The sequence below is a fragment of the Bacillus sp. FJAT-42376 genome, assembly GCF_003816055.1.
Lineage (GTDB): Bacteria > Bacillota > Bacilli > Bacillales > Bacillaceae > Metabacillus_B.
Map to the genome: position 1 here is coordinate 2811166 of NZ_CP033906.1, position 53666 is coordinate 2864831.

At 44.5% G+C, this 53666-nt stretch carries 68 protein-coding genes and 1 riboswitch (2 of these 69 only partly in view); of the genes, 22 read left to right on the plus strand and 46 right to left on the minus strand.

The window, feature by feature from the left end; all coding sequences use genetic code 11:
• Window positions 1-478, minus strand: the 5' portion of a protein-coding gene (scpB, locus tag CEF21_RS14080; RefSeq protein ID WP_123917385.1) for an SMC-Scp complex subunit ScpB. It extends 113 nt beyond the left edge of the window; 478 of the gene's 591 nt are visible here — the first part of the coding sequence; its start codon is at window positions 476-478; its stop codon lies off the left edge, out of view.
• Window positions 475-1227, minus strand: coding sequence for a segregation/condensation protein A (locus CEF21_RS14085; RefSeq protein ID WP_481747675.1), 753 nt, complete (start codon window positions 1225-1227; stop codon window positions 475-477). The genes scpB and CEF21_RS14085 overlap by 4 nt, the downstream gene beginning before the upstream one ends.
• Window positions 1228-1414: 187 nt before the next feature.
• On the opposite strand from CEF21_RS14085, the gene CEF21_RS14090 reads away from it, so the two are divergent.
• Together CEF21_RS14090 and CEF21_RS14095 are read left to right on the plus strand one after the other, a co-directional pair.
• Window positions 1415-1513 (plus strand): YjcZ family sporulation protein, encoded by a 99-nt coding sequence (locus CEF21_RS14090; protein WP_123917389.1) that lies wholly within the window; start codon window positions 1415-1417, stop codon window positions 1511-1513.
• 59 nt (window positions 1514-1572) lie between these two features.
• A complete protein-coding gene (locus tag CEF21_RS14095; protein WP_346773354.1) occupies window positions 1573-2139 on the plus strand; it encodes a DUF309 domain-containing protein in 567 nt (188 codons plus the stop codon).
• Between the two features lie 38 nt (window positions 2140-2177).
• Here the strand turns inward: CEF21_RS14095 and CEF21_RS14100 are convergent, their stop codons facing one another.
• The 5 genes from CEF21_RS14100 to ribD form a co-directional block, all read right to left on the minus strand.
• Complete coding sequence (locus CEF21_RS14100; RefSeq protein WP_123917391.1) at window positions 2178-2543, minus strand: GNAT family N-acetyltransferase; 366 nt, start codon at window positions 2541-2543, stop codon at window positions 2178-2180.
• Between the two features lie 141 nt (window positions 2544-2684).
• Entirely contained in the window at window positions 2685-3152 is a 468-nt protein-coding gene (ribH, locus tag CEF21_RS14105; RefSeq protein ID WP_123917393.1) for a 6,7-dimethyl-8-ribityllumazine synthase, read from the minus strand.
• A 126-nt stretch (window positions 3153-3278) separates the two neighbouring features.
• Window positions 3279-4472: a bifunctional 3,4-dihydroxy-2-butanone-4-phosphate synthase/GTP cyclohydrolase II gene (locus CEF21_RS14110; protein WP_123917395.1), complete on the minus strand. Its 1194-nt coding sequence runs from the start codon at window positions 4470-4472 to the stop codon at window positions 3279-3281.
• 26 nt (window positions 4473-4498) lie between these two features.
• On the minus strand, window positions 4499-5149 hold the full coding sequence (gene ribE / locus CEF21_RS14115) for a riboflavin synthase (RefSeq protein ID WP_123917397.1): 651 nt from the start codon (window positions 5147-5149) through the stop codon (window positions 4499-4501).
• The gene (gene ribD, locus CEF21_RS14120) at window positions 5150-6244 is read right to left on the minus strand and encodes a bifunctional diaminohydroxyphosphoribosylaminopyrimidine deaminase/5-amino-6-(5-phosphoribosylamino)uracil reductase RibD (RefSeq protein ID WP_123920256.1); all 1095 of its coding nucleotides are present in this window, start codon (window positions 6242-6244) and stop codon (window positions 5150-5152) included. It abuts the gene before it with no gap.
• Window positions 6245-6384: 140 nt separating this feature from the next.
• A riboswitch (FMN riboswitch) is annotated at window positions 6385-6530 on the minus strand.
• A gap of 127 nt (window positions 6531-6657) precedes the next feature.
• On the opposite strand from ribD, the gene CEF21_RS14125 reads away from it, so the two are divergent.
• Entirely contained in the window at window positions 6658-7329 is a 672-nt protein-coding gene (locus tag CEF21_RS14125) for an HAD family hydrolase (protein ID WP_123917399.1), read from the plus strand.
• A gap of 174 nt (window positions 7330-7503) precedes the next feature.
• Here the strand turns inward: CEF21_RS14125 and CEF21_RS14130 are convergent, their stop codons facing one another.
• Window positions 7504-8103 (minus strand): CAP domain-containing protein, encoded by a 600-nt coding sequence (locus tag CEF21_RS14130; RefSeq protein WP_123917402.1) that lies wholly within the window; start codon window positions 8101-8103, stop codon window positions 7504-7506.
• 130 nt (window positions 8104-8233) lie between these two features.
• A complete protein-coding gene (locus CEF21_RS14135; RefSeq protein ID WP_123917404.1) occupies window positions 8234-8671 on the minus strand; it encodes a peptidylprolyl isomerase in 438 nt (145 codons plus the stop codon).
• A gap of 242 nt (window positions 8672-8913) precedes the next feature.
• On the opposite strand from CEF21_RS14135, the gene CEF21_RS14140 reads away from it, so the two are divergent.
• Window positions 8914-9801, plus strand: coding sequence for a DUF1002 domain-containing protein (locus tag CEF21_RS14140; RefSeq protein WP_241156679.1), 888 nt, complete (start codon window positions 8914-8916; stop codon window positions 9799-9801).
• A gap of 103 nt (window positions 9802-9904) precedes the next feature.
• Here CEF21_RS14140 and lysA read toward each other — a convergent pair whose 3' ends face one another.
• The 22 genes from lysA to CEF21_RS14250 all read right to left on the minus strand — a co-directional run bounded on the left by lysA (window position 9905) and on the right by CEF21_RS14250 (window position 30040).
• On the minus strand, window positions 9905-11221 hold the full coding sequence (lysA, locus tag CEF21_RS14145; RefSeq protein ID WP_123917406.1) for a diaminopimelate decarboxylase: 1317 nt from the start codon (window positions 11219-11221) through the stop codon (window positions 9905-9907).
• A gap of 137 nt (window positions 11222-11358) precedes the next feature.
• Complete coding sequence (locus CEF21_RS14150) at window positions 11359-12834, minus strand: spore germination protein (protein WP_123917408.1); 1476 nt, start codon at window positions 12832-12834, stop codon at window positions 11359-11361.
• Entirely contained in the window at window positions 12812-13390 is a 579-nt protein-coding gene (gene spoVAEA, locus CEF21_RS14155; protein ID WP_123917410.1) for a stage V sporulation protein SpoVABEA, read from the minus strand. The genes CEF21_RS14150 and spoVAEA overlap by 23 nt, the downstream gene beginning before the upstream one ends.
• Window positions 13391-13398: 8 nt before the next feature.
• Complete coding sequence (spoVAE, locus tag CEF21_RS14160; RefSeq protein ID WP_123917412.1) at window positions 13399-13749, minus strand: stage V sporulation protein AE; 351 nt, start codon at window positions 13747-13749, stop codon at window positions 13399-13401.
• The gene (gene spoVAD, locus CEF21_RS14165) at window positions 13749-14768 is read right to left on the minus strand and encodes a stage V sporulation protein AD (protein WP_123917414.1); all 1020 of its coding nucleotides are present in this window, start codon (window positions 14766-14768) and stop codon (window positions 13749-13751) included. The genes spoVAE and spoVAD overlap by 1 nt, the downstream gene beginning before the upstream one ends.
• Window positions 14769-14782: 14 nt before the next feature.
• The gene (gene spoVAC, locus CEF21_RS14170) at window positions 14783-15238 is read right to left on the minus strand and encodes a stage V sporulation protein AC (protein ID WP_123917416.1); all 456 of its coding nucleotides are present in this window, start codon (window positions 15236-15238) and stop codon (window positions 14783-14785) included.
• 12 nt (window positions 15239-15250) lie between these two features.
• Window positions 15251-15673, minus strand: coding sequence for a stage V sporulation protein AB (locus tag CEF21_RS14175; protein WP_123917418.1), 423 nt, complete (start codon window positions 15671-15673; stop codon window positions 15251-15253).
• Window positions 15663-16280: a stage V sporulation protein AA gene (locus CEF21_RS14180; RefSeq protein ID WP_123917420.1), complete on the minus strand. Its 618-nt coding sequence runs from the start codon at window positions 16278-16280 to the stop codon at window positions 15663-15665. Before CEF21_RS14180 ends, CEF21_RS14175 begins: the two co-directional genes overlap by 11 nt.
• 146 nt (window positions 16281-16426) lie before the next feature.
• Window positions 16427-17185, minus strand: coding sequence for an RNA polymerase sporulation sigma factor SigF (gene sigF, locus CEF21_RS14185; protein ID WP_123917422.1), 759 nt, complete (start codon window positions 17183-17185; stop codon window positions 16427-16429).
• An 11-nt stretch (window positions 17186-17196) separates the two neighbouring features.
• Complete coding sequence (spoIIAB, locus tag CEF21_RS14190) at window positions 17197-17637, minus strand: anti-sigma F factor (protein WP_123917424.1); 441 nt, start codon at window positions 17635-17637, stop codon at window positions 17197-17199.
• A complete protein-coding gene (gene spoIIAA, locus CEF21_RS14195; protein WP_123917426.1) occupies window positions 17637-17990 on the minus strand; it encodes an anti-sigma F factor antagonist in 354 nt (117 codons plus the stop codon). The genes spoIIAB and spoIIAA overlap by 1 nt, the downstream gene beginning before the upstream one ends.
• A 95-nt stretch (window positions 17991-18085) precedes the next feature.
• Window positions 18086-19246, minus strand: a complete 1161-nt coding sequence (locus CEF21_RS14200) for a D-alanyl-D-alanine carboxypeptidase family protein (RefSeq protein WP_123917428.1) — start codon at window positions 19244-19246, stop codon at window positions 18086-18088.
• A 352-nt stretch (window positions 19247-19598) separates the two neighbouring features.
• Complete coding sequence (locus CEF21_RS14205) at window positions 19599-20903, minus strand: pyrimidine-nucleoside phosphorylase (RefSeq protein WP_123917430.1); 1305 nt, start codon at window positions 20901-20903, stop codon at window positions 19599-19601.
• Window positions 20900-21736 carry a purine-nucleoside phosphorylase gene (locus CEF21_RS14210; protein WP_123920260.1) on the minus strand — a complete coding sequence of 279 codons (837 nt, stop codon included), beginning with the start codon at window positions 21734-21736 and terminating at the stop codon, window positions 20900-20902. Before CEF21_RS14210 ends, CEF21_RS14205 begins: the two co-directional genes overlap by 4 nt.
• Before the next feature lie 3 nt (window positions 21737-21739).
• On the minus strand, window positions 21740-22933 hold the full coding sequence (gene deoB, locus CEF21_RS14215) for a phosphopentomutase (protein ID WP_123917432.1): 1194 nt from the start codon (window positions 22931-22933) through the stop codon (window positions 21740-21742).
• A gap of 244 nt (window positions 22934-23177) precedes the next feature.
• On the minus strand, window positions 23178-24068 hold the full coding sequence (gene xerD / locus CEF21_RS14220) for a site-specific tyrosine recombinase XerD (protein WP_123917434.1): 891 nt from the start codon (window positions 24066-24068) through the stop codon (window positions 23178-23180).
• A gap of 6 nt (window positions 24069-24074) precedes the next feature.
• Window positions 24075-24302 (minus strand): YqzK family protein, encoded by a 228-nt coding sequence (locus tag CEF21_RS14225; RefSeq protein WP_123917436.1) that lies wholly within the window; start codon window positions 24300-24302, stop codon window positions 24075-24077.
• Between the two features lie 126 nt (window positions 24303-24428).
• Window positions 24429-24893, minus strand: a complete 465-nt coding sequence (fur, locus tag CEF21_RS14230) for a ferric iron uptake transcriptional regulator (RefSeq protein WP_123917438.1) — start codon at window positions 24891-24893, stop codon at window positions 24429-24431.
• 113 nt (window positions 24894-25006) lie between these two features.
• On the minus strand, window positions 25007-25657 hold the full coding sequence (gene spoIIM / locus CEF21_RS14235) for a stage II sporulation protein M (protein WP_123917440.1): 651 nt from the start codon (window positions 25655-25657) through the stop codon (window positions 25007-25009).
• 112 nt (window positions 25658-25769) lie between these two features.
• A complete protein-coding gene (locus CEF21_RS14240) occupies window positions 25770-28190 on the minus strand; it encodes a PhoX family protein (protein WP_123917442.1) in 2421 nt (806 codons plus the stop codon).
• 132 nt (window positions 28191-28322) lie between these two features.
• Window positions 28323-29489: an endonuclease Q family protein gene (locus CEF21_RS14245; RefSeq protein WP_123917444.1), complete on the minus strand. Its 1167-nt coding sequence runs from the start codon at window positions 29487-29489 to the stop codon at window positions 28323-28325.
• Window positions 29486-30040 carry an NUDIX hydrolase gene (locus tag CEF21_RS14250; protein ID WP_123917446.1) on the minus strand — a complete coding sequence of 185 codons (555 nt, stop codon included), beginning with the start codon at window positions 30038-30040 and terminating at the stop codon, window positions 29486-29488. Before CEF21_RS14250 ends, CEF21_RS14245 begins: the two co-directional genes overlap by 4 nt.
• 82 nt (window positions 30041-30122) lie before the next feature.
• Here CEF21_RS14250 and mciZ point away from each other — a divergent pair, with 82 nt between their 5' ends.
• From mciZ to CEF21_RS14265, 3 genes are all read left to right on the plus strand, one after another.
• On the plus strand, window positions 30123-30245 hold the full coding sequence (gene mciZ / locus CEF21_RS14255) for a Z-ring formation inhibitor MciZ (protein ID WP_123917448.1): 123 nt from the start codon (window positions 30123-30125) through the stop codon (window positions 30243-30245).
• A gap of 71 nt (window positions 30246-30316) precedes the next feature.
• Complete coding sequence (locus CEF21_RS14260) at window positions 30317-31237, plus strand: aldo/keto reductase (RefSeq protein WP_123917450.1); 921 nt, start codon at window positions 30317-30319, stop codon at window positions 31235-31237.
• Between the two features lie 120 nt (window positions 31238-31357).
• Window positions 31358-32146, plus strand: coding sequence for an SDR family oxidoreductase (locus tag CEF21_RS14265; protein WP_123917452.1), 789 nt, complete (start codon window positions 31358-31360; stop codon window positions 32144-32146).
• 143 nt (window positions 32147-32289) lie between these two features.
• On the opposite strand, the gene CEF21_RS14270 is transcribed toward CEF21_RS14265, so the two are convergent.
• The 4 genes from CEF21_RS14270 to CEF21_RS14285 all read right to left on the minus strand — a co-directional run bounded on the left by CEF21_RS14270 (window position 32290) and on the right by CEF21_RS14285 (window position 35475).
• Window positions 32290-32661 carry a hypothetical protein gene (locus tag CEF21_RS14270; protein WP_123917454.1) on the minus strand — a complete coding sequence of 124 codons (372 nt, stop codon included), beginning with the start codon at window positions 32659-32661 and terminating at the stop codon, window positions 32290-32292.
• 233 nt (window positions 32662-32894) lie between these two features.
• Complete coding sequence (locus tag CEF21_RS14275; protein ID WP_123917456.1) at window positions 32895-33563, minus strand: CoA transferase subunit B; 669 nt, start codon at window positions 33561-33563, stop codon at window positions 32895-32897.
• A gap of 12 nt (window positions 33564-33575) precedes the next feature.
• Window positions 33576-34271 carry a CoA transferase subunit A gene (locus CEF21_RS14280; RefSeq protein WP_123917458.1) on the minus strand — a complete coding sequence of 232 codons (696 nt, stop codon included), beginning with the start codon at window positions 34269-34271 and terminating at the stop codon, window positions 33576-33578.
• Between the two features lie 13 nt (window positions 34272-34284).
• A complete protein-coding gene (locus tag CEF21_RS14285; protein ID WP_123917460.1) occupies window positions 34285-35475 on the minus strand; it encodes an acetyl-CoA C-acetyltransferase in 1191 nt (396 codons plus the stop codon).
• 119 nt (window positions 35476-35594) lie between these two features.
• Here CEF21_RS14285 and CEF21_RS14290 point away from each other — a divergent pair, with 119 nt between their 5' ends.
• Together CEF21_RS14290 and CEF21_RS14295 are read left to right on the plus strand one after the other, a co-directional pair.
• Window positions 35595-36503, plus strand: coding sequence for a hydroxymethylglutaryl-CoA lyase (locus tag CEF21_RS14290; RefSeq protein ID WP_123917462.1), 909 nt, complete (start codon window positions 35595-35597; stop codon window positions 36501-36503).
• 126 nt (window positions 36504-36629) lie between these two features.
• Entirely contained in the window at window positions 36630-37547 is a 918-nt protein-coding gene (locus tag CEF21_RS14295) for an alpha/beta hydrolase (protein ID WP_241156680.1), read from the plus strand.
• A 40-nt stretch (window positions 37548-37587) separates the two neighbouring features.
• Here the strand turns inward: CEF21_RS14295 and CEF21_RS14300 are convergent, their stop codons facing one another.
• Window positions 37588-37770 carry a hypothetical protein gene (locus CEF21_RS14300; protein ID WP_123917464.1) on the minus strand — a complete coding sequence of 61 codons (183 nt, stop codon included), beginning with the start codon at window positions 37768-37770 and terminating at the stop codon, window positions 37588-37590.
• 112 nt (window positions 37771-37882) lie between these two features.
• On the opposite strand from CEF21_RS14300, the gene CEF21_RS14305 reads away from it, so the two are divergent.
• Genes CEF21_RS14305 through CEF21_RS14315 form a run of 3 tightly spaced genes read left to right on the plus strand, consistent with a single transcriptional unit; the run spans window position 37883 to window position 40049 of the window.
• The gene (locus tag CEF21_RS14305) at window positions 37883-38344 is read left to right on the plus strand and encodes a GNAT family N-acetyltransferase (protein WP_123917466.1); all 462 of its coding nucleotides are present in this window, start codon (window positions 37883-37885) and stop codon (window positions 38342-38344) included.
• Window positions 38345-38360: 16 nt separating this feature from the next.
• Complete coding sequence (locus CEF21_RS14310; RefSeq protein WP_123917468.1) at window positions 38361-39098, plus strand: Type 1 glutamine amidotransferase-like domain-containing protein; 738 nt, start codon at window positions 38361-38363, stop codon at window positions 39096-39098.
• Between the two features lie 36 nt (window positions 39099-39134).
• On the plus strand, window positions 39135-40049 hold the full coding sequence (locus CEF21_RS14315) for an alpha/beta hydrolase (protein WP_123917470.1): 915 nt from the start codon (window positions 39135-39137) through the stop codon (window positions 40047-40049).
• 58 nt (window positions 40050-40107) lie between these two features.
• Here the strand turns inward: CEF21_RS14315 and CEF21_RS14320 are convergent, their stop codons facing one another.
• Complete coding sequence (locus CEF21_RS14320; RefSeq protein WP_481747587.1) at window positions 40108-40728, minus strand: TerD family protein; 621 nt, start codon at window positions 40726-40728, stop codon at window positions 40108-40110.
• A gap of 162 nt (window positions 40729-40890) precedes the next feature.
• Here CEF21_RS14320 and CEF21_RS14325 point away from each other — a divergent pair, with 162 nt between their 5' ends.
• Window positions 40891-41484: a DUF6434 domain-containing protein gene (locus CEF21_RS14325; protein WP_123917474.1), complete on the plus strand. Its 594-nt coding sequence runs from the start codon at window positions 40891-40893 to the stop codon at window positions 41482-41484.
• Between the two features lie 12 nt (window positions 41485-41496).
• Window positions 41497-42381, plus strand: a complete 885-nt coding sequence (locus CEF21_RS14330; protein ID WP_123917476.1) for an oxidoreductase — start codon at window positions 41497-41499, stop codon at window positions 42379-42381.
• A gap of 26 nt (window positions 42382-42407) precedes the next feature.
• Here CEF21_RS14330 and CEF21_RS14335 read toward each other — a convergent pair whose 3' ends face one another.
• From CEF21_RS14335 to CEF21_RS21335, 4 genes are all read right to left on the minus strand, one after another.
• Window positions 42408-42827: a DUF4395 domain-containing protein gene (locus tag CEF21_RS14335; RefSeq protein ID WP_123917478.1), complete on the minus strand. Its 420-nt coding sequence runs from the start codon at window positions 42825-42827 to the stop codon at window positions 42408-42410.
• A 34-nt stretch (window positions 42828-42861) separates the two neighbouring features.
• Window positions 42862-44112 carry an MFS transporter gene (locus CEF21_RS14340; protein ID WP_123917480.1) on the minus strand — a complete coding sequence of 417 codons (1251 nt, stop codon included), beginning with the start codon at window positions 44110-44112 and terminating at the stop codon, window positions 42862-42864.
• 5 nt (window positions 44113-44117) lie between these two features.
• Window positions 44118-45164, minus strand: a complete 1047-nt coding sequence (locus CEF21_RS14345; protein ID WP_123917482.1) for an ArsR/SmtB family transcription factor — start codon at window positions 45162-45164, stop codon at window positions 44118-44120.
• A 161-nt stretch (window positions 45165-45325) separates the two neighbouring features.
• Window positions 45326-45466, minus strand: coding sequence for a hypothetical protein (locus CEF21_RS21335; protein WP_164462197.1), 141 nt, complete (start codon window positions 45464-45466; stop codon window positions 45326-45328).
• Between the two features lie 264 nt (window positions 45467-45730).
• Here CEF21_RS21335 and CEF21_RS14350 point away from each other — a divergent pair, with 264 nt between their 5' ends.
• From CEF21_RS14350 to CEF21_RS14365, 4 genes are all read left to right on the plus strand, one after another.
• A complete protein-coding gene (locus tag CEF21_RS14350; RefSeq protein WP_123917484.1) occupies window positions 45731-46504 on the plus strand; it encodes an alpha/beta hydrolase in 774 nt (257 codons plus the stop codon).
• Window positions 46505-46680: 176 nt separating this feature from the next.
• The gene (locus tag CEF21_RS14355) at window positions 46681-47040 is read left to right on the plus strand and encodes a GntR family transcriptional regulator (RefSeq protein ID WP_123920263.1); all 360 of its coding nucleotides are present in this window, start codon (window positions 46681-46683) and stop codon (window positions 47038-47040) included.
• Complete coding sequence (locus CEF21_RS14360) at window positions 47037-47933, plus strand: ABC transporter ATP-binding protein (RefSeq protein WP_123917486.1); 897 nt, start codon at window positions 47037-47039, stop codon at window positions 47931-47933. The genes CEF21_RS14355 and CEF21_RS14360 overlap by 4 nt, the downstream gene beginning before the upstream one ends.
• A complete protein-coding gene (locus CEF21_RS14365; protein ID WP_123917488.1) occupies window positions 47930-48616 on the plus strand; it encodes a hypothetical protein in 687 nt (228 codons plus the stop codon). The genes CEF21_RS14360 and CEF21_RS14365 overlap by 4 nt, the downstream gene beginning before the upstream one ends.
• Before the next feature lie 368 nt (window positions 48617-48984).
• Here the strand turns inward: CEF21_RS14365 and CEF21_RS14370 are convergent, their stop codons facing one another.
• Entirely contained in the window at window positions 48985-49227 is a 243-nt protein-coding gene (locus CEF21_RS14370) for a DUF2552 family protein (RefSeq protein WP_123917490.1), read from the minus strand.
• Between the two features lie 10 nt (window positions 49228-49237).
• On the minus strand, window positions 49238-49561 hold the full coding sequence (locus CEF21_RS14375) for an iron-sulfur cluster biosynthesis family protein (RefSeq protein WP_123917492.1): 324 nt from the start codon (window positions 49559-49561) through the stop codon (window positions 49238-49240).
• A 141-nt stretch (window positions 49562-49702) separates the two neighbouring features.
• Between CEF21_RS14375 and CEF21_RS14380 the strand changes: the two genes are divergently transcribed.
• Entirely contained in the window at window positions 49703-49912 is a 210-nt protein-coding gene (locus CEF21_RS14380; RefSeq protein ID WP_123917494.1) for a CDGSH iron-sulfur domain-containing protein, read from the plus strand.
• A gap of 24 nt (window positions 49913-49936) precedes the next feature.
• On the plus strand, window positions 49937-50173 hold the full coding sequence (locus tag CEF21_RS14385; RefSeq protein ID WP_123917496.1) for an HPr family phosphocarrier protein: 237 nt from the start codon (window positions 49937-49939) through the stop codon (window positions 50171-50173).
• A gap of 43 nt (window positions 50174-50216) precedes the next feature.
• On the opposite strand, the gene CEF21_RS14390 is transcribed toward CEF21_RS14385, so the two are convergent.
• The gene (locus CEF21_RS14390) at window positions 50217-50555 is read right to left on the minus strand and encodes a YolD-like family protein (protein WP_123917498.1); all 339 of its coding nucleotides are present in this window, start codon (window positions 50553-50555) and stop codon (window positions 50217-50219) included.
• A 17-nt stretch (window positions 50556-50572) separates the two neighbouring features.
• Window positions 50573-51829: a Y-family DNA polymerase gene (locus tag CEF21_RS14395; RefSeq protein WP_123917500.1), complete on the minus strand. Its 1257-nt coding sequence runs from the start codon at window positions 51827-51829 to the stop codon at window positions 50573-50575.
• A 209-nt stretch (window positions 51830-52038) separates the two neighbouring features.
• Here CEF21_RS14395 and CEF21_RS14400 point away from each other — a divergent pair, with 209 nt between their 5' ends.
• Window positions 52039-52245, plus strand: a complete 207-nt coding sequence (locus CEF21_RS14400) for a YqzH family protein (protein WP_123917502.1) — start codon at window positions 52039-52041, stop codon at window positions 52243-52245.
• 21 nt (window positions 52246-52266) lie between these two features.
• Window positions 52267-52806 (plus strand): DUF1572 family protein, encoded by a 540-nt coding sequence (locus tag CEF21_RS14405; protein ID WP_123917504.1) that lies wholly within the window; start codon window positions 52267-52269, stop codon window positions 52804-52806.
• A gap of 63 nt (window positions 52807-52869) precedes the next feature.
• On the opposite strand, the gene CEF21_RS14410 is transcribed toward CEF21_RS14405, so the two are convergent.
• Window positions 52870-53666, minus strand: the 3' portion of a protein-coding gene (locus tag CEF21_RS14410; RefSeq protein WP_123917506.1) for a hypothetical protein. Its footprint extends 184 nt past the window's final position; only the last 797 of its 981 coding nucleotides appear in the window; the start codon falls outside the window, past its right edge; the stop codon is at window positions 52870-52872.

Consider the following 53666-nt stretch of genomic DNA (forward strand, 5'->3'; position numbering starts at 1 on the left):
GTCCAAAGTACTCTAAAAATTCGCTCGTTGTTCCATATAAAATGGCTCTTCCGGTCCCTTCCGCCCTTCCCACTTCTTTAATCAGCGCTTTAGAAACGAGCGTCTGCAGAGGTCTTTCCGTTTTCACTCCGCGGACTTCTTCAATTTCAATTCTTGTGAGCGGCTGCCTGTATGCGACAATCGCCAGCGTTTCCAATGCCGCCTGTGATAGGGATTGACTTCCAGGGGACTCTACTAATTTTTTCAAGTAGGGGGCATGCTCTTTTTTCGTAGTAAGCTGAAAAACATTTGCTACCTCAGCGATTTCAATTCCGCGGTTTTCGTTTCTATAATCAGCAGAGAGATCTTCCATAATATCCTTCACAATGGGTTCTTCTACATCAAGTACATTCATAAGCTGTTTTAAAGAGAGACCTTCGTCTCCTGCTGCAAATAGCAGGGCCTCGACGATGGACTTCCACTGGATGATTTCTGTCACTTGCTTTTTCCACTCCCTGTAATATACAAATCTGAGAAGTTACCTTCTTGTTCTATGAAAATAAACTGTGATTTCATTAACTCCAGCACGGCTAAAAACGTGACAACGAGATATTCTTTGGATTCTTCCGGGAACAAGTCCATAAAATGACGGCGCCCCGGTTTTATTCTTAAGTCCTCAAGAATTTCATTCATCCGTTTCTCAATCGGAATTTCCTGCCTTGTAATTCTTGTTTGAAGCGGTTTCTGAAGTTTTTTTCTTCTCATTACTTTCTGAAAAGCGCTTAGCATATCATAAACCGAGATATCAAGCGGTGTTTTTTCTGCTGAGGTGTCCTGAGAGAATTCGCTTAAATCGCTTGGAGGCTTCGTATATACGAGCGCTCTTTCCTCTTCCCGTGTTTTAAGCTCTGTTGCAGCTTCTTTGTATTTTCTGTAATCGATCAGTCTTCTCATCAGTTCATCCCTGGGATCTTCTTCCATTTCAAATCCCAGTTCCTCATCAAAAAGCTCCTCCTCCTGTTTCGGCAAAAGCATTTTGCTTTTGATTGAAAGCAGCGTGGCAGCCATAACCAAAAACTCGGATGCCACATCAAGCTCAAGCTCTTTCATTGTGTGAATGTAGAGCAGATATTGTTCAGTAATTTGCGATACAGGTATATCGTATATGTCAATTTCCAATCTGTTAATTAAGTGCAAAAGAAGATCAAGAGGCCCTTCAAATGCATCGATTTTTACTTGATATTCCAAATTAAATCTCACCAACATCCTTCTATAAACTGCGCTACCCTTTAGTATAGAACAATCCTTCCTATAGTCCAATACAAAATTAACGAGAAAAACTTTTTTTAAAAACCGGGCGAACGCCCAGACATTTGGGGCATCCGCACATATGATACGAAAGAAAACAGCATGATTTTGAAGGAGGAACTATAAAATGGGTGAAGCAAGAGGATTTGGCTACGGCGGCGGGTTCGCATTAATCGTTGTACTTTTCATTTTATTGATTATTGTGGGAGCAGCATGGCTTTACTAATATAATCGCAAAGCGCCGGGATTACGGCGCTTTCTTTTATTTTTATGCGCAGGCTGTTTATGATACAATTTGGACAATCAGAAACTGGAGTGATGGGAATGTACCCTGAAGCATACATAGAATATTTAGTTCATTTCCACGGAGACCGTGATTATTTTGAATGCCATGAGCTGCTGGAGGAATATTGGAAGGAAGCCCCGGCTTCTGAACGCGATCCTGTCTGGGTGAGTCTGATTCAGATTGCCGTCAGTCTGTACCATCACAGGCGGGGAAATTTTAAAGGAGCGGAAAGGCTCCTTGGCCAATCCATTCGGTTCCTTGAAATCCATCCAGGAGAAATCGAAAAACTCGGTCTGAAGGAGACAGAACTTAAGAATCTGCTTCTTCAGCGCCTCTGCGAAATACAGAAAGGCGTTTCATATAAAAGTTTACATTTACCAATCGCTGATCTGAAGCTTGAAAAAGAATGCAAAGTTCTTGCAGAGTCCAAACAAATGGTTTGGCAGTCCCCCAGTGACTTGGAAAATGAATCCATAGTGAATCGTCATATCCTGAGGGACCGGTCTGATGTAATCAAGGAAAGACTGACTCAGCTTGCTTTAAGGGAGAGAAACCGGAAAAAATAACGGACATAAGAAAAAGCAGAGGATCCGCTCCTCTGCTTTTACAATTCTTCCTGACCGGATTCCCGGCACTTTGCAAAAAATGATTCCGTATGTTCGTTCGGAATAATCGTCTTATTTTTATAGACGTCTTTCACTGCCAAGACCATCTTTTTTCCAATTCCCTGCTGCCGGTAGGAAGGATTCACACTGACATGCTGAATTTCCACTTCGTCATTTTCTTTTAAATGAACGCCAAGTGCACCAATAATATCCTCTTCTTCTTTCCATAAAAACAGCTGCCAGTCTTTTTCTGTCTCATATGTTTTAATGGTTTGCTGAAGAGTTTTCAGTTCTTTTTCAGCAGGCATGAAAGATAACAACCCCATGGCAATCTTTTCAAAGCTTTTCTTAAAGCGAATTAACATAAGTACCCCTCGATTAGCGAAATAGCTCTGAATTCAGAGCAATAATAGCAATTCTGGAAATCTTATAATGAATAAATGAAAAGCCACTCCTTCCATCATTATAAACAGAATTCCAGCTATTTTAAACACTTTTCGCCAATTTTATTGAAATGACTTTAACAGGTTTGCCATTTCAATAGCAGAAACAGCAGCCTCCCAGCCTTTATTTCCGGCTTTGGTGCCGGCTCTTTCAATGGCCTGTTCAATGGTCTCTGTAGTAAGCACTCCGAAAATAACCGGTATGCCTGACGCAGCAGAGGCATTGGCTACACCTTTTGCCGCTTCACTGCAAACGTAATCGTAATGGCTGGTTGATCCGCGGATCACCGTACCAAGAGTAATAACTGCGTCGTATTTTCCGGACTCCGCCATTTTTTTGGCGATAAGAGGCAGTTCAAAGGCTCCGGGTACCCAAGCGATTTCAACATTTTCATCTTCAGCGCCGTGACGTTTTAACGCGTCCTGTGCCCCTCCTAAAAGCCTGCTTGTTATAAACTCATTAAATCTGCCTACTACAATTCCTATTCTTAATCCTTGAGCTACTAAATTACCTTCATAAATTTTAGTCATTTTCCTCATCCTCCGTTATCTTTAAAAAATCTCTCCGTTAAACTTGGCTGTTGATTTCCGCTGCAGCCGTTCGCTTTCTGCTTCAATCAACAGGATAAAAAAATCAACAACATGCTTTTACATAGCTTAAAATTTTAATAAGTGACCAAGTTTATGGTGCTTTGTTTTTAAATACTGTTCATTTTCATCTCTTAATGGCATCTGAATAGGCACTCTTCCGGCGATTTTCATTCCGTACCCTTCCAGCCCTTTAATCTTTTTCGGATTGTTCGTCAATAGACGCAATTCCTTTAATCCGAGATCTTTTAAAATCTGGGCTCCAATTCCGTAGTCCCGCAAATCCGCCCCGAAACCAAGCTTTTCGTTCGCTTCGACTGTATCATAGCCCTCTTCCTGCAGTTTATAGGCTCTCATTTTATTAAGCAGGCCGATTCCTCTGCCTTCCTGTCTCATATACAGCAGGACACCGTTTCCTTCATCTTCAATTTGAGCAAGGGCAGCATGCAGCTGAGGTCCGCAGTCGCACCGGTATGACCCGAATACATCTCCTGTCAAACACTCAGAATGAACCCTTACAAGCGTTGGTTTTTCAGGATCAATGGTTCCTTTTACGAGAGCAACATGCTCTTTTCCATCAAGGACGTTCGAATAGCCGATTGCTTTAAACATTCCAAATTCGGTGGGAAGATTGATTTCCACTTCCCTCGAAATCAGCTGATCCGTCCTGTTGCGGTACAAAATTAAATCTTCAATCGAAATAATTTTCAAATCCATTTTCTGTGCGAGTGTCTCCAGTTCAGGCAGTCTGGCCATTGAACCATCTTCGCTCATAATTTCGCAGATTACACCAACAGGCTCGGATCCGCAAAGTGCGGCTAAATCTACCGCTGCCTCGGTGTGTCCCGCTCTTCTGAGAACGCCGCCTTCTTTCGCTACAAGCGGAAAAACATGTCCGGGACGCTTGAAATCGTGGGCTTGTACCTCAGGATTTAAGAACGCGCGTATCGTTTCGGAGCGTTCAAAAGCACTGATTCCAGTCGTTGTCGTTTTGTAATCCACACTGACAGTGAAGGCTGTGCCGTGGGGATCTGTATTTTGCTCGACCATTGGTTTTAAATTCAGTCTGGCCGCACGATCTTCAGTCATCGGGGTACAAATCAGACCTTTCCCATGAGTCGCCATGAAGTTAATCACTTCAGGCGTTGCCATTTCGCCAAGCGCCACAAAATCGCCTTCGTTTTCGCGATCCTCATCATCTACCACAATGACTGGCTTCCCGAGTTTCAAGTCGTGCAAAGCTTCTTCTATAGAATGGAACATCCTCTTTCCCTCCTGACGGGGTACCGTTATTTAAATCCGTGTCTTTCAAGAAAACTTTCCGAAATCGGAGCGTGAGATGAGTCCCGATTGGAAGCGGAGGTGAACTTTCTCACATATTTCCCAATTATGTCACATTCGACATTGACTATGTCGCCTGCTTCTTTGCTTCCAAGGACTGTTTCCGATAAAGTATGGGGAATAATTGAAACTTTTACCTTCCCATCCTCCAGTCCAAAGATGGTCAAACTGATGCCGTCTACGGCAATCGATCCTTTCATGACCAAATTATCCGTTATGTCGACAGATGTATTAATTTCAAAATAGACAGCGTTCTGGTCCTGCTTTTTTGAGAGGATAACACCGGTGCCATCAATATGCCCGCTAACCATATGGCCGCCAAACCTTCCGTTAGCCCCCATTGCTCTTTCAAGATTGACCATAGTGCCCCGTTTCCATTCGCGGATACTTGAGGATTTAACTGTTTCCGGCATGACATCCACTGTAAATTGATGCTTTGTAAAACTGGTAACAGTCAGGCACACTCCGTTTACAGATATGCTGTCGCCAAGCTTTACATCTTCAAGAATAAGAGACGCTTTGATCGTATAGGACATCAGCCTGCCGCCTGAAGCAATGCGTTCCACCGTTCCCAGCTCTTCCACAATGCCAGTAAACATTTATTTTCCCTCCTCCCTTCGGCGCACGGCCCTTATTTTTATATCGTTCCCTAAAATCACCGGTTCTGTAAATGTAAGTTCAACTGCATCTTTCATCCTTTCAAATCCGGTGCCCCCTGATATGGATAGACTTTCTTTGCCTCCGAGCAGCTTAGGAGCGATGTAGATCACCATTTCATTAAAGCACCCTTCATGAATAAAAGATCCGTGAATTTGTGATCCGCCTTCCGCGAGAAGCGATGAAATCCCTCTTTTCCCCAATTCTTCAAGAACATCTTTCAATGTGTGCCCGGCACTTAAAGAAATGATGGTTACCCCCAGATCTTCAAAATCTGAAATCCGTTTGGGATCCGCATCATCAGAGGAAACAATCCAGGTCTCAGCAAGACCGTCTGTCACAACCTTTGAATTCAATGGTGTTTTCAGATTCCTGTCCAGGATAATTCTGACTGGCTGCCGCTTTGGTTTTTCCAATCGGCACGTAAGACTTGGATTATCATGAATCACCGTATTAACGCCTGTAAGAATGGCATCATGCCTTTCCCTATAACGGTGGACATCTTCTCTCGCCTGTTCTCCCGTAATCCATTTACTGTCCATCGATTTCGTTGCTGTCTTCCCATCCAATGTGGATGCAGCTTTTAAGGTGACGTACGGTACTCCCGTTTTTATATAGTGGAAGAAAAATTTATTAAGTTCCGCCGCTTCCTGTTCAAGTACGCCTGTGCAGACTTCGATTCCCGCTTCCTCGAGAAGAGCAGCTCCTCTTCCTGCAACAAGAGGATTTGGATCAAGAACGGCAATAACCACCCTTTTTATTCCTGCGGCTATGAGCAGCTCGGCACACGGCGGGGTTTTTCCGTAATGGCTGCAAGGTTCAAGTGTGACAAAAATCTCTGCACCTTTTGCTTTTTCACCTGCCATGCTGATGGCATGAACTTCTGCGTGGGCTTCTCCGGCTTTTAAATGAGCTCCCATTCCGACAACATTTCCATCCTTTACTACAACCGCGCCAACAGCGGGATTCGGCGAGGTCTGGCCAATCCCCTGTTCTGCAAGCTCCAAAGCGAGCTTCATAAATGTCTCGTCCCGCATCATTCGATTCCCCCCCTTTTTGGATACAAAAAAGCCCCGGAAACTTCCCGGGGCTGGAGTGGTTACGAAGGCATATCAAATAAGAGTAAAGTAAACCTGTATTTTCAGAATTTACCATACCCGTCGCTGAATTAGCACGTTCGATCCTTCTCCCATCCAGACTGTAACTGTCGGCTCCAGAATTTCACTGGATCCACCGCTGGCTAATGCCACCGGGTCACGGACTTTGGAGCATCATCACTCCATCACCGCCGGTAGGGAATTTCACCCTGCCCCGAAGGATAATCAACATATTCAGTTGTCTTGAAGACATTTTAGCCTTTAGAACAAAATTTTGCAACGATAAAGCTGATATGAAAAGAAGGATTTCTGCCATATGAAAGGAATATTTCAGTTGAAAGGGGGAGAAGAGGATGATTAAGGCTCTATTTTTTGATTTGGATAATACCTTGCTTGACCGTGATTCCTCAGTTGAGAGATTCATAGCTTTTCAATATGAGCGGCTTATTCCAGGGAAAATCCGAAAAAAGGACTACTGTAAAAGGTTTATTGAATTAGATGCCGGCGGTTATGTTTGGAAAGACAGGGTTTATCAGCAGCTCGTTGAAGAATTCGACATCGGATTCCTTTCATGGGAAACCCTTCTTGCCGATTACGTGGAAAATTTCCACACTAGCTGTGTCCCCTATTGTAATCTTCATTCCTGTCTTTCTTCCCTGGCCGCCTATTCTCTCGGAATCATTTCAAATGGGTATGGAGCCTTTCAGCTGCGAAATATTCAAGCGCTTGGAATCGAAAAGTATTTTAAGGTTATCTTATTATCTGAGTGGGAAGGCGTAAAAAAACCGGATCCGGAAATTTTCTGCAAAGGATTACAGAAGGTAAAGGTTTTGCCGGAGGAAAGCATTTTTATAGGAGATCATATTGAAAATGATATTAATCCTGCCAGGCAGGCAGGCATGAAAACGATTTGGAAGAGAAATGGCCGAAACGGGGATGGATCAGCGGATTATGCAATCGATGCGTTGGATGAAATTCCAAATTTGGTGGAAACGCTAAGCGGAAAACTGAAATTCTGCAGGTAACAAGATGATATATGGAGATGACGTGCTGCTTTTGGGCGGATACCTGCCGACCTATAGATATATCGGCTATTATTCTGTTATATCAGCTACTATTTTATCGGCTGAAATTTTGATCTATCGACTTTTCGGCAAAAATCCTTTCTATTAAAAAATAGAGGGGCCAATAGCCCTCTCTTATTTACTGATAAATTGCTGAGTCCAATAGTTTCCGTCTTTTACATAGCCGACTCCGATATGAGTATAGGAAGCATTCAGGATATTGGCTCTATGGCCTGAACTGTTCATCCACGCCGTCATAACGGCCTGAGGACTTGTTTGGCCCTTTGCAATGTTTTCTCCTGCTGTTTTATATTGGATGCCAAAGCTTTTCATCATGTTAAAAGGAGTTCCGTATACCGGACTGTTGTGATCAAAATAGTGCTGATCGTGCATATCCTGAGACTTATATTTTGCTACTCTGCCTAACTCCCAATCTGCTGCTAAAGGCTTCAAACCGGCTTTCGCCCGCTCTTTGTTAACCAAGGATACAACTTCTGCCTCGATGGACACCTCATCATTTACAGGAATATTGATTTTCTGGCCAACCGCAATACGATCCGGGTTTTTAAGCTGAGGATTGGCCTGAACTAATTCAGATACGCCTGTCTTTGTTTTCGATGCTATCTTCCAAAGGCTGTCCCCCTTTACAACAGTGTATGTACTGGCTGCAGCGGATGCAGCGGATGGCAGGATTAAAGAGATCGCCAGCGCAGCTGGAATCATTTTATTCAGCATATTGTCTCCCCCAATGAATTGAATTTTATAGTGCTTTTTTATTAAATGACATATCCCGGCCTCTATCAATCATCAATAATTGGTAAAAGACAAAAAAAAGAGAGGCCATCAGCCCCTCTTTCCTGCTTGCTTACGCTTCGAACACTTCAACTTTTTCCATTTTGTCGCCGTTTTTCATTGCTTTTGCGGCTGCAACGTTTGACGTTACTTTGCCGAATACTGTGTGAACACCATTAAGGTGCGGCTGCGGCTCATGAACGATGAAGAACTGGCTTCCGCCTGTGTTTTTTCCTGCATGGGCCATTGAAAGGCTTCCTTCTTCATGCTTATGGGGATTGCCCTCCGTTTCACAGTCGATGCTGTATCCAGGACCGCCGGCTCCTGTACCTGTAGGATCTCCTCCCTGTGATACGAAACCAGGAATTACGCGGTGAAAAGTTACTCCGTTGTAGAATCCTTCGTTCGCAAGCTTCTCGAAGTTGGCTACTGTGTTAGGTGCTTCAGCAGGAAATAGATCGAATTCGATCTTCTCTCCGTTTTCCATCAATATGTATCCTTTTTTAGCCATTGGTATCTCTCCTTTAGAGTTAATCAGCCATATTATAGCACAAAAGACTTCCAGACAGAAAAATGACGATCTTTATACAAATGAAACTTTCTGCCGTTTTAATCCGTCTAACCGTTTTGAAGACCCATACCATGCTGAAATGAAGCGATTGGCAAAAAATATGCTATGACACTTAAAACAAAACAGCTATAATGGTGTGGTGACCCGCAAGATCTTTTTTACCTTTGAAGGAGGGTATTTACTTGAAGAAAGTATTTGCAGCGATGCTTGCCGCTTGCATGATCGCCGTTCCCCAGATTGGATTGGCAGATTCAGCTGTAGGGGATGTAATTATTACGCTTGGAGAGAACCTGACTCCTCAGCAAAAGCAAACCGTTTTACAGGATTTAAATGCTCCAGAGAACGCACAGACTGTAACGGTTTCCAATCAGGAGGAACATAAATATCTCGGCCAGTATATACCGAAAAGCCAAATTGGAACAAAGGCACTTTCCTCTTCCTCGATTACGATCGAAAAGGCAGGATCCGGCCTGGAAGTGAAAACGAAAAACATTAATGTGATTACAGATGAAATGTACTTGAACGCTCTAATGACGGCAGGCGTAAAAGACGCTACCGTTCAGGTAACCGCGCCAATTGAAGTATCGGGAACCGCTGCGCTTACCGGCTTAATTAAAGCGTATGAAGTCAGCACCGATAAAGTCATTCCTGAAGATGTTAAACAAGTCGCAAACGAAGAACTGGTCACAACTTCTAAGCTTGGACAGAAACATGGAGAAGAAAACGCTTCTGCCCTTATGGCAAAAGTGAAAGAAGAAGTAGCTAAAAACGGAGTTCCGGCGAATGACGATGAGCTTCGGACCATGATTGAAAATGCTGCAAAGGAATTGGGCATTACCTTAACTGAGAACGAGATTAATAGTTTAATTTCATTATTCAATAAAATGAAGGATGCCAACGTCGACTGGAATCAAGTAAGCCAGCAGCTGGATCAGGCGAAAGAAAAGATTACGAAATACCTGAATTCAGAAGAAGGCCAGAACTTTATTGATCAGGTTATTCAATTCTTTGCAGCTCTCTGGAACGCAATTGTGTCCATTTTCAGCGGAGGCAGTCAGCAAAACGGATAATATCAAATGAGGCAGCCGCAATTAAGGGCTGCCTCATTTTTATAGAAAAATCTTGAGATCATAGAATGCATCAATCGAATCATCCCACATTCATCCTTTTAAATTACTTCACCTTAGCCGCCAGCGGAAGATCGAGCTTCAGCAGGTCTTCATAGGATTCTCTTCGAATGACGAGCTGTGCTTCACCATTTTCTGCAAATACAACAGGCGGTCTGGCAATTCTATTGTAATTATTCGCCATCGAATATCCGTAAGCGCCCGTACAGAAAACAGCCAGCAAATCCCCTGCCGATGTTTCAGGCAGTTCAATGTCCCAAAGAAGCATATCGCCGCTTTCACAGCATTTTCCTGCAATGGATACTTCTTTGCTGCACACATCATTCATCCGGTTGGCCAGGGCAGCTTCGTATTTTGCCTGATATAGCGCAGGCCGGATGTTATCACTCATCCCTCCGTCGACCGCAATGTACTCACGGATATTGGGAACCTCTTTCCGCGATCCGATTTTATACAAAGTAGTCCCTGCATCTCCCACAAGAGATCTGCCCGGCTCAATCCATATTTCCGGAATCTCCATGTCGAGGAGCCGCGACTGTGCTTTCACCGCCTGAATCATTTGTTCCACATACGATGCAGGGTGAAGCGGTTCGTCTTCAGCTGTATAGCGTATTCCAAAGCCTCCGCCCAGGTTCACGACAGATGGGACAAATCCAAAGCTGTCTTTCCATTCTCTGATCTTTTTAAAAATCTTTTCTGCAGCAAGAACAAAGCCCGCTCCATCAAAAATTTGAGAACCGATATGACAATGAACACCAAGAAGACTGAAGCCCTTATCAGCCAGGACCAATTCCATTGCCCGCTCAATTTGCCCGTTTTGCAAATCAAAACCGAATTTGGAATCCTCCTGACCCGTTGTTATGTAATCATGGGTATGAGCTTCAACTCCGGGAGTTACCCTAAGCAGCACAGCGGCGGTCTGTTTCCGTTCCTTTGCAATCTGCGATATGAGATGGATTTCATAGAAATTATCAACAACGATACAGCCAATACCGGCTTCCATCGCCATGTTCAGTTCTTCTTCACTTTTATTATTGCCATGGAAATGAATTTTCTCCGGGGGAAAACCTGCTTTCAGTGCGGTATAAAGTTCTCCGGCTGAAACCACATCAAGGGACAGGCCCTCTTCTTGCACAAGCTGGAACATAGCTACCGAGGAAAATGCCTTACTGGCATAGGCCACCTGAGCCTTAACATTTTCATTTTCAAATGCCTGTTTAAACTGGCGGGCTCTTTTGCGGATTAACTCCACATCATAGACGTATACAGGAGTTCCATACTGATTTACGATCTCCACTGCGTCTACTCCGCCAATTTCGAGATGCCCTAAACTATTGATTTTGCTCGTACCATGTAGATACACCGTTCATTCCCTCTTTCTGTCTGCTATAAAGGAAAAAGCAGCTAACAACATACGGTTATCAACTGCTCTTGGATAAACTCCCTTTAAAAGATTAAACATACATTATCACAATTAATGGCGCGTTTCAATGATCATTTTCATTTCCGCTGCCTCATGATATCCTGCGGGTGAACGATGCTTGGACGAAGCCTTGCGCCAGGGACAGATGTTCTTATAACAATTTGCTTAAACGCAGCCGCATTAAAGGGAAGAAATGGCCACAAATAAGGGGTATTCAGTGTCCTTGTTGAAGCGAGATACAAGATAAAAGCTGTAACACCAATGATAAACCCTTTCACATGGAAGACCGCTGTTACAGCGAGGAGCAGCAGGCGAATGATTTTATTTGCCACACTGAGCTCATAGCTCGGAGTTGTAAAGCTCCCTATGGCAGCTATAGAAACATATAAAATGACTTCCGGCACAAAAAGTCCGACATCGATCGCAATTTGCCCGATCAATACAGCAGCGATCAGCCCCATAGCGGTTGATAGAGCGGTCGGTGTATGAATAGCTGCCATCCTTAGGAACTCTATGCCAAAATCGGCTAAAAAGATCTGTGCAACAGCCGGAATATTGGTTTGTTCGTTGGGACCTACAAAGGATAAACTTTTCGGCAAGAGAGAGGGCTCCAGGATAAATAAAAACCAAAAAGGCAAAAGAAAAGTAGAAGATAATATACCTAGAAACCGCACCCAGCGCAGGAAAGTGCCGATTGCAGGAGCCTGGCGGTATTCCTCTGCATGCTGTACATGATGGAAAAGGGTCGTGGGAGTAATGATAACACTCGGTGACGTATCGACGATGATCAGAACGTGACCTTCCACGAGGTGATTGGCCGCTACATCTGCTCTTTCCGTGTAACGCACCATCGGAAAGGGATTGAACCCCTGTTTCACAAGAAACTCTTCTACGGTTTTATCCCCCATGGTGATGCCATCTACACGGATTTCTTTCAGTTCTTTTTTGATTAAATCTACAAGATCTTTGCTTGCAATATCCTCTATGTATGCTACACATACATCTGTTTTTGAACGTTCTCCGACTTTTGTCAATTCATACCGAAGCCGCTCGTCACGAACCCGTCTTCTGATTAAGGCAGTATTGACGATGATATTTTCGACGAAGCCATCCCTTGCTCCGCGGACGACTTTTTCTGTATCCGGCTCTTCGGGATTTCTCCCCGGATAGCTTCGGACATCAACGACCAGTGCATAATCAGCGCCTTCAAGCATGATGGCGACAAGGCCGGATAATACCTCTGTAACCGCCTTTTGAATCGTCTCCACTTTTGTGACTTGCTGATGAACAAGCCTGTTCTCCACAACTTCCTTGAATTTATCGGGATTCTGCCCGGTATCGTTGACATCGGCAAGCGCCGTTAATAAAAGCATCAAGTACTGGGAGTCGCAAAGTCCCGTTACATAATAAAGGTTGACTCCCTTCCCCATAATGGTAAATTTCCTTACCCCTATGTCAAAGCTCGTTCCCATCCCAACGTAATCTTTAAAATAATTTTCGTTTTCATGCAGCTTGGGTGAAATCGGGGCTTCACTTTTGATGTTTCCGGGCATCGATCCCATTCCTTTCTAAAATAATTTCAGCCGCCTTCATCGTAATCGGGGCTCCTTGTTTTACATCATCTCTCCGCGCCATTTTCCCTATATCTCCAATCCCCACAATGATCGGCACATTTAGCCGGTCAAGACTGTAAACCGTATCGCCATTAATCCTGCCATCTTCCAATTCCTGAATCCCGCTTTTATCAACTCCGTGACCCGTCAGTTCCCCTTCGCGGTCAATGCATACATCAACCCGCGCCCAGTCAGACTGCCTTGTTTTTGCTGCGACTGCTATTACACCCAGTACTTCAATATCGGGATGCTCCGCCACATACATCATTGCCTTTTCTCCCGGTCCTTCACCAGGCATGCCGCAATCATCAAATAAAACGAAGACCGGGTCATATGGTGTCGTCAGAATCAATGTAACAAGCTCTTTCCCGGAAAGCCTGGAAGGATTCCCCTGCGATTGTGAAATCCAGCGTCCGCCTATCTGTTCCGCTGTATAAGCGATGTTTTTCGCTGCATATTCATCCCCGTCCGTCACCAATATAACCCTTCTCTTCATTATTGATCCTATCCCTTCGGCTTAAAAATAAGCGCTATGATAAAGGCAAAAAGTATAGCAGAAGAAATACCGGCTGAAGTAAGATTGAAAATCCCGATTGCAATCCCGATAAATCCGTGCTCGTCCGCCTGTTCCATTGCCCCGTGAAGCAGTGAGTGGCCAAAGGAGGTGATCGGAACGGTCGCACCTGCACCGGCAAATTCAATAAAATTGTCGTAAATACCAAATCCATCGAGGATGGCCCCAATGACAACAAACGAACTCATGACATGAGCCGGCGTCAGCTTAAATGCATCCAAAAGAATTTGTCCAACTACACAAATCAGTCCTCCACATACAAAGGCGAGTACATATTCCATTACAGCGTTCCTCCTGCAGCCCGTTCAAACACCACTCCATGAGCGATAGTTGGAATCGATTCTTTTTGCTGAATCATCGTCGGACTCAGCAGTGCCCCGGTCGCTACGACAAGAACCCGGTTCAGGTTCCCAGCCTTCATTTCCTGAAAAATATGGCTGTACGTCACAACCGCAGAGCATCCGCAGCCGCTTCCGCCTGCAAAGATCCCCTGATCAGGCCGGTATATAAGCAAACCGCAATCCTGATGTTTGGAAGAGATTTGGATGCCTTCTTCTTTTAGTAAATCAATTAAAATCGGACTGCCAACACCTGATAAATCACCGGTTATAATTAAGTCATAGTCATCCGGTGTCCTATTTAGATCCTGCAAATGACGCTTAATCGTATCGGCTGCAGCAGGAGCCATTGCAGACCCCATATCATTCGCATCCTTAATTCCATAATCCTGAACTTTACCAATGGTCGCGGATGTAATCCGGATCTCCCCGGGTTCATTCGTAATCAGCATTGCTCCAGATCCTGTGACCGTTGCTGTCGATGTTCCCGGCTTTTGTCCGCCATATTCAGTCGGGTTTCTGAATTGCCGCTCTGCAGTGGCATTGTGACTGCTTGTTGCCGCAATTACCTTCCCGGCATACCCTCCGTCTATCATTAAAGATCCGATCGCGGCTGTTTCCATCGAAGTTGAGCATGCACCGAACATACAGATAAACGGAATCCCCAGATGTCTGGCTGTATAGTTGGATGTGACATTTTGATTGAGCAAATCGCCGGCAAGAAGGAAATCAATGTCTTCTTCCTGTAGATTTGCCTTTTTAAGGCTGTGGGCGATGGCCTGCTCCATTAATTTTCTTTCGGCAAGTTCCCAGTTGTCGGCACCGCAATGCAGATCATCATAGGTTTCATCGAATAAATTGCCAAGCGGACCTTTTGCTTCTTTTGGCCCTACAGCCGTTCCTGTCGATTTAACATAAACGTTATTTTCAAAAACCCACGTTTGTTTTCCATTCAGCTTCATACAACTCTTCCTCCTTATGATCCTGTCATCAAACCGAAGAAATACCGGATGATTCCCACGACATAAGCCGCTACAGCACCGAATACAATCACACTTCCTGCGAGTTTAAACATATTTGTCGCGACTCCAAGCACGAGTCCTTCACTTTTATGCTCAAGAGCCGCACTGGTCATCGAATTGGCAAATCCGGTTACAGGCACAGCAGAACCGGCCCCGGCAAACTGCCCGATCCGGTCGTAAATTCCAATCCCTGTAAGGATAGAAGAAATCAGAATTAAGGTGGCAACGGTAGGATTGCCGGCGGTTTCTTTCGTAAAATCAAAAAAGGTGATATAGAAGTTGCTGATTAGCTGACCGATAACACAAATTAATCCTCCGACAGCAAAAGCCTTTATACAGTTTAGAAAATAATTTGGTTTTGGCTGATAAGCTTTTACATGTTCAGAATAATGATCCTTCATTTTAGACATGATTTTCCTCCTTTATGGATTGACAAAATACATCCAGTGATACAGGGAACCGCATACTTTTCCAAGCACAATCGCCATAAGCATAATCAGAATTTGTTCCGCTATCCCAATCCGCTTTGCGAGGATTGGCAAAACATTCAAAACCTCTGTGAGGGCCGCTGCCAAAAGACCGATGAACATGCCGTCCAATAACCCGATTGGCATGGCGGCCATGGAGGGAACATGCAGGACCGGCTCCCATAAACTCATCCAGCAGCCTGCCGCTGCCCCCGTCACGACACTCCATTCATAGGATTGAATGGAAGCCATGGTTTTAGTCAGCTGGCTCAGCCTTGGGATGATGCCCAATACAGCCAAAAAGGCAACAAAACCAGCTCCCACAGCAAACCCCCATGACAGGCCGAGGAAAATAATAAGGAGGAGGCTAATGATCATCGATCTTTTTCACACTCTCTTTATTTTCATTCATGGCCACATACTGATCCAGGTCCAGCTGGTATTTGAACATTTCGACCTCAAGAGGACTCGGCTCTTCATTAATCCTTCTTTTGAATACATGATTAAAGAACAGAATCATTCCGAGACCCAATCCCACCGAATATGGAATTTGCAGGAGCAGCGGTTTGTCAATCCTTTCTCCGGTCAGCATGAAGTAGAGCTTTTGATGCACGGCCTGCATACTGACGTCCTCATGAAAATTAATGATGGCCATAGCCGCACCTGTAAACAGCAATAGCCAGACGAGAATTAAATAAACCATCTTCCGTCTCTTTTTCTCATAGACAATCTCTACTACCGTTTGAGACGGGCCAATCGTCTGAATATCCGCTTCAGGCACTGCCATGCTAATGGCCTGTATAACATCCATTCCATCAATCACGACCATATTTTTGTCATTCATGGTGATCTGATAAATGGACAGGTTTTTAAGCGGAGTCCATTCTTCAGGACAGATGACCTGTGCAAGATCATCCAATTTCAGAGATGTTTGCGGTGCCGCTTGAATTCTGTGTCTAAGCCTTATGTAAACCGTTTTAGCCACGTTCTTCACATCCCATAGTGATACGTAAGTGTATAAGTAGTATGCTGTGGACTTCTTTTAAACATGCAGACCGAGCCGATTTACACAAATTACCACTTAAAACCGATAAAAAAAAGCAAACCCGCAAAGGATTCGCTTTCTCTGATTTAACCGCCCATCAGACTTTTCATCTGATTCAATATTTTTTTCTCCAGCCTTGAAACTTGAACCTGTGAAATGCCCAGCCTTTCAGCCACTTCAGACTGGGTCTGATCTTTGTAATATCGCAGGTATACAATCAATTTTTCTCTTTCATCAAGACCTTCAAGAGCCTCTTTAAGGACAATTTTATCAAACCATTTAGAATCGGTATGATCGGCAATCTGGTCTAAAAGGGTAATGGGATCGCCATCATTTTCGTAGACCGTTTCATGGATGGAGGAAGGAGCTCTGACAGCTTCTTGCGCTAAAACAACTTCTTCAGGTGAGATATCAAGATGAGCAGCAATTTCGGTCACTGTCGGCACCTTGCCTAATGTCTTCGATAATTCGTCCTTTGCCCGTCTGATTTTATTCCCGAGTTCTTTGAGTGACCGGCTAACCTTTACCGTCCCGTCATCACGGATAAACCGCTGAATTTCGCCGATTATCATCGGCACCGCATACGTGGAAAAGCGGACATCATAGGATAAATCGAATTTGTCCACTGACTTCAGAAGGCCAATACAGCCAATCTGAAAAAGGTCATCCGGCTCGTATCCGCGGTTTAAAAATCGTTGGACGACTGACCAGACAAGTCTCATGTTGCGCTGAACAATGGTGTCTCTCGCCAGCTGGTCCCCCTGCTGACTTTTTAAAATCAGCTCTTTCACCTCATGGTCTTTTAACTGAACGTTCTTCTGATCGTTCTTAACCTCCACATCCATGGCTCGTCTCCTTAATTAACCAAAGCTTTGCTTTTCGATAAATGCTTTGTTAATTTAACCGATGTTCCCAGAGAAGGGGCTGACTCTACTTGAATTTCATCCATAAAGTTTTCCATAATCGTAAACCCCATTCCGGACCTTTCCAATTCGGGTTTGGTCGTGAACAGCGGCTGCCTTGCTTCTTCAAGATCATGAATGCCGATGCCCTCATCGCGGATCGTCAGCTTTACAACGTCCTCTTCAAGAGACGCGGTGATATAGACAATACCTGCAGGATCATTGTTATATCCGTGGATAATTGCGTTGGTCACCGCTTCAGAAACGACGGTTTTAATTTCTGTCAGCTCATCCATTGTCGGATCAAGCTGGGCAATAAAAGCTGCTACCGTAACCCTTGCAAAAGATTCGTTCTGACTTAAAGCCGAAAACTGGATTTCCATATGATTTTTCATCAGGAAGCCACCCCCAGTGTCTGAAGAGCTTTTTCCTCATTTTGTTCAAGTCTGACTATCTTGAACAGACCGGACATATCAAAGAGCCGCTGGATGGCTGGAGATATCGAGCAAACGACCATTTCTCCGCCAAGCTGTTTGATTTGCTTATATCGGCCCAGTATGACACCAAGGCCCGAACTGTCCATAAACATCAAATTCCCAAGATTCAGCACAATGTGCTTAACATGACCTTCTTGTAAGATTTCATTAACTTTTGACCGCAATTCATCCGTACTGTGATGATCCAATTCTCCGGATAAGCGAATGCACAATACAGACTCCCGAACGCTAAGTTCAACGGCTAGACTCATCTGCTACTCCTCCTTGTTCTGTGCTTGTATGAGTCTTTCGTTTTTCCTTATGCGTTTTCCTGCCCCATGACAAAACTAGTGAACATTCGCCATAATCAGCCAGCTTTTGTAAAGTCGGACATAACCCTTTTAAATAATGACCACCAGCTTGCCGTTTGAATATCCTTCTCTGCTGTCAGCGGACTTTTCGCCACTACTTCGCCGTCTTTTTTCAATACAAGCATCCCAAGAACATCTCCCTTTTTCAGCGGAGCAGACAAATTCTTTTTAGGAATAATCTGTTTTGTCATGTTTTTCATATTTTCACCTTTTTTGGTTAAAAGGGAAATCGGCTCTGATGTCACAAGGTTCACCGTTTTATCGCTTCCTTTGCTTACCTTTTGAACACCGATTACCTCACTGCGCTGATAAAGCGGATGGGTTTCATATTGACTAAACGCATAGTCAAGCATTTTCGTCACCTGGTTATTGCGGTCTTTTGGTGTTTCTGCTCCCATTACAACCGCAATGACCCTCATGTTCCCTTTTTTCGCCGTGGCCGTCAGACAATACTTTGCTTCGTTTGTGAAACCGGTTTTCACACCGTCTACACCAGGGTAGAACTTCACAAGACGGTTTGTGTTAACAAGCCAGAATTTTTTATCCGTATTGGTTCTTAAGTAGTCTTCATACTTCCCGGTATATTTTGTAATGTTTTCATATTTAAGAAGCTCTTTCCCCATAACCGCCATATCATGAGCCGTGCTGTAATGCCCTTTTTCAGGCAGGCCGGTGGTGTTCTCGAAATGCGTATTCTTTAGACCCAGTTCTGCAGCCTTTTTGTTCATCATGGCAACAAAACCATCTTCTGAACCGCCAAGATGCTCAGCCATGGCTACAGAGGCATCGTTTCCTGAGCCGATTGCAATTCCGCGCAGCATCTCATCTGCCGACATTTCCTCACCCGGCTCAAGAAAAATTTGCGAACCGCCCATTGACGCAGCATATTCGCTTGTGCGGATTTTATCGGTTAGCTTGAGTTTCCCTTTATCAAATGCATCCATAATCAGGATCATCGTCATGATTTTCGTCATACTTGCCGGCGGAAGCTGCTGATCGCTGTTTTTTTCATAGAGGATTTTGCCTGTATCCCGTTCAATCAGCACGGCCGATTTCGCCTGCGGTGCCAAGTCGGGGCTATTTTCTTTTGCGAATGCTCCCTGCGCAAATGTAGACAAGCAGCAAATTATGATAAGCATGGAAAAACCTTTTTTCATTTCCAAACCCTCCCAAATAAGATACCTTCCATTTTTTCCAATTAGGAGAGGATTATACATACCGAACCTGATGAATTGCATTCTTGTTTTTCAAATGGGATTGTCCAGTAAGTCCGTTGAGAAGCCCGCTCCCCTTTTCCTGCGTTTTTTTCAGCTGAATTCTAGTGCAGGGGGCAGACGGATGACCACGTTCCTATCTCCAGATCTCATCTTTGCCGCTATTCCAAGCAAGCCCTCCGCGGCCCACCCTTTATTTAAATTTTCCTCAAAAAACCCCCCGGCAGCTTGACCGGGGGGTTTGCATTCATTCATTTTTCGAACTCTTTGAAGCGTTCTTTATAAAAACAAATGCCTATTTTGAAATGATTTCATATACAAAAGGCCGTTTTTCTGGCTTTTGGTCAGAATAGGTGAACGCATGATATAGGGTGTCCACCGCCTGCTGATGGTCTTCTTTATTGAAATGAAGTACGGCGATAACATCTCCTTCTTGCACTTGATCGCCTACTTTTTTCTTAAGCGTGACACCTGCGGAATAATCAATCTGATCCTCTTTCGTTTGTCTTCCGGCTCCTAACAGGAGTGCTGCAACACCAATCTCTTCTGCATTGATATCACGGACATATCCGGATTGCTTTGATTTTACCTCTACATGGTGCTTTGCCTGCGGAAGCAAGTTTATGGAATCGATTTGAGCCGCATTTCCATTTTGAGCGCTGATAAATTCCTTGAATTTACCGAGAGCCTCCCCACTCTCAATCGCCTGAGTTAACCCTTTGCGGGCTTCTTCTTCCGTTTTATAAATTCCGCCCAGGATAGACATTTGAACAGCGATTGCCATGGAGATTTCAATTAAATCTTCCGATCCATTTCCTTGTAAAACTTCGATAACTTCCTTGATTTCATTTGCATTCCCTACTTCATACCCCAAAGGCTGATTCATATCGGTAATAACAGCTATCGTATTTCGATTTAAATGACTTCCGATTTCAACCATCGTGGAGGCTAAATCTTTCGCACGGTCCAGTGTTTTCATAAATGCACCGGCACCGGTTTTGACATCAAGAACAATTGCATCTGCTCCCATGGCAATTTTTTTGCTCATGATGCTGCTTGCGATTAAAGGAATGGAGTCGACTGTTGCCGTTACATCTCTCAATGCGTAAATTTTCTTATCGGCCGGAACGAGATCACCGGATTGGCCAATAATCGAAATACCGTGCCGGTTTACATTATCAATAAACTGCTTGCCGCTCAATTCAACACTGAACCCCTCGACTGCTTCAAGTTTATCAATTGTTCCTCCCGTATGTCCAAGGCCTCTTCCAGACATTTTTGCCACGGGAACACCGACAGAAGCGACAAGCGGAGCCACAATCAGACTGATTTTATCTCCTACTCCCCCTGTTGAATGTTTGTCCACTTTTATTCCATTAATGCCGGACAAATCAACCGTTTCGCCTGAATTCACCATGGCATCCGTAAGCCAGGAGACCTCTTCTTTCGTCATGCCTTTAAAATAAACAGACATTAAAAAAGAGCTCATTTGATAATCGGGTATGGAATCATTTTTATATCCGTTTACTGCAAATTCTATTTCTTCTTTAGAAAGCAGTTTTCCATCGCGCTTTTTTTGAATTATGTCTACCATTCTCATGATGATGCACCTGCCTTCATTATTTTTTCTACTGCACCCTTTACCAGGCTGAGGAAGTTCGATTTCACCTTTTCGGTTGTCTCTATTACTTCATCATGGGACAATGGCTGATCCAGGATTCCCGCTGCCATATTGGAAATGCAGGAAATACCCAGCACATCCATTCCTGCATGGCGGGCAGCTATTACTTCTGGAACAGTTGACATGCCCACAGCATCACCGCCAAGAATTCTCAGCATCTTAATTTCCGCAGGAGTTTCGTATACCGGACCCGTATTGGCTACGTATACTCCTTCCTGTACCTTCATATTCAATTCGTCCGCCGTTTCTCTTGCGAGTGAAAGGAGGTTTCGGCTGTAAGCTTGAGAAAGATCCGGGAAACGCACGCCCAATTCTTTATCGTTCGGTCCAATCAGCGGGTTCGTCCCCATATTATTAATATGGTCTCGAATAAGCATCAAGTCCCCCGGTTCAAATTGTTCGTTAATTCCGCCCGCAGCGTTCGTCACGATTAGCGTTTGAACACCGATTTGTTTCATTACACGGACCGGGAGCACCACTTTCTGCATATCATAGCCTTCGTAAAAATGGAAACGCCCCTGCATGGCTATTACTGTAGCACCCTTCAGCTTCCCGTATACGAGCTGCCCGGCATGTCCTTCAACAGTTGAAACCGGGAAGCCGGGAATTTCCCCGTAAGGTATTTTAACTGCCTCTTCTATTTCATCAGCCAAAACGCCAAGACCGGAGCCCAGGATTAATCCTATCTCCGGTGCCTGTCCAATTTTTGACTGGATAAATTCTGCTGCCATACTAAGTCCGTCCGCCTTCATCAATCAGGCCTCCTCATCAATGTCTTTCAAGAAACTCTTCCCATATTCAGGCATTTTCACCTGGAAATTCTCAGCAATCGTTGCTCCAATATCAGCAAACGTTTTTCGGACCGGAAGCTCCCCGCCCTTTTCCATTCGCGGACTATAGACGAGCAAAGGCACATACTCTCTTGTATGATCGGTTCCATGATGTACCGGATCATTTCCATGATCCGCCGTAATGACAAGCAAATCGTCTCCGGTAAGCTTTTCAAACACCTCCGGCAGCCTCGCATCGAATTCTTCAAGCGCTTTCCCGTATCCTTCCGGATCCCGTCTGTGACCGTATAATGCATCAAAATCCACAAGATTTAAAAAGCTGATCCCGGTAAAAGAACGATCCATGATCTGTACAAACTGATCCATGCCATCCATATTTGATTTTGTTCTGACTGAATCGGTAATGCCTTCTCCATCATAGATATCAGAGATTTTCCCGATGGCAATTACATCATAATCCGCATCCTTCAGTTCATCCATCACCGTTCTGTCAAATGGCTTTAACGCGTAATCGTGTCTGTTCGGGGTTCTTGTCCAGTTTCCTGCTTCACCAATGAAAGGTCTTGCGATAACCCTTCCAAGTTTAAACGGTTCAGTCATCGTAAGTTTTCTTGCTTTTTCGCAGATCTCATAAAGCTCTTCTATCGGAACGATTTCTTCGTGTGCAGCAATCTGCAGAACGGAATCTGCTGAGGTGTATACGATTAAATCTCCTGATTTGACATGCTGTTCGCCCAGCTCATCCAGAATTTCTGTGCCGGAAGCCGGTTTGTTGCCAATCACTTTTCTTCCTGTTTCTTTTTCAAGCTGATCTGTCAGCTCTTTAGGAAACCCCTCCGGAAAAACCTGAAAAGGCTCGCTGATGTTCAGGCCCATGATTTCCCAGTGTCCCGTCATCGTGTCTTTTCCGCTTGAAGCTTCCTGCATTTTTGTAAAGTATGCTTTAGGGTTCTTTTGAACGGAAATCCCTTTAATTTCCCGGATATTGCTTAATCCAAGTTCGGCCATGTTCGGCATATGAAGTCCATTCATTTTTTCAGCTATGTGCCCTAATGTGTCGGCTCCTTCATCGTTGAATTCCTTTGCATCGGGGGCCTCTCCGATACCGACTGAATCAAGGACGATAACAAACACTCTTTTATATGTATACTTACTCACTTTTAACCCTCCTCAATTCGGGATTATCTCTTTGTAATCGATCCTGTCAGAAGTCTGACAACCTCATTATAAACCGGTTACAAACAAACTGCCAATGAAAATCCCGCATACCAAAAAGTATTCCTCCAATCCCCTCCGGAATTGCACATTTATTGAAAAGAATCCGTCTCCTGTTTGCCTTTTGGCAAAAAAACAAAAACGAACACAGAGCAGGTCCTGTGTTCGTTTATAGATTTGCTTCTTCTTATGCTCTTGGATGATATTGCTGATACACATCCTTCAGCCTCGTTTTTGTAACATGTGTGTATATTTGAGTGGTGGAGATGTCGGCATGGCCGAGCATTTCCTGAACGGCCCGCAAATCGGCCCCATTTTCAAGCAAATGAGTAGCAAACGAGTGTCTCAATGTATGCGGAGTAAGCTCCTTTTCAATGCCTGCTTCAAGGGAGATTTTCTTTAAGTTCTTCCAAAATCCCTGTCTCGTAATTCTTTTTCCGTGATGATTCAAAAAAAGAGCATCTGTCGTCTCCTTTTTGCTGGCCAGTTTCACGCGGCCCTTTTCCAGGTAGACCTGAATGGCAGCTGCAGCCGTCCGTCCTATCGGCACAATCCTTTCTTTGCTTCCTTTTCCGAAACAGCGGATGAATCCCATTTCCAAATGAACATCTGCTAAGTTAAGCTCCGTCATTTCACTGACCCGTATGCCTGTAGCGTACAGAAGTTCGAGCATGGCTTTATCCCTGTACCCGAATGGGGAAGTCATCAAAGGAGTGTCCATCAGTTTTTCCACTTCCTCGAGTGAGAGAACTTTAGGCAGCTTCCGTTCAATCTGCGGTGTTTCAATATGCACGGATGGATCTTGGCTCACGGCTCTTTCCCGCAGAAGAAATTGATGAAAAGCCCGGAGTGATGCAACATGGCGGGCAATGGTTTTACTCGACTTATTTGCTTCTTTAAGGGTTTTTAAAAATTGAATAATGTGAACTCTCGACACCTTGTTCAGGCTGTCTATTTCCTGCTCTTTTAAAAAACGAAGATAGTTTTTTAAATCTCTTTCATAGGAGACAACCGTGTTATGCGATAAACCGCGTTCTACGACCATGTAATGAATAAAATCTTTTAATTGATCGTTCACATTCCTCTACTCCCCATCTGAATAAAAGAAAATAAGGCGGTTCAGCCACTGATCCGGCTCATTTTCTACCATTTTCGTTACCTTCAGCGCAGATCCTTCAGGCGGATCGTACCGATGGTAATCCTGATACTCTAAGTTAATCCAAATAATAGCATAGTAGAAGAGAATCGTAAATCCAGTAAACACAACGAAAACCTTAATCATATCCATTCCAGCGAGCAAATATCGTTTCATGACACCCTCCGAAGTCTTGTCTCATTTTTTTGATACTCCATTATATGCCGGACTGCTCTGCTTTTATACGAATGGAAGGGCAAGAAAAAAGACCTCTCCGTATTTCCGGAAAAGTCTTATGTATTCTTATTCAGCTGATTCCTGACTTTCGTTCTTCTGCTGGCATTTCATGCAGATGCCGTGAAATGTGAGACGGTGGTCCATTATTTTAAACTTCCAATCTCTTTCCACGATTTCTTCCACATCCTCAAGCAAATCATCTTCAATTTCAGCTACCGCTCCGCATTCAATGCATACTAAATGGTGATGAAAATGAGCTGCTCCCTCTTTTCTCAGATCATAACGGGATACACCATCACCAAAGTTTATTTTATCAATGATTTTCAGTTCAGTCAGTAATTCAAGGGTCCGATAGACTGTTGCCAATCCAATTTCAGGAGATTTTTCCTTAACGAGGAGGTAAACATCTTCGGCACTCAGATGGTCTTCTTCATGTTCAAGCAGAACACGAACCGTCGCTTCACGCTGAGGCGTTAACTTATAGCTAGAAGAATGGAGCTGTTTTTTTATCCGGTCAATGCGGTTTTCCATGAACAATTTCCTCCCTCGCCGCTTCCTCAACCATTATAGCAGAAGAGCGAAAGGGTTCCAACTAAAATAATTATAATTAAACGATTATAATGATTATAAATTAAGAATGATTATTATTTTTTAACAAGCTGGACAACTGCTTTCATCAATTCCGGAGAGGCAAAAGCCTCCAGCGCTGCCGCTGCAGCAATCATCACAATGATTCCTGCAAAAACACCTGCATATTTTGAAAACGACTGAAGCGGGGAATCCTGCAAATTTCTCTTCCGGTTTAATAAATACATAGCAAGCTTGAGCGAAAAGGATAACGCGGCCGCACTTAAAATGATAAAGACCGGAATCATAATCATGTTCTGAGGGAGGATGGAGACGAAAGAAAGCAGAAAGCCATTCCATCCCATTTGATTGACGAGAAATCCAACAGTAAACCCGACAACCATTCCTTTCAGAAACAGCATAATCAGAATGATAGGCAGTCCAATAATGGATATACCGAGGATCCAGATCAATCCAAGGTATTTAATATTGTGCATAAAGCTCTGCTGAAACATTTCGGCGGAATCCGCCACTTTTCCGTCCGTCACCTGCCCGAAAAAACGGCTAAGATAAAAAAATAAATCTTCCTTTTGCGAGAAGGTCATGCTATTTACAATAATCGCTCCAAAAATAACTCCCATCATAAATAGCACACATACAAACAAATAGATGGTTGATTGGCTTTTTATATGATTTGCGATGAATGTTTTCACCGGCTGCTTTTTCATAAGCATGTCCTCCCAGCGCTCTAGTTAATAGAGTGTATTCCGCCATATGGATTATATGCAGAAAAAAAAGAGGCTTCCTGAAGGATTTCCTCCTTCAGGAAGCCTCTGCAGATTAATTTTTTAAGTAAGAGACAGAAGATTTGCCGGCTTCGATATAATACCCTCCGCCTACTAGAAGTTTATTACCCTCTACTCCGTAGACACGTGCCATGCTTCCTTTTTTCAGGGATTTGCTTGCCTTTCCGTCTTTCATTAAAGAAACTTCTCTTTTCATCATGGCAATTCCTTCATAATAAACGGCTTTAGGACTCTCTTTTACATAATAGCCCCCGCCCACCATGATTTTTCCATCTTCCATTCCGTATACTCGGATTGCCTCTCCGGGTTTAAGCGTTTTGACTGCTTTTCCGTCAGCTGAATACATGGACATCGGCGATTTAATCAGGACTCTCCCTTTATAAACAGCGCCTGCATCCTCTTTTTTCACATAATAGTCTCCGCCCACATTATAGTAATCTTTCATTTCCCCATAAACGCGGTAGAACCCTTTTTTAAGATCAGAGACTTTCGCCCATTCGCCAGCTTCGTTCATTTTGTACATTGGGACTGATTTTTGAACATTCATTTTCCCCACTGGTTGGCTGTGAACAGCTATGCTGCCTTTTTTCAGAGATGGGAAACCATCTACATATCCGACTCCGCCGGTTTTGTTGATTCCAATTTGCTTATCTATTTCTGCAATCAAATCATCTTTATTCACAGCAGTAATCTGGAAGTTTTTCAGTTCGTCTCCCGGATGCTGGAAGTTGCTTAGCATATAATGATGGTTCATCATATTTTCAACCATACGAAGGCCAGTCGCCTCTGCACCAGCTGGTACAGATAATAGACGCTCCAGTTTCTTTGTATCCAAGTCATATGCCCACACGAAGTTGTTAATATGCTGGCTGCTGTCTTCTCCAATAATCAGCGCGTTCATTTCTTCTGAGTATGATAAGTTATCAGGGCTTGCAACTTTGTCAGGGTTTGCTGTATTCCCGAACGCATCTGCTTCAGGCAAGTCCTCTCCCACTAGAAGGCCATTGATTGATTTTGCAGCATATTCACTATCGATTAGAGTTCCGGCCTGATCCTTCTGGCTTCCGGCAAGATTAATTTCAAATGTGACACCGGACTTTCTTTTCGGAAGCTGGATATGGTCTGCAGGATCATTTCCTGATGCATCTTTTTCCATTGATTTAGACACATCGGCCATGGCTACATATACCTTCTTATCCTTTGGATTAAACGCCATCCCCTCCATTTTATTCCACTCGGACGTAGCTCCCTTCATCGCTGCATAGCGGCGCGGTTCGAGGAATGCTGCTGCTTTTTCCATTCCCGGTTTGAGTTTCAGATATTCCACCTTGGAATTTGCATAGGTTTTAACCGCTGTAAAGCCTTCTTTAGGTGTATCTGAGACGTCAAATATGCTGCTGAATTTTACGCCGCTGTCAATCAAATCTTTAATTTCTTTATCTGTTCCGTGGCCGAGGCGAATCCATTCCAATTCACCTGAACCGCCGTTTTCAGTTCCGGTCTGCTTAAACTTGGAAGCATAAAGGGTACCTGAAGACAGGTCTTTCTCTTTATCGGCAACATACATGAACATCATCGTATTTCCGCCGTCATCACCAAAGAAAGCAGTGCGTTTATCCGGCATGACCGTCATTTGCTCATGAGAGAAGCGCCCTGTGCTGTAGTGTTTCACTACTTCTGTTTTCCCACCGGGTTTGACGGTGATTTCAGGAATCCACCCGTAAAAGTAAGGGTTGGCCTTCTTTTCATCTCCAAAGTAAAGCTTTGCGTATGTCGATGTTTGAGTGTACGCACTTGATTTTGTATCCTCAAAGCTTCTTGCATCCGGCTCGTATTCTTCTGAGCCTAAATGTGTACCCCAAGGAGAAAGGGAGCCATTGCAGGGAATCCAGATTCCGTTAACATCAGAAAAATCGATTTTCTCTACCTTTTCAGGAGTCAATTTGCCTGTTTTCTTATCCTGTTTCATTTTTGTCAGCGACATGGAAGCCGGTACAAGGCCGTATGCAGATTTTCCTGCTGCGTCAATGGTCTGATATTCATAATGAGTAATCATATAAATTTCGTTTCCGACTCTCAGCATGCTGTTGGAGTCGGGAGCATCGGAAACGAATGGAGTCGGCTTGCCTTCTACACTGTTATCCATGATGACATTTCCATTTACATCAATCGGAGATCCTGCCGGAATCATCGACCCTTTATTTGACGCAACTTTTTCCTCTGATTTGAAAAGGCGGTTATAAGAGAGCGGATAGCTTTCTTTCAAGCCATTGCTGTATGTCACTTCAACGGAAGCTTTTGTATAGGTGTCCACCATTTCCGGAATGGTTGCAGGAGCATTCATCCCCTTATATTCAATTGATTTGACAGTGACCGGTCCGCTTGCTGCTCCTGCAGAAGTGAATGCCGGTACCATAAGACTTAAAGTTAAGGCTGCAGCCATTCTTTTTTTCATGTCCATCCATCCTCCTAAAAAATATGTAGGTACATGTCTAATTAAACAGCTGGAATGTAAATATATTGTTACTTCTATGATAATTTCGTCTAAATTTTCCGCTCAAAAAAAACCGGCCTGGATGGCCCGGCTTTACTTTGTGGTGATTTTCCCATAAATCCCGCCGCCTCCGCCTGATACAGCCAGTGTTCCGGCTCTTGCTTCCGCAATCAGCTCCGCTGTCTTACCAGGTATGACACGAGCAAGTTCCTCCTTGGAAACCCGGTGAAGAATATCCATTTCTGTACCAAAATGATCCTTAAGCTTCAGAAGGGTTTTCGGTCCGACTCCAGGAATGAATTGCAGCGGAACCTGATGAACGTATGGCGGCCGATTCTCCAGGCGGGCAGGTGAATCAGCGAGCTCCACTAATCGGTCGCTTACCCCTTTTATGATTTTCTTTGAGCCGCAGCTTGGGCAGACATCGGTTTGTGTGGTCAAGCTGATTCCGCAGTTATCGCAAACCGTATGATGATATTTTCCGAGGAGTGGGTTCAATCCGTAATTGGCAAGAATTTTTCTCCCGTCCCTTTGTTTAAGAGCAAGAACCAGCTCTTTGTAAGAGGGTTCCATCAATAAAAGCTTCTGATACTCTCTTGCAATTTTGCCTGTTGAATGAGCATCCGAATTTGTTACAAATGGATAACCGTCAAGCTCTCCAATAACAGAGGCCATTTCTGTATCAGAGCTTAAGCCCAGTTCTACCGCATCAATTAAGCCTGGATCGAAGACTTCCGCCAATGATTTCTTTACACCTCTGCCGTACAGGCTTTTAAAAGGGGTAAAAATATGGGCCGGAATGAACAATCCTCCAAGCTCTTCCACTTTCAGCTGAAGTGCTTTCGCTGCTGTGTAAACCCTTTGGGAACTGAGCGTATTATTTTTCATAAAGTGTGAAATCCATTCCGAAAATACCTTCATATCTCCCAACCCTTTAAAATAAACAAGGACATGTATGGGACCCGAACAATTCTCGTCATAAACTTCAAGCTCCGAACCGAGAATCAGCGTTGTATGCTGAAACCGGATTCCTCCTCCGGCAAGTTCTTCGCATGAACCGGATATGATCAATCTTTCTAACTCATTCATAACTTCCGGAACATGGGCATCGATTAAGCCGATCAAGTCCATCCCCTTCTCTTCGCTCGCTGCTTCTAATACCGACAATAGGGTCAATGCTCTGGAAGCTGTAATCTTAACCGGTTTTCCTGACTCAGTAGAACCGATATGAACATGCAAATCGGCAAAAAACTCTTTCATTTTGTATTCATTGCCTGTCGAAGCTTTAAATATTGAACGGCATAGGCTGTTTTCGCATCATAAATCCGGCCGTTTGCCACCATTTCCTCTGCCTCTTCAAGGGTCACTTCCATTAATTCTACAAACTCATCTTCGTCCAGACTGGCTTTGTTTTCTAAAGGAATTAAGTCATCCGTTATGTATAAATGAACCAGCTCATCAGCAAAACCCGGTGACGTATAGAACGAAAGGAGATGGTCCATACTTCCAGCTGTATAGCCTGTCTCTTCTTCCAGCTCACGGACGGCTGTCGTCTCGGGTTTTTCCCCTTTTTCAAGCTTTCCAGCCGGAATTTCAACCAATGTCCGTTCAAGCGCCTTTCTGAACTGCTCCACCATCAGCATTTTCCCGTCGCTTGTGAGAGCAATCACAGCTACTGCCCCTGGATGCTTTACAATTTCACGTTTTGACGTTTTCCCGTTCGGAAGCTCCACTTCCTGAACATATAAGTCAATAATTTTACCTGAATAAATCTGCTCCGACGAAAGTTCTTTTTCTCTTAAATTTTCCATGGTATCAGCTCCTGTCGTATTTATACATTTATCTTCATATATCTTATCATACCCTCCATCAGGTGAAAGGAAAGGGAACCGCATGAAAATATACAAGCTGGAAAAAGGGATCATCCTTGTCGGCAAGGCATGGGAGATCAGAATGAAGCTAAAGGAATACAGCAAACAGTTTACAACCGTCAAAGAATGGGTTGATAAAACGTAAGGGAGGCTTCTTGTTTGCAATTTCAGCAATCCTATACTACTGTCATGATATTAAGACAGGAGGGATCGCTGTTGGAAAAGAGACAATTGGGGCGTTCCGATTTATTTGTGAGCAAAATGGGACTGGGCTGCATGTCGCTGGGAAAGGAAGAGGCACATGCAAGATCCATCATTGACGAAGCCGTTGAACTCGGGATCAACTATTTTGATACTGCCGATCTATACGATTTCGGTTTAAATGAGGAGTTTGTCGGCAAAGCCCTTCAAAACCGAAGACAGGATTTTATTATTGCGACGAAAGCAGGAAACCGCTGGGAGGAAGGAAAAGAAGGCTGGACATGGGATCCATCAAAAGCTCATATCCAGAAAGCCGTCAAAGACAGTTTACTGAGACTTGGAACTGATTACATCGATCTCTATCAGCTTCACGGAGGCACAATTGATGACAACATCGATGAAACGATTGAAGCCTTTGAAGAACTGAAAAAAGAAGGGCTTATCCGGGAATACGGAATTTCGTCCATAAGACCGAACGTAATTAAGCAGTATCTTGAGAAATCCTCGATTGTCTCAATCATGATGCAATACAGTCTGACTGACCGGCGACCGGAGGAATGGTTCCCTCTTATTGAAGAGCATGGAGTCAGTGTCATTGCACGGGGACCGCTTGCCAAAGGAATTCTTTCTGAGCGGGAGCTGGACCACGCCGGTTCAAGCATCAAAGAAAAAGGATATATGAGCTATTCTTTCGAAGAACTTGGTGAACTGCGTGAAGAAATGAAAAAAGCGGCACCACGCCACTCTTATACGGAAGCAGCCCTTCAATATTGCCTGGCTGCACCGGCTGTTGCAGCGGTCATTCCCGGCGCAAGCAAGCTTGCGCAGCTGCAGCAGAATACATCGGCTGTGAATGCAGAACCCCTTACTAAGGAAGAAATCGAGTTTCTTCGCAAAATAAGCAAGGCCGATCGGTACGAACAGCATAGAGAATAGATAGAAAGCTCTGGCCGCCAGCAGCCAGAGCTATTTTATTGAATTTTTTTCAGCAGATGGATGAATTCTTCTCTAAAAAGGGTATTGAGTTTCTAAATAACTCTTTGGAGGTACATAGGAATGACAAACAGTTCGGTGAAAAACACAAAGGTAGCCATCGTTTCAGGCGGAGGCTCCGGTATCGGAAAAGCGGCTGCCCTAAAATTTGCACGTGAAGGAATCCGTGTTTGTATATTGGATCTCGATAAGGAACGCGCGCTTGAAGTAAAAAATGAAATCAATCGATTTGGCGGAGAAGCGATTGCGATTGAAACAGATATGGCGAACGAAGAAATGGTCAAGTCCGCCATTCAAGAGGTGGAGGATCATTGGGGAAATTTAGATATTATTTTCAACAATGCAGGAATCAACGGGGTATTTTCCTCTATTGAAGAAATGGAAACCGAAGATTGGGATAAAACCATCCATACGAATCTTAGAAGCACGTTTCTATTTGTTAAATACAGCATTCCGCTGCTAAAAGAAAATGGCGGCAGCATTGTTATTACAAGCTCCATCAACGGAAACCGCATCTACAAAAATTTCGGAATGTCTGCCTACAGCACTACGAAGGCGGCTCAGGTTGCCTTTATGAAAATGGCTGCATTGGAACTGGCTCAATTTAAAATTAGAGTAAACGCCATCTGCCCTGGTGCGATTGACACGAATATCGATTCTTCAACCGAAAAACAGGAGAACTTGAAAGAGGTCGAGATTCCGGTGGAATACCCGGAAGGCAACCAGCCTCTGGCTCAAGGGTCCGGTCAGCCTGAACAGGTAGCGGACCTCGTATATTTCCTTGCATCTGAACAGTCCTCTCACATCACCGGAACGGAAATTTATATTGATGGGGCAGAGTCTCTGCTTTAACACTTCAAATGGGCGGAGCCGCGGTTCCGCCTATTTTTATTTGGTCCGTCCATGAGAACAAGTCTCCTCTAAAAAATTTTGTAAAGTTTACGCGTAAAGCAGACGAAATTCAATTAGGTGAATAAACCTTCTCATTCCTCATCCTATTTTTCTTCCCGCAATCTTAGCTGCGTGCGAATATCAGCGGCAGTTTTTGTAGGATGCTCTATTTGCAATACAATCAGCCTGTACTTTGGGTGGCCTTTGAGCTCCATTAACAGCACCGGACCTCTCCCGCTGAAGGAAAGAAAATACCATTCATTCCTGTATTTGTAGCTTCCTTCGTAAATATGAAGAAAAGAAATGGACGTCCCCGGCATCCGCAGCATCCATCTTGGCGCATCAAATTGATCCACATAGACTTGGCTGATTGTTTCATAAGGAATGCCGAGCTTCATTTTAAGGGCGAAAAACCCTGTGAGACCTGTTAAACGAACAACTGCTTTGTCTCTTTCTAGTTCAATTCTTCTTCCCATTGTGTCCCGCACCTTTCTTTTAAAAATAGCTCTTTTAAACTTGGCTGTTGATTGCAGCCAGCAGTCGCCCGATTATTCTTGGGCGGGCGGTAAACCTCCTCAAGCTTTAAGCGCTTGGCCCGATGCATCGCCGCCTTTCCACTTCCATCAGCCTGACTTCCAAATAAAACAGGGAAACGCTTAGAATGCGTCGCCCTGTTTTAAGTTTATAAGATTTTTCGGAAAGCCCCCTGTTAATACGCTCCGAGAATCACGTCTTCTCCTGCTATGATTTCCGGTTCTGTCGAATTTTTAATATCTTCAATTGTGTATCCTTCTGCTGTTTCAATCAATTTTAATCCCAGCTCCGTTACATCCAGTACAGCCCGGTCCGTGATAATACGGTGGACCACTTTCTTTCCAGTGAGCGGCAGTGAGCATTCTTTCAGGATTTTAGGCGATCCGTTTTTGCTCACATGCTCCATGATGACAATGATCCGCTGTGCTCCATGAACGAGGTCCATCGCGCCCCCCATTCCTTTAATCATTTTACCAGGTATCATCCAGTTTGCCAGGTCTCCTGTTTCTGACACTTCCATCCCGCCTAAAATCGCCAGGTTCACATGGCCTCCGCGAATCATCCCAAACGATTCAGCGCTGTCGAAATAGGAAGCTCCTGAAATGGCGGTGACCGTTTCTTTTCCGGCGTTAATCAAATCCGGGTCTACATCCTTTTCTTCAGGGTAAGGTCCGATGCCAAGCAGGCCGTTTTCTGATTGCAGCACGACCTGCTTGTTTTCCTGAATATAATTCGCAACGAGTGTCGGCATGCCGATTCCAAGATTCACATAGAAGCCATCCTGTATTTCTCTTTCCGCCCGCTTCGCTATTTTTTCTCTGACCAGCACTTTATCTTCGATCATGACCGTTCCCCCTCATCCCGTTTTCTTTACAGTCCGGCGTTCGATTTTCTTCTGCTGCTCTCCGACAATGAGCCGCTGTATGTAGATACCGGGCGTATGGATTTGATCCGGTTCAATGATTCCGGTTTCAACCAATTCCTCTGTTTCAGCAATCGTGATTTTGCCGGCCGCTGCAATCATCGGATTGAAATTACGCGCGGTTTTGTTGTAAATGAGGTTCCCCATTTTATCAGCCCGATAAGCTCTTACCAGGCTGAAGTCAGCTGTAAGAGCTTCTTCCAAGACATATTCTTTTCCGTGAAAAGATCTCGTTTCTTTTCCTTCCGCAACCTCGGTCCCGTATCCTGCGGGCGTAAAGAAGGCAGGAATGCCCGCTCCGCCTGCACGGATCTTTTCTGCCAGAGTTCCCTGCGGCAAAAGCTCGACTTCGAGTTCACCTGCCAGAACCTGCCGCTCAAATTCTTTATTCTCACCGACATAGGAACTAATCATCTTCTTTATCTGCTTGTTTTTCAGCAGCAGGCCGAGACCCCAGTCATCCACCCCGCAGTTGTTTGAAATAACTGTTAAATCCTTTACACCTGTCTCAGCCAATGCCAGAATCAAGTTCTCGGGAATCCCGCAAAGACCAAATCCTCCGACCATTAAGACTGCGCCATCGCGTATATCCTCCACGGCTTTTAAAGAAGATTGATAAACCTGCTTCATATTGTTCCCTCCCTTAGTTTACATTCTCAACGATTGTAGCAACACCCTGTCCGCCGCCGATGCACAATGTTGCGAGACCCTTTTTGGATCCTCTCCGTTTCATTTCATGAATGAGGGTAACAAGAATTCTTGTACCGCTTGCTCCGATTGGATGGCCAAGAGCAATCGCGCCTCCGTTGACGTTTAAAATCTCTGTATTAAAATGAAGTTCTTTATCCACCGCGAGGGTCTGTGCTGCAAATGCCTCATTCGCTTCAATCAATTCAATCTCGGAAAGCTCCATGCCAGCCCGTTCCAGCGCTTTTTTCACCGCTTTTACCGGCCCGATGCCCATTATGCTCGGATCTACACCGGCGTTTCCGTTCGCTAAAATTTTCACAAGCGGCTTTACCCCCAGCTCTTCCGCTTTCTCGCGGCTCATCACCACAACCGCAGCTGCCCCATCGTTAATACCAGACGCATTCCCTGCCGTAACGCTCCCATCTTTTTTGAATGCAGGTCGCAGCTTGCCGAGCCCCTCCGCTGTTGTCCCTTCTCTCGGGTATTCATCCGTATCAAAAACGATCGGATCTCGCTTGCGCTGCGGAATGCTGACGGACACGATTTCGTCTTTAAACGTTCCTTCCTTCACCGCGCGGATGGCTTTTGCCTGGCTGTCTGCCGCAAACTGATCCTGCTCTTCCCTTGAAATCCTGTATTTTTCAGCCAGATTTTCGGCTGTAACTCCCATATGATAATCATTAAATACACAGGTCAGCCCGTCGGAGGTCATACTGTCCACCAGATTTTGATCCCCCATACGAAATCCTTCCCGTGCCCCTTTTATTAAATAAGGCGCCTGGCTCATGTTTTCCATTCCGCCTGCTACAATGACGTCCGCTTCCCCTGCTGCAATAGCCTGAAAGGCAAGGTGGACCGCTTTCAATCCTGATCCGCATACTTTATTAATCGTCATGGAAGGAATTTCCTCAGACAGGCCTGCTTTCATTGCTGCCTGCCGGGCAGGGTTTTGGCCGATTCCTGCCTGAAGCACATTCCCCATGATGACTTCGTCCACATGCTCGCCTGAAATTCCCGCTCTCGCCAAAGCATCCTTAATAACAATGCCTCCCAGTTCGGGTGCTGAGACATTTTTAAGTGCTCCCCCAAAGCTCCCTACTGCGGTTCGTACTGCGCTTACAATGACAATTTCTTTTGCATTCACTGTTCCCATCCCCTTTAGAAAAAATTCCAATACTCTGAAAATAGCATTTGCATTCTTCCTTATTTTCCTACTAAAATAACAATATGTAAACCCTTACATTATGAAAGAAGGCGGATGTATTGAGATTCCCGATAAAAGCAGACCTCATTGAGGTGGGGCCAAGAGACGGTCTTCAAAATGAAAAAAATGTGATACCTTCCAGTCAAAAAATCCAGTTCATCAAGGATTTGTCACAGGCCGGATTTAAAGAAATGGAAATCACTTCGTTCGTATCGCCCAAATGGGTGCCCCAAATGGAAGATGCAGCCGAAATCGTAAAGCATGGTGCACCATCCGTAAGGAACATCGTGCTGACTCCTAACGAAAAGGGTCTGGAAAAAGCCATTGAAAACGAATGCAGCGCTGTCGCCTTCTTCGTCGGTGTGAGCAGCACCTTTAATCAAAAAAACATTAACCGCACGACCGAAGAAAGCATGCGATCCCTCCTTCCCTTAATCGAAAAGGCAAAAAACCGCGGGCTTTTTATACGCGCATGCATTTCGACTTCCTTTTACTGCCCGTACGAAGGAAAAATCGAAGAAGAACCAGTTCTTGATTTGTGCAGGCAATTTGCCGATGCCGGAGTGGATGACTTGAGCGTCGCTGACACAATTGGAATGGCTCATCCCCAAGAGGTTTACTCCCTTTTTTCCCGCTTAAAAGAGCAATTTCCGGAAATTCTGCTCACTGCGCATTTTCATGACACACGGGGGCTTGGACTCGCGAATATTCTGGCTGCGCTTCAGGCAGGGATTGACCGTTTCGATACATCAGCAGGCGGTCTTGGCGGATGCCCGTTTGCGCCGGGCGCGAGCGGCAATGTAGCGACGGAAGATGTCCTTTACATGCTTCAGGAAATGAAGATTGAGACAGGAATCTCTCTTGATAAGGTTCTCGCGGCGGTGCATAAAATGGAGCCGTTTCTGGATAAAAAAATTTCCAGCAAGCAATATTTTCTATGGAAAGAAAAAATGGCGGCACAGGCATAATAAATCCGGACATCTGAATGGCAGATGTCCGGATTTTTTTTGCAGCACATCGGGCAAGCATTTTCATTTCCTTCGTCCCCATAAACCGATAAAATATGACAAAAACCTTCTTAGGGGGATCAGCCAGTGAAAAAGCTTGCCATCGGAGTTGGCGCAGCCCTCTCTTATACTCTTTCTGTCGGATTCTTTTTCACCCAGATGATGATGTATTCCAAAAAGAAAACAAATGAAGAAATACTCGAAAAAGAGCGGCTTTACGGCCATTTTGACCAAAAGGATTATGACAGTCTTGAGAAAAGAAACGTCTCCATTCCTTCTGAATTCGGATACTCCCTGAGCGGGCAGCTGATTGCCCCATTTAAAGAGAAAAAGTTTGTCATCGTCTCCCATGGAGTGACAATGAATCGCTATAATTCTCTTAAGTATATGAACCTTTTTCTCTCATTGGGCTATAACGTTCTGATTTACGATCATCGGCGCCACGGCGATTCCGGAGGCAAAACGACAAGCTTCGGATACTATGAGAAGTTTGATTTGCGCTCTGCCGTAACCTGGTTAAAACAGAGGTATGGAGAAGACATCCTTCTCGGGATCCACGGTGAATCCATGGGGGCTGCATCGATGCTCCTTTACGCAGGCATTCTTGAAGATGCAGCTGACTTTTATATTGCGGACTGTCCGTTTGAAGACCTGGAGGAACTGCTTCTCTTCCGTCTGCAATCAGAAATCAGCATCCCGAAATGGCTTGTTATGCCGATTGCCCGTCTTTTCCTGAAATGGCGGGACGGCTATAGGATGCAAGAGGTTTCGCCGATAAAAATCATCAGCCGGATCCAAAAGCCTGTCCTATTTATTCACGGGAAGAAAGATGGCACGATTCCTGTCTCATCCTCCATCCATTTGTATGAGCATAAATCTGGTTCCAAAGGGATCTATATAGCCGATAACGCAGATCATGCCATGTCTTTCACGCACAACAGGGAGGAGTATAAACAACAGATTATCGCATTTCTGGAGAAAATCGGAATAGATGGCAAGGGCTGATGGATTGGGCATACTCGTGTCCAATCTCTCTCTGTGCTGTTCAAAATCGAGTATTTTCTTTGCTTTCTCTTTTCTTAAATTTTATATAGTAGTATATATACAAACCTATCCCCAGAAGAATCACGACTGCAAACACCCAAACCGGCATTCCCCAGAAATAAACTCCTCTAAAAGCCATTCCAAACAACAAGATGGCATCCCAAATAAAATCTAATTTTGACATCTCCCGCTCCTTTTTACCCTTATTTTACCACAATAAGAATTTTTATGTAACAACAGCTGACTTTCCTGTATGATATGGATTAGAAATCCCCGCCTGTAAAGGAGCGACTAAAATGGAATTACAAAAATATCAGCCCCATCATAAAGAAAGACTGCAAGATTTCAGTCTTCCGCCAGAGCAAATGCCATTCACCGCCCTGCCTGTCGACCGGCTTGAAGGCTCCAATGGCGAACATCCAATTGTCATTCTGTATGAGAGAAAACCAGTCGGCTTTTTTCTTCTTCACTCCGGTGAAAGAGTGAACGACTATACGGATCTTCCAAACCGGATGCTATTAACTTCTTTCTCTGTCAATTTCTCTGATCAGGGTAAAGGGTATGCGAAAGGAGGACTGAAGCTTTTGAAGGCGTTTGTTCAGCAGGAATTTCCAGATTGTGCTGAAGTGATTCTCGCTGTCAACCATAGGAATATCGCTGCCCAAAATCTATACATAAAGACCGGATTTTTTGACACCGGCAATCGAAAGACCGGAAAGATTGGCGAACAATACATTTTCAGTCTGCCGATTTTATGAATGGAGGGAACAAAGAATGCGCTTAGTCATCATCGGAGGCGGATACGCCAGAAAGTCTGATCATTTTTTTATCAATCAGCGGCTGGCGGAGCTGACAGGAAAAGACAATCCAGTAGTCTTATTTATTCCAAGCGCGGCTTCGGATGATGAAGTCTACATAAAAGAATTCCTCGGTGTGTTTGAACAGCGTCTTGGCTGCCAGGTTTCCGTTTTGCGGACGGCTTTCTTCCATTCTTACTCAGAAGTGACGGAAGCCTTTCAAGCTGCTGACCTGATTTACCTTGGCGGAGGAAACTATGTGAACATGATAGAAGCATCGAAACAATGGAAAATCGATGGTCTTTTCATCGACGCTCTGCAATCCGGCAAACTGATTGCCGGAATCAGTGCAGGAGCCATATGCTGGTTCAGCAGCGGCCTTCGCTCGGATTATGAGGGAGACGGTTATGCGGAAAGTGAAGGATGGTCTATTTTGAATGCTGTTTTTTGCCCTCATTTTAATCAGCCTGATCGTGCGGAAGCCTTTGCCTCACTTATGGAGCAAACAAACAGAAAAGGGATAGCTATAGAAGATGACTGCGCCTTATATATAAACGGAAATACGTATGAAATCATCGGTTCACCTGAGAGCATCCATTTATTCTGCGGGCTTTCACTGAAGGATCTTGGCTCTTTAATCACCCCTTTTCCGCATGGGAAGATGAAGCAGTTCGGTAACAATGCTTTGCTTTCCTTTCAGCCGGTCAATCGCTAAAATGAAGATAGAATAGTCCTGAATGGAGGATATAGAATGAAAAAACTTTGGATTGGTCTTGGCGTTGCCCTTTCCTACATATTCATCGTTGGCTTCTTTTTCACAAATATGATGATGTTTATTAAGAAGCGGACAGACGAAGAAATTCTGGAGCGCGAAACACTGGACGGGCATTTTATTCAGAAGGATTTTGATGAGCTGAAAAAAACTGAAGTGACGATTCCGTCCATTTACGGATATGACGTCAAAGGCTACCTCGTCGCACCTTACGAGGACCGCAAATTTGTCATCATCTGCCATGGGGTTACCGTCAACCGCTACAACTCGGTTAAATACATGAATTTGTTTTTAAAGCGCGGATACAACGTCCTGATCTATGACCATCGCAGACATGGGGAGTCCGGCGGGAAAACGACAAGCTACGGCCATTATGAAAAATACGATCTGCAAGCCGTTGTTCATTGGCTGAAGGAGCAATTTGGACAGGATATAACGTTAGGCATCCACGGAGAATCCATGGGATCGGTTACCATGCTGCTGTATGCCGGAATGCTTGAGGACGGGGCCGATTTTTACGTGGCCGACTGTCCGTTCGACAGCCTGGAAAAGCAGCTGCTTTACCGTCTGAAAGTAGAATTCCGTCTGCCAGGCTTTCTTGTCATGCCGATTGCCCGCCCTTTTATGAAATGGCGCGACGGGTACTCTCTTAAAGACGTATCCCCTATCCAATTCATTGATAGGATTAAAAGTCCCGTCCTTTTTATTCACAGCAAGGACGATGCTTACATTCCATCTGAATCATCTCAGCTGCTGTATGAAAAGAAAAACGGTCCAAAGAAAATCTACTTTGCTGAAAAAGGGGATCACGCGATGTCGTTTACGGAGAATCGGGAAGCATATGAGCGGATATTGGATGAATTTTTGGAAGAGGCTGTGCCTGTAACACAGTAGATAGCTGGTTTCATCTGGGAGATCCGGGGGTCCTAAGCTAAGCCTAGGACCCTTCTCTTTATTTTCTTCCCGCCTGCCACTTCATCCCCCATCCAAAGGCGCGGTCCATTTTTGCATGTCCATGAAAATATTCGACAAGACGTGTAACATTAAACGTCTGATCCTGGACGTTTTCAATCATGGCAATGGCACACATCGTTTGGCCATTGCGGTGTTCATCAAGCTTCACCTCTATGTCCTGGCCAGTGCCGTATTTTAGTGTAACGACCCCATCTACCTCTGACCAGTTAGCTGCTCCCTGATAAATAAACGTGTATACAAGAATCCGTCTCATCTCCTGTACCCGGTCTCCATTGATCCGGAGATTTTCTCCACCCGCCGCCGCTCCAGTCCGATCATCGTGGTCCAATTGAATATAAGGCAGCTGATTAAGGTTTCCAAACGCATTTCCGAGGGCCTGAATGCAGCCTTTTTGGCCGTTTTTAAGTTCATATAAACAGCCTAAGTCAAGGTCCGCTTGACTTGCACCTTTCCCGAGCAATCCGGATAAAAATCCTCCTTTTCCAGTTTGATTCTGCGGTTTCTGATTCCAATTTAAATTCACCAATAGTTCGCCAATACCTGATCCGCTTGTTTTTGAGAGATTAATGGATTCACCTTTTTTCTTTAACTCAATCACTCTATTCATCTCCTTCTGCTGGATGATGTTTCCACTTCACCTTTTAGTCTACTAAAAATAGGGCATTTTCTCCAATACCGCTCATCTATGGTTACTTTTTCCTCTTTTTGTGATATGATCTCCTAAAAAGGAACGTACGTTCTTTCAATAGGAGGCATGTAAATGAGGCCGAATCTGACTCTATCTATTGCTGTACAGGAATTCACCAACTATTATTGGTTAAAAGAGGAGCTGCAGTTTTTTTGCAGAGAGCATGGACTATCCCCCTCTGGTTCCAAATCAGAGCTTTCCTCGAGAATTGTAGCGTTTTTGCAGACAGGAGAAATTTTAAAGCCGAAACGATCTGCAAATCCTCCTGGAAGAGAAGAGACCCGCCGCGAGCTGACTCTGGAAACGGTGATTACGGAGAACCACCGCTGCAGCCAGGAAGCAAGAGCCTTCTTTAAGACAGTGATTGGACCGGGATTTCATTTTTCTACCTACATACAGAACTATTTCAAAACGCATGCAGGGTATACATATAAGGATGCTGTAACAGCCTGGCATGAAGAGGAAGAACGAAAAAAAGACCCTTCCTACAAAACAGCCATTTCCCCGCAATTTCAATACAACCAGTTCACCCGCGACTTTTTCGCAGACCCTGCAAATAAAGGAAAAAAGCGCAAAGAAGCTGTTGAGGCATGGAATACAGTCAAAAACCTTCCCGGCGGCAGCAAGTACAAGCATAACGGGCTTCATACGGATAAGAAAGATTGAAGGAGAAATGGGATGAAGAATGCAAAAATAGCGATTGAAAATACATCAAACAAAAAAACGATCCTCATCACCGGGGCGTCAAGCGGATTTGGGATGCTCGCTTCCCTTGAATTAGCCAAAAAAGGCCACACCGTAATCGCAGCTATAAGAAATATGGATAAATCGAAGGAACTTTTAAAACTAGCAGAGCATAACGGGTGTGCAGAAAAGATTTCGATCCATCCTCTGGATGTGACCAGTGCTGACTCGATCGAGGCACTCCAGCAGTTTCTGAAAAAAACCGGAAAGATTGATGTCCTGATCAACAACGCGGGATTTGCCTTCGGAGGGTTCAGTGAAGAAATTACGATCTTAGAGTTTAAAGAGCAATTTGAAACGAATTTCTTTGGTGCCATCGCGGTCACTCAGGCTGTTCTTCCTTTCATGCGCGCCCAGAAAAGCGGAAAGATCATCAACATGAGCAGCATAAGCGGACTGATCGGTTTTCCGGGTCTGTCCCCTTACGTCTCATCCAAGCATGCACTTGAGGGATTTAGTGAAAGCCTTCGTTTGGAAGTGAAACCGTTTGGCATTGATGTCATGCTGATTGAGCCGGGATCCTTTTCAACGAACATTTGGACAACTGGGAAAAAGGTGGCGGAAGTATCGATGGACCCGCATTCTCCCTACTTTTCTTATATGACAGGAATTGAAAATGAGCTGGAACGAGGTAGTGCAAAACATGGGGATCCAATGGATGTGGTGCGATTAATAACCGTTTTATGCGAAAAACGCAGGGTGAATAAGCTCAGATATCCAATTGGAAAGGGAGTCCGGTTAACGCTCCTTTTAAAAAGAGTATTGCCCTGGCGTATTTGGGAATCCATTATCATACGCCGACTTTTGCCGAAAAAATAAAAAAGAACCCGTCCAGCATGGGTTCTTTAAACACGGCTTGATTGTCTGCGGTGACGGTATTGCTGCCATTGGAAGCGGATAAAGCATCCGATGCAGAATCCAAGGATTGCAATAAAGGCTGAGAGAGCAACCATTGCCGTGAAAACATAAGCAAGTATCATCCAGTGCATCACGTACCCAATAAAACCAAGAGCAAGACAGCTTACGGCAATCGCCTGGTTAAACTGCTGCTGATCAAAATCCTCCGGAATGTAGGCGGATGCCGGTTTTCTCAGGAATAGTCCGGCCGTCTTCATGATGGGATTAAAATTATAAATTAACCCCATTAATCCTGCTGCTAACGGAATGAGTAAAATCCATCCCCAGCCAGTAAGCCATGCTGCTAAAACAGAAAGGACGATGAACCATTGATTGGTCAAAACAAGCGGTTTCGGAATGGTTTTCATAAAAACCCACCTTACTGATTGGAATATACGTATTTTACACCATTCTTTTCTTTTTGGGAAACTTGCTGTTTTCCTTCTCAAGCTTTAAGTAAACGACAGATCCAGCCAGCGAAAAAAAGCTCCCCAATATGATCACAGCATGTGTACCTGCCTTTTCAGCCAAAACACCCGCCATAAAGGCCGCAAGCGGCATAAGTACCCATGTCATAAGCCTGCTTGTTGCCTGAACTCTCCCCAGCAAATGATCGGGTGTAAAATCCTGCCTTATTCCGGCGATACAAGGATTCATCACCGCAGCGGCTGCCGTTCCAACTGCATTCAGTATGATCAGCAAAAAGAATTGTTCGTTCAGACCAAATAGAAAAATGGAACACCCGCCTATAAAAGATGAGAGAAAGAGCAGCTTTCGATTTGATATCCTTTTTTTGAAGAGTCCTGCCGCCATGGCCCCCGCTACCGCGCCAGCTCCGCTAAAAGAGAACAGCAGTCCGATTTCCCATTCAGAAAGACCAATTGTATCTTTCAAATGAAAAATCAGCATCGTCACAAAAAGAGTTGTTCCAACTACAGACAGAAGCAGCGCCATGTTCGTATAAAAAATAGGCTTCGTCTTCATGACATATTGAAAGCCCTCCACTGCATCGTTCCAAAAGGAGCGCTTTCCTTTATGAGAAATAGGAATGGATTTAATCGGAATTAATAATATGGACAAATAAGCGATGAAAAAGCTAACACTGTTGATCAGCAATCCAATACCAGGATTATACAAGCTTATTACCAGCCCGCCAATGGCCGGTGCCATTAGGACGGATGTGTTAAGGATGGCTGAATTGATGGAATTTACGGCCGGTAAATCGGTTTTTCTTACGAGTTTTGGTATATAGGCAAACTGCGCAGTCTGATACACCTGGCTAAAGATTCCGATTACAAAAACACCAAAGAACAACTGCCAAATTTCCAAAGCACCAATAAGATGCAGAGTACCCAAGATGCCTGTTAAAAGACATCTCCCCGCATCACAGATCAGGAGAAGAGTCCTCCGGTCCATCCGGTCTGCCAGGATCCCTGCTGCCGGCTGCAGAAGAATGGGCAGCCGCTCTGCCGCCGCCGCCATTCCCATCATGAAAGGCGAGCCTGAAAGAGCGAGTACCATCAGCGGCACAGCAATTAAGTAGATCTGGTCTCCGAAAAACGAAATAAAATTGCCGCTCAAAAGCTTGAGGATGTTTCGATTTTTCTTCAGCTCCTGTTTTGCTTCCCCCATTACATAAGCTCGTTCTCCCATCTGAATCACTTCCTGTCCAGAAATTGGGTGAGTTCTTCAGAAAGCGTTTGAAGCGAGACCTGTCTCAGGAAGTACTTAGATTCTTTTACTTCTACAAGCCTTGCTCCTTTAAGCGTTTTTAAATGATGATGAATTGTCGTCTTTCCCATCCCGAGTTCATCTGTTATTTCCTGCAATGTCCGGCTTTTGCCGGAGAGCATTTTGATAATCTTCAACCTGATTTCATCACCAAGCGCTTTATGCTTTTGAACGAGCGATGCTGGAGGAATGAATGGATCATCAGGATATATGCTCTCATTGGATGCCGGATAATAAAATACTTTCGTGTCTTCAAAATCAGCCTCAATGTTCCACGGACGGTAAATGGTGTGGGGAATAAGGAGAACATGATGAATACTCGGCTCCGGAAGATACGTTCTCCCCTCTGTCGCCCATTCTACAAACGGTTCAGGTTTCATTTTTGCAGCCATCCTGCTTTTGGATTCAACATCTCTTTTCAGAATACTGTTCAGTTTTTCTTCATCAGGCTTTACTGCTGCCTCATACCAGCCGGTAAGCATATCTGATAGATGCATCTTCAGCTTTGCCGAATCCTCCCTGCACACCAGCTCAATGTAAGCCGGGAAGAACGAATTCCAGCTTGCCGCTTTTTGCAGCTCAAGCAATGACGCTTCGCCTCCCTCCGCGGCTTTTTTTCTCGTTTTCTGTAAGCGAGAGCCAAGGAACGGAAGACAAATAAATTTGAATGCTTCATTCGAAAGAGATTTTATGTAGTCTGTGAACGATGAGAGATTTTCAAAGTTCTCTCCATGCAGCAGCTGAAGAAGCGCCTTCCATGTGTTGTTTTTCTCTGCATAATCAAGATGATGCAGCATCTCTTCCGGAAGAGAATCTTTTATTCTCTTCCACTCTGACTCCGGCTGCTCAAGGGTTTTAATCAGCGGCGTATTCGTAATGGCAGCAATGCCAAGTGCCGCCTCCCATAGCAGTGAATAGCGGACCTCAACCTGATAGGTTTCCCGTTCTCTTCCTGTTTCAAAAACAAACTCCATTTCCATCACCTCTGCTTATATTCTATATTTTTAGAATTTTTTATTCAATAAAAATAGAATTTTTCTATTGAACGGCTATTTTAGTGGATTATGATGTATTCAAAATAAAGAAAGGAAACTCCGTAATGCTAGGAGTTCCCTCATTCCACTAAAGTCCACTTTTAAGTAAATAACCATTGATAAACAATATAAACAACAATTAATCCAACAACTATAAAACCCCCAATTGTAGGACTGCCATAAAGTGTGCGATTCCAGCCATCATCCGTATTAATTTTACTTTTTTCTTCCTCTCTTTTCATTTATATCCCCCTTTTTTTCTCCATTTTTTATTCCAATAATATCTGCTTCTAATTATTTGGCAATTTATGTTAATATAAGTTTATCATAGGTCGCATCTGTTGAGAACAGGCAGCTATCTACGGTGATGTCGTTATTTTGATACCGAATTTGGTCTGAAAACAGCTCTATATAGCATAGCTAATTGGATGGAAAAGACTTCACATAGCAGGAATTCCAGCTTTTACAGCGGCGAACGATTAAACAGAAGAAAGAAGGCCAAAAAAATGATAGACTCCTTCCGAATCCCAATGAAAGCCTTCAACCATGAGCGGACGATCCGTATATACCAGCCTCCCTCCTGCTCCAGCAGCAGTAAAAGATATCCTGTCCTCTACTTGCACGACGGACAGAATGTTTTTACAGATGAATCAGCTGTTGGCGGGGTATCTCTTGACTTGGCGAATGTATTAAAGAAAAACCAATATGAGATCATCATTGCGGCCATTGATTTAAATCCTGCCGGGGAAGAGAGAATCAACGAGTTATGTCCATGGGTCAGCGGGCCATATAGCAAAAAACTGCTCGGCAGAAAAAGCTTGGCCGGAGGGAAAGGTTCTGCCTATCTTGATTTTATCGTTCGTGAGCTTAAGCCCTATATTGATGCTTCTTATCGTACTCAGCCAGACAAAAGTTATATGGCCGGCATTTCATTAGGCGGTTCGTTTTCGCTTTATGCCGCCTCTATTTATCCGCATATTTTCACGAGAGTCGCAGGGCTCTCCTCTGCTTTTTACCGCAATCAAGAAGAAATGGAGAAGCTTTTGGAAGAGACTGACTTTTCTTCATTAAACCGTCTCTATTTGGATTGCGGGACGAATGAGGTCAGTGAACATGCAGCGATCAGTGAGGAGTTCCTACACTCCAACCAAAGAATTTTTAAGATTATGAAAAAGAAAATGCCGGAAGCAAAATTCGAAGTCATCGATCAGGGACGTCATCACTATTCGGATTTTAAAGAAAGGTTTCCCCTGGTTTTGGAATATTTGCTGAAGCCTTAAAAATTTATAACTAACTGCTTTGTGCAAAGGATGCAATGGCTGCATCCTTTTTTTGTTTGCTCCGAAATTTGGGCTTATTCTTTTTTCTTTCACCCATTGACATGATCTTCCATACCTTATATAGTTAGTTACATGAGTAATTAACCAATTAACATAAAAGGAGGTTTTTCCACTTGATAGATGACAGCCGTCCAATTTACGTACAAATAGCTGAAAGAATTGAAAATGACATCATCGAAGGCGGCCTGCCCGAAGAATCACAAGTACCATCAACCAATCAGTTCGCGGCTTTTTATCAAATCAACCCGGCTACAGCCGGTAAAGGAGTCAATATGCTGGTGGATCAGGGAATTTTATATAAGAAAAGAGGCGTTGGCATGTTTGTCGCTTCAGGGGCTCTGGAAAAATTAATGAAAAAAAGAAGAGAACAGTTTTTCGAGCAATACATCAAAACGATGCTTCACGAGGCTGAAAAAATAGGCATCACGGCAGATCAGCTGAATGAAATGATTCAAAAAGGGGCGGGCAAGCGATGAACTATATATTAGAGGTAAACGCACTTACAAAAACCTATGGAAAAACCGAAGCCGTTAAGGACGTAAGCTTTTCATTAGAGCCGGATAAAATTTATGGACTTTTGGGGAGGAATGGGGCCGGGAAAACGACCATCATGAATATGATTACAGCACGGCTTTTTCCGGCAAGCGGAGACGTAAGGATTTTTGGGGAAGATCCGTATGAGAACCGAGGTGTACTCAGCCAAATCTGCTTCATTAAAGAAAGCCAGAAGTACCCTGATACGTTTAACATCTCGGATTTATTCGATATTTGCTCTTCTGCGTTCCCGAACTGGGATCAGGATTATGCCGATTCTTTAATCAAAGATTTTGACCTCCCTCTTAAGCGCCGCATGAAAAAACTTTCCCGCGGCATGCTTTCCTCTGCCGGTATTATTGTCGGGCTTGCGAGCAGAGCACCCCTTACGATATTTGATGAACCATACCTTGGCCTTGATGCCGTCGCCAGAAATATTTTTTACGACCGTTTAATAGAAGACTACAGCAGTCATCCCCGCACCATTATTCTATCAACGCACCTGATTGATGAAGTCAGTAAGATATTGGAGCATGTCCTTGTCATTGATCATGGAAAACTGATTATGAATGAAGAGGCGGATGCGATTCGCGGCAAAGCCTTTACGGTTGTAGGACCATCCTCAAAAGCGGCTGAGTTCACAAATGGAAAACATATCCTAAAAAAGGAAACAATCGGCGGATTCGTTTCACTTACAGCACTCGGCGCGCTGACCACTGAAGAAAAAGGGAAAGCTGATCAGCTTGGGCTGGAGCTTGCCCCTGTATCCCTGCAGCAGCTGATTATCCATTTAACAAACGCTTCAGCACTATTAAAGGAGGAAACAGCCCAATGAACCCAACTGCTGCCGTCATGAAAATTCATTTAAGGTACAAACTTACGCTTTTATATTTACCATGGATTATCAGTCTCTCAAGCCTTGCCATTAATTTACTGATTGCCTATCTGATTCAAACCGAAGAGGGATTTAATACGGGTGGAATTATGACTATTTTTGTGTTCATGTTTGTTTCAGGCATTGTCATCCCTGCCCAAACGTTCCCTTTCTCTCTCGATTTGAGCTTGCGCAGAAAGGACTTCTTCCTGGGAACCATTTCTATATTCTTCTTGGTTAGCTTACTATCTGCTTTTTTGCTTTCTCTCTTTTCTATCATTGAAAGCCGGATCACAGCGGGCTGGGGCTTCAATATTCACTTTTTCAGTCTGCTCGATGTGTTCAGCCAAAATCCATTTTGGCAGCTGTGGATCTTTTTTGTCCTATTAGTCTATAACTTTATGTTCGGGCTCCTAATAGCGAGCCTGTACCAGCGTTTTGGAAAAAACGGACTGTACCTTTTCTTCTCTGTTCTCGTACTTCTTCTAACAGGTTTAACCTTAGTCTTCAGCTACTTTCAATGGTGGGTCCCATCTTTTGGGTATATAGCAGATCATCCAACCGCTGTTTCTTTATGGATTCTTCTCATTAGCCTGATTTTCCCTGTTTTCTCTTATTTGCTTCTTCGAAGGGCTTCAATCTAATTTCCAAACGGGGCTGCCCTTAAAGTATTCTAAGATGTCCCACTTGCTATTTAACTTAGATTTGTTTAGCCTGATTTCCACTGCAAGGGCTTCCTTTAAGCCTCCTCTGGCTTAAGCGCCTGCGGGGTGCCGCTCCCGCCGGAGTGTCGCCCTTCCGCTTCAATCAGCATGACTCAAATGTCAAACGAAAACAGGGAAACGCTCAGAATGCGTCTCCCTGTTTTACGTGAATGAGACGTTTCAGACAGCCCTGTTTTTAATCAGACTGGATGCCCTGCTTTCCGTAATCAGCACTTTGCGCCAAAGAAATGAATTAATTTCCCATTGTAAGAACCAAAAAAAGAGAAGCGCCTAAAGCGCCTCTCTCCTTATAGTACATCCGTTACATCTTCCATATTTTCGCGCATCCAGGCAATGGCATCATCAATCGTCGGGAATTCCTGGGCCTGGAACGTCATTTCGTCCTGCAGGAGCCAGACGTTCTTTTGTTCGTCATGGATTCCTCCAATTGACCAGTGCATCAGACTGAATGGATGATTGTTGTTTAAAAATGATACCCATGTTTTGTCCTGGGCAATGTTTTTCATCGATTGAAATTTGTCTTTTTTCATGGTGTCTTCCTCACTTAACGACTAAACTCATGCGCGGATTGAGCATTTGTGACGGGCTTTTCAGCGCAAAGGTATTGGCGGATTCAAGAAAATCTACGGTCATGTTCTCATCTAAAAAGACCATTTTTGTCTTTTCCAGATAGACCGGTTTGAAATTGGTTTCGATTTTCAAATCATCCTCTTCTGTTTCCTTCACAAGCCAAAGGGCTGCGACCCCTGATACGACACAGCCGCATCCCTCTGTATCGTATTTCAGCTTCAAACGAGCTTCCGGATGTTCGCGCAAGCTCGGCGCAATTCGTTCCATTGCTTTTTCTGTAAATGTTACGTTCATGTCTCGCACCTTCTTTAGAATGATGTATGGACAGTTTACCACACTCTCAGCTTCTTCGCCCTTATGATGCAAAGGTTCGTTGCTTTTTCAACTGGTTCAGATTAACATTAGAGTATCTTTTTTCTGGAAAGGAGGACAATGATGTCTAAAGTTCAAATTAAAATATTGGATAACGGCCCTTTCCGTGTAACAGGAGATGTGGAGCTTGTGGATGCAGACGGTAATGTATATCCGGCTAAGCCCGCTTTTTCTTTGTGCCGCTGCGGCCAGTCTAAAAAAATGCCCTATTGTGATGCAACCCATAAGGGCACCTTTGATTCCTGCGTTCGTGCAGAAAAAGAATTGGACTAATCGATCATACTGGGGGATGGGATAATGAAAGTTCGTGTCGTAAAACCTGTTTTTGCAGATCCGGCAAGCCAGCTTGTTCATACGGCCAATCAGTTTGAAGAAAGAATTTTAATAAAAAAAGAACACTGGATCATTGATGCAAAAAGCCTTCTTGGGGTTCTGGCTCTTTCCCTGCAGCCCGGGGAAGAAATTGAGATTGATGCGGAAGGCAGTACGGCAGCGGAAGAGGCCCTTCTGCAGCTTGGCCTGTTTGAAAAGTAACCGGCAAAAAGGCCAATCAGCGGACGTACTGATTGGCCTTTTTTTATTCTTCCTTCTGCTCTTCTATCTTCACAATTCCTTCAAGCGGAATCATCTGCCTTTTGCCTGCTTCATTTACAATCCGGATGGCCTGCCCGACCGGATCCAGAAAATGAATGTATCCGGTGTACGGCACGAGCTTCTCATGCTCGTGCACCGTAAATCGGAGGAGCTGATGATTTTCCATCGCCATGCAGATGATCTCATTAAATTCCTCCAGCTGCTGCTCATCAATCTCAGGCTTTGCCGTATACTGCTCTTCTTCTTTCCACTGGCGGAGAAGCCTCACATGCTCCGGCAGCATCATCGATGTCCATTTAATATTTCCGCGGTCACGGATCATTTTCCTCCTCTCCTTTCTTATGCCTTATGTCCTCCGACTAGTGTTGCCCGGTGCTTCGCTGTTCCCGCTTTCGTGTAGGAAACAGCCCGAAGCAGAGAATCAGAGCCGTGTTTGCTTCGGATGGAATCCATGACATACCCGAGTGTCCGGTGCTTCTCCCGGTCAGGCTGAAAGAGATTGAGCTGGCTTTCCGTATCCTCCTCAATGTTGGACAGGGCAATGGAGATTTTACGAACCGTTTTCCCGTCATAAAACTCCTCAAAAAGCTCCAGGCATGTTCGGTAAAGATCCATCGTGATATTTGTCGGCTCCTCCATCGTCCGGGAACGGTAAAACCCGCCCCCCCATTCATCCTTGCTGTAGCCGACGCCAAAACTGATGGTCCGGCCCGACCGGCAGTGATGGCGCGCTCTTCTTGCCACCTCTTCGCACATTTCAAGGATGACGTGCTTCACCTCTTCCGGATCCGTGTAATCACGCATAAGAATCTGGCTTTTGCCGAAGCTGATCTGCCCCTGCATAATCGGCTCGCCGAGGTCGGACAAATCCACGCCCCAGGCATGATGATAAAGCTGGCTTCCCATAATGCCGAATTTTTTTTCCAGCACTTCCAAAGGGTAATTGGCAAGCTGGCCGACACTGAAAATGCCCATCCGGTTCAAATTTTTTTCCATCCTTCCCCCGATGCCCCACATCTTGCTCAATGGTTTTATATTCCACAAGTTTGTCTTCACATCATCATAGGTCCATTCGGCAACCCCGGTCTTTTTTGCCTCAATGTCCAGGCATATCTTGGACAAAAGCATATTCGGGCCGATGCCGATCGCACACGGCAGCTGGAATTCCCGCTCCATCTCGCTTTTAATTTTCCAGGCAATCTCATGGGCGTCCCCCCATAAATGTTCGACACCGTCGACCTGGATGAAACTTTCATCTACACTGTAAATATGAATGGCTTCTCTCGGCACATAGCGGTAAAACATTTTTGAAAGCTCAGTGGAAATGCGGATAAACAATGCCATTTTCGGGTTTACAACGTGGATCCGGGGATCATCCGGGATTTCAAATTTTCTCGATCCTGTTTTAATATTAAAGTCCTTTTTCAATTGGGGAGATGCGGCCAGCACCACACTTCCCTGCCTTTCGGTATCCCCGACGACAGCAAGGTAGCAGGTATGCGGATCCAGTCCCATCAGGACAGCCGCACAGCTCGCATAAAAGCTTTTCATATCAACGCAAAGAATTTTCTTTTTGGGAAGCTGGTCATAATCCATCGCACTTACCCCTCCAGCAAGAATGTGTGTTCGTAGTTCTATTATACCGCTAATCATAATCGAATAAACGTTCGTATTCAATGGTAGTTTTTGCCGAACAGTGGAATATTGGGGATTTTTGAAAAAAAAGCCATTCGATCCGCCGAAAAATCTTTTTTAGGCAGAAGGAATGATCTTATAATGTGGGGAAATAGAAAGCAGGTGTGACGATGCAAACAGAATGGCTGGAGAAAATGCTGACCCGTGCCTTCAAGCAGTATGGGCGGGATTTGGAGGAGCATCCGCTTCCAGAAAAAGATATGGTTTCATTTATGGATGATCTGGGACGGTCAAAGGATGAAGAAACGGAATATTACGAGGTCATTGAGAATCTGGTATACGAATATATGGTGAATAAGGATGACTGCAGATTCTAATCCGAAGCAAGGAGTGATGAAATGAGTGTGGGAACGGTGTATCTCAAAGTCGTAATGAATCGCTTTAAGGGGGTAAAAAACTTAGGTGACCGGGCAATGGAACAATTAACTGAACAGGATTTACATTGGAAGCAAAACGAAGAAACAAACAGCATCGCGGTCATTGTCAAGCATATGAACGGGAACATGGTTTCCAGATGGACCGATTTTCTCACCACTGACGGGGAAAAACCTGACCGCAGCCGTGAGCAGGAATTTCTGAACGATTTAGGAGACCGGGCGGATGTCATGCAGGTTTGGGAAAATGGCTGGAATGTATTGTTTCATGCACTCGGGCAGCTCACGGAGGAAGATCTGCTAAAAGAAATCTTTATACGGGGCGAATCGCACATGGTAATGGATGCGATTGAAAGACAGATGGCCCACTACGCGTATCATACTGGACAGATTGTGCACATCGGAAAGGAACGGAAGGATGCGGAGTGGAAAAGCTTGAGTATACCGAGGGGAGAGTCGGATATTTTCCTGCAGAAAATGCTAGAGAAGCATCAGAAGAGGTGATTCGTGATGGATTCGGGCTGGACTGTAAGCTTTTCCGGCCAACCTTCCTTTTCCGGCCGTTCCTCATCTCTTTCCGGCCGATCTCACCTGAATTCCGGCCGTCCGAACCTCTTTCCAGCCAAACCTCTTTTTCCTGCCAATTCCGGGTCTTTTCCGGCCGTTCCCCATCTCTTTCCGGCCGATCTCACCTGAATTCCGGCCGTTCCGAGTCTCTTTCCTGCCAACCTTCTTTTTCCTGCCGATTCCACGTCTTTTCCGGCCATTCCTCATCTCTTTCCGGCCAATCTTACCTGAAATCCGGCCGTTCCGAGCCTCTTTCCTGCCAACATTCTTTTTCCTGCCGATTCCACGTCTTTTCCGGCCGTTCCCCATCTCTTTCCGGCCAATCTTACCTGAATTCCGGCCGTTCCGAACCTCTTTCCAGCCAAACCTCTTTTTCCTGCCAATTCCACGTCTTTTCCAGCCGATCTCACCTCGAATCCGGCCGTTCCGAACCCTTTTCCAGCCAACCTTCTTTTTCCTGCCGATTCCACGTCTTTTCCGGCCATTCCTCATCTCTTTCCGGCCAATCTTACCTGAATTCCGGCCGGTCCGAACCTCTTTCCAGCCAACATTCTTTTTCCTGCCGATTCCACGTCTTTTCCGGCCGTTCCCCATCTCTTTCCGGCCAATCTTACCTGAATTCCGGCCGGTCCGAGCCTCTTTCCAGCCAAACCTCTTTTTCCTGCCAATTCCACGTCTTTTCCAGCCGATCTCGCTTCTTTTCCGGCCAATCTCACCTCGAATCCGGCCGTTCCGAACCTCTTTCCAGCCAAACCTCTTTTTCCTGCCAATTCCACGTCTTTTCCGGCCGTTCCTCA

What these genes read in the sequence shown, in the direction of transcription:
- ribD (WP_123920256.1), bottom strand. Translation starts at nt 6,244, where the DNA reads ATGCGGGACGAGACATTTATGAAGCTCGCTTTGGAGCTTGCAGAACAG.
- CEF21_RS14375 (WP_123917492.1), bottom strand. Translation starts at nt 49,561, where the DNA reads ATGAACGTAACATTTACAGAAAAAGCAATGGAACGAATTGCGCCGAGC.
- ribH (WP_123917393.1), bottom strand. Translation starts at nt 3,152, where the DNA reads ATGACTAAAATTTATGAAGGTAATTTAGTAGCTCAAGGATTAAGAATA.
- CEF21_RS14395 (WP_123917500.1), bottom strand. Translation starts at nt 51,829, where the DNA reads ATGGATTATGACCAGCTTCCCAAAAAGAAAATTCTTTGCGTTGATATG.
- CEF21_RS14245 (WP_123917444.1), bottom strand. Translation starts at nt 29,489, where the DNA reads ATGAAAGAGTTTTTTGCCGATTTGCATGTTCATATCGGTTCTACTGAG.
- spoVAEA (WP_123917410.1), bottom strand. Translation starts at nt 13,390, where the DNA reads ATGAAGAGAAGGGTTATATTGGTGACGGACGGGGATGAATATGCAGCG.
- CEF21_RS14095 (WP_346773354.1), top strand. Translation starts at nt 1,573, where the DNA reads ATGATACAATTTGGACAATCAGAAACTGGAGTGATGGGAATGTACCCT.
- sigF (WP_123917422.1), bottom strand. Translation starts at nt 17,185, where the DNA reads ATGGATGTGGAGGTTAAGAACGATCAGAAGAACGTTCAGTTAAAAGAC.
- CEF21_RS21335 (WP_164462197.1), bottom strand. Translation starts at nt 45,466, where the DNA reads ATGAAAAGAGAGGAAGAAAAAAGTAAAATTAATACGGATGATGGCTGG.
- CEF21_RS14400 (WP_123917502.1), top strand. Translation starts at nt 52,039, where the DNA reads ATGCAAACAGAATGGCTGGAGAAAATGCTGACCCGTGCCTTCAAGCAG.
- CEF21_RS14265 (WP_123917452.1), top strand. Translation starts at nt 31,358, where the DNA reads ATGACAAACAGTTCGGTGAAAAACACAAAGGTAGCCATCGTTTCAGGC.
- spoVAE (WP_123917412.1), bottom strand. Translation starts at nt 13,749, where the DNA reads ATGGAATATGTACTCGCCTTTGTATGTGGAGGACTGATTTGTGTAGTT.
- CEF21_RS14350 (WP_123917484.1), top strand. Translation starts at nt 45,731, where the DNA reads ATGATAGACTCCTTCCGAATCCCAATGAAAGCCTTCAACCATGAGCGG.
- CEF21_RS14275 (WP_123917456.1), bottom strand. Translation starts at nt 33,563, where the DNA reads ATGATCGAAGATAAAGTGCTGGTCAGAGAAAAAATAGCGAAGCGGGCG.
- CEF21_RS14330 (WP_123917476.1), top strand. Translation starts at nt 41,497, where the DNA reads ATGAAGAATGCAAAAATAGCGATTGAAAATACATCAAACAAAAAAACG.
- CEF21_RS14305 (WP_123917466.1), top strand. Translation starts at nt 37,883, where the DNA reads ATGGAATTACAAAAATATCAGCCCCATCATAAAGAAAGACTGCAAGAT.
- CEF21_RS14210 (WP_123920260.1), bottom strand. Translation starts at nt 21,736, where the DNA reads ATGAAGGCGGACGGACTTAGTATGGCAGCAGAATTTATCCAGTCAAAA.
- CEF21_RS14390 (WP_123917498.1), bottom strand. Translation starts at nt 50,555, where the DNA reads ATGATCCGTGACCGCGGAAATATTAAATGGACATCGATGATGCTGCCG.
- CEF21_RS14280 (WP_123917458.1), bottom strand. Translation starts at nt 34,271, where the DNA reads ATGAAGCAGGTTTATCAATCTTCTTTAAAAGCCGTGGAGGATATACGC.
- CEF21_RS14090 (WP_123917389.1), top strand. Translation starts at nt 1,415, where the DNA reads ATGGGTGAAGCAAGAGGATTTGGCTACGGCGGCGGGTTCGCATTAATC.
- ribE (WP_123917397.1), bottom strand. Translation starts at nt 5,149, where the DNA reads ATGTTTACTGGCATTGTGGAAGAGCTGGGAACGGTGGAACGCATTGCT.
- spoIIAB (WP_123917424.1), bottom strand. Translation starts at nt 17,637, where the DNA reads ATGAAAAATCATATGGAAATCCAGTTTTCGGCTTTAAGTCAGAACGAA.
- CEF21_RS14405 (WP_123917504.1), top strand. Translation starts at nt 52,267, where the DNA reads ATGAGTGTGGGAACGGTGTATCTCAAAGTCGTAATGAATCGCTTTAAG.
- fur (WP_123917438.1), bottom strand. Translation starts at nt 24,893, where the DNA reads ATGGAAAACCGCATTGACCGGATAAAAAAACAGCTCCATTCTTCTAGC.
- CEF21_RS14250 (WP_123917446.1), bottom strand. Translation starts at nt 30,040, where the DNA reads ATGGAAAATTTAAGAGAAAAAGAACTTTCGTCGGAGCAGATTTATTCA.
- spoIIM (WP_123917440.1), bottom strand. Translation starts at nt 25,657, where the DNA reads ATGAAAAAGCAGCCGGTGAAAACATTCATCGCAAATCATATAAAAAGC.
- CEF21_RS14385 (WP_123917496.1), top strand. Translation starts at nt 49,937, where the DNA reads ATGAAAGTTCGTGTCGTAAAACCTGTTTTTGCAGATCCGGCAAGCCAG.
- CEF21_RS14300 (WP_123917464.1), bottom strand. Translation starts at nt 37,770, where the DNA reads ATGTCAAAATTAGATTTTATTTGGGATGCCATCTTGTTGTTTGGAATG.
- CEF21_RS14310 (WP_123917468.1), top strand. Translation starts at nt 38,361, where the DNA reads ATGCGCTTAGTCATCATCGGAGGCGGATACGCCAGAAAGTCTGATCAT.
- CEF21_RS14200 (WP_123917428.1), bottom strand. Translation starts at nt 19,246, where the DNA reads ATGAAAAAAGGTTTTTCCATGCTTATCATAATTTGCTGCTTGTCTACA.
- CEF21_RS14205 (WP_123917430.1), bottom strand. Translation starts at nt 20,903, where the DNA reads ATGAGAATGGTAGACATAATTCAAAAAAAGCGCGATGGAAAACTGCTT.
- CEF21_RS14315 (WP_123917470.1), top strand. Translation starts at nt 39,135, where the DNA reads ATGAAAAAACTTTGGATTGGTCTTGGCGTTGCCCTTTCCTACATATTC.
- CEF21_RS14240 (WP_123917442.1), bottom strand. Translation starts at nt 28,190, where the DNA reads ATGAAAAAAAGAATGGCTGCAGCCTTAACTTTAAGTCTTATGGTACCG.
- CEF21_RS14365 (WP_123917488.1), top strand. Translation starts at nt 47,930, where the DNA reads ATGAACCCAACTGCTGCCGTCATGAAAATTCATTTAAGGTACAAACTT.
- CEF21_RS14380 (WP_123917494.1), top strand. Translation starts at nt 49,703, where the DNA reads ATGTCTAAAGTTCAAATTAAAATATTGGATAACGGCCCTTTCCGTGTA.
- CEF21_RS14110 (WP_123917395.1), bottom strand. Translation starts at nt 4,472, where the DNA reads ATGTTCCATTCTATAGAAGAAGCTTTGCACGACTTGAAACTCGGGAAG.
- CEF21_RS14270 (WP_123917454.1), bottom strand. Translation starts at nt 32,661, where the DNA reads ATGGGAAGAAGAATTGAACTAGAAAGAGACAAAGCAGTTGTTCGTTTA.
- spoIIAA (WP_123917426.1), bottom strand. Translation starts at nt 17,990, where the DNA reads ATGAGTCTAGCCGTTGAACTTAGCGTTCGGGAGTCTGTATTGTGCATT.
- CEF21_RS14130 (WP_123917402.1), bottom strand. Translation starts at nt 8,103, where the DNA reads ATGCTGAATAAAATGATTCCAGCTGCGCTGGCGATCTCTTTAATCCTG.
- CEF21_RS14340 (WP_123917480.1), bottom strand. Translation starts at nt 44,112, where the DNA reads ATGGGAGAACGAGCTTATGTAATGGGGGAAGCAAAACAGGAGCTGAAG.
- CEF21_RS14225 (WP_123917436.1), bottom strand. Translation starts at nt 24,302, where the DNA reads ATGAAACGATATTTGCTCGCTGGAATGGATATGATTAAGGTTTTCGTT.
- CEF21_RS14335 (WP_123917478.1), bottom strand. Translation starts at nt 42,827, where the DNA reads ATGAAAACCATTCCGAAACCGCTTGTTTTGACCAATCAATGGTTCATC.
- CEF21_RS14135 (WP_123917404.1), bottom strand. Translation starts at nt 8,671, where the DNA reads ATGGCTAAAAAAGGATACATATTGATGGAAAACGGAGAGAAGATCGAA.
- CEF21_RS14370 (WP_123917490.1), bottom strand. Translation starts at nt 49,227, where the DNA reads ATGAAAAAAGACAAATTTCAATCGATGAAAAACATTGCCCAGGACAAA.
- CEF21_RS14345 (WP_123917482.1), bottom strand. Translation starts at nt 45,164, where the DNA reads ATGGAGTTTGTTTTTGAAACAGGAAGAGAACGGGAAACCTATCAGGTT.
- CEF21_RS14150 (WP_123917408.1), bottom strand. Translation starts at nt 12,834, where the DNA reads ATGCCCGGAAACATCAAAAGTGAAGCCCCGATTTCACCCAAGCTGCAT.
- CEF21_RS14125 (WP_123917399.1), top strand. Translation starts at nt 6,658, where the DNA reads ATGATTAAGGCTCTATTTTTTGATTTGGATAATACCTTGCTTGACCGT.
- mciZ (WP_123917448.1), top strand. Translation starts at nt 30,123, where the DNA reads ATGAAAATATACAAGCTGGAAAAAGGGATCATCCTTGTCGGCAAGGCA.
- CEF21_RS14360 (WP_123917486.1), top strand. Translation starts at nt 47,037, where the DNA reads ATGAACTATATATTAGAGGTAAACGCACTTACAAAAACCTATGGAAAA.
- spoVAC (WP_123917416.1), bottom strand. Translation starts at nt 15,238, where the DNA reads ATGTCTAAAATGAAGGATCATTATTCTGAACATGTAAAAGCTTATCAG.
- CEF21_RS14100 (WP_123917391.1), bottom strand. Translation starts at nt 2,543, where the DNA reads ATGTTAATTCGCTTTAAGAAAAGCTTTGAAAAGATTGCCATGGGGTTG.
- CEF21_RS14175 (WP_123917418.1), bottom strand. Translation starts at nt 15,673, where the DNA reads ATGATCATTAGCCTCCTCCTTATTATTTTCCTCGGCCTGTCATGGGGG.
- CEF21_RS14325 (WP_123917474.1), top strand. Translation starts at nt 40,891, where the DNA reads ATGAGGCCGAATCTGACTCTATCTATTGCTGTACAGGAATTCACCAAC.
- spoVAD (WP_123917414.1), bottom strand. Translation starts at nt 14,768, where the DNA reads ATGAAGCTGAATGGAAAACAAACGTGGGTTTTTGAAAATAACGTTTAT.